This is a genomic window from Blastococcus sp. SYSU DS0753 (genome assembly GCF_054051175.1).
This window is the reverse complement of record NZ_JBJHAT010000006.1, coordinates 55016-110339: the sequence shown is the minus strand read 5'-3', so window position 1 is coordinate 110339 and position 55324 is coordinate 55016. Positions and strand designations below refer to the sequence as shown.

The 55324-nt window shown below is 72.9% G+C and carries 59 protein-coding genes, 1 tRNA gene and 1 pseudogene (2 of these 61 cut by a window edge); 28 read left to right on the top strand and 33 right to left on the bottom strand.

Annotated features, from left to right (window positions below; all coding sequences use genetic code 11):
• On the top strand, positions 1 to 310 hold the 3' portion of the coding sequence (locus ACI799_RS07660; RefSeq protein WP_456612784.1) for a VOC family protein. 104 nt of this gene lie to the left of the window's left edge; the window shows 310 of its 414 coding nt (coding positions 105-414); its start codon lies beyond the left edge, outside the window; its stop codon occupies positions 308 to 310.
• 104 nt (positions 311 to 414) lie between these two features.
• Positions 415 to 487: transfer RNA gene (locus ACI799_RS07655), tRNA-Ala, on the top strand.
• Positions 488 to 639: 152 nt separating this feature from the next.
• Here ACI799_RS07655 and ACI799_RS07650 read toward each other — a convergent pair.
• Positions 640 to 1713, bottom strand: a pseudogene (locus tag ACI799_RS07650) (tyrosine-type recombinase/integrase); the annotation flags it as partial.
• 3 nt (positions 1714 to 1716) lie between these two features.
• Positions 1717 to 2085 (bottom strand): helix-turn-helix domain-containing protein, encoded by a 369-nt coding sequence (locus ACI799_RS07645; protein ID WP_456612783.1) that lies wholly within the window; start codon positions 2083 to 2085, stop codon positions 1717 to 1719.
• Positions 2086 to 3333: 1248 nt separating this feature from the next.
• Here ACI799_RS07645 and ACI799_RS07640 point away from each other — a divergent pair.
• Together ACI799_RS07640 and ACI799_RS07635 are read left to right on the top strand one after the other, a co-directional pair.
• A complete protein-coding gene (locus ACI799_RS07640; RefSeq protein ID WP_456612782.1) occupies positions 3334 to 4587 on the top strand; it encodes a hypothetical protein in 1254 nt (417 codons plus the stop codon).
• A gap of 219 nt (positions 4588 to 4806) precedes the next feature.
• On the top strand, positions 4807 to 5127 hold the full coding sequence (locus ACI799_RS07635; RefSeq protein WP_456612781.1) for a hypothetical protein: 321 nt from the start codon (positions 4807 to 4809) through the stop codon (positions 5125 to 5127).
• A 119-nt stretch (positions 5128 to 5246) separates the two neighbouring features.
• Here the strand turns inward: ACI799_RS07635 and ACI799_RS07630 are convergent, their stop codons facing one another.
• Together ACI799_RS07630 and ACI799_RS07625 are read right to left on the bottom strand one after the other, a co-directional pair.
• Positions 5247 to 6260 carry a hypothetical protein gene (locus tag ACI799_RS07630; RefSeq protein ID WP_456612780.1) on the bottom strand — a complete coding sequence of 338 codons (1014 nt, stop codon included), beginning with the start codon at positions 6258 to 6260 and terminating at the stop codon, positions 5247 to 5249.
• A gap of 7 nt (positions 6261 to 6267) precedes the next feature.
• Entirely contained in the window at positions 6268 to 6777 is a 510-nt protein-coding gene (locus tag ACI799_RS07625; RefSeq protein ID WP_456612779.1) for a toll/interleukin-1 receptor domain-containing protein, read from the bottom strand.
• Between the two features lie 482 nt (positions 6778 to 7259).
• Between ACI799_RS07625 and ACI799_RS07620 the strand changes: the two genes are divergently transcribed.
• The 4 genes from ACI799_RS07620 to ACI799_RS07605 all read left to right on the top strand — a co-directional run bounded on the left by ACI799_RS07620 (position 7260) and on the right by ACI799_RS07605 (position 11715).
• Positions 7260 to 8060: a hypothetical protein gene (locus ACI799_RS07620; protein ID WP_456612778.1), complete on the top strand. Its 801-nt coding sequence runs from the start codon at positions 7260 to 7262 to the stop codon at positions 8058 to 8060.
• Between the two features lie 541 nt (positions 8061 to 8601).
• Positions 8602 to 8805, top strand: a complete 204-nt coding sequence (locus ACI799_RS07615; protein ID WP_456612777.1) for a hypothetical protein — start codon at positions 8602 to 8604, stop codon at positions 8803 to 8805.
• A 296-nt stretch (positions 8806 to 9101) separates the two neighbouring features.
• The gene (locus tag ACI799_RS07610) at positions 9102 to 9887 is read left to right on the top strand and encodes a hypothetical protein (protein ID WP_456612776.1); all 786 of its coding nucleotides are present in this window, start codon (positions 9102 to 9104) and stop codon (positions 9885 to 9887) included.
• Between the two features lie 964 nt (positions 9888 to 10851).
• Positions 10852 to 11715, top strand: a complete 864-nt coding sequence (locus ACI799_RS07605) for an SGNH/GDSL hydrolase family protein (RefSeq protein ID WP_456612775.1) — start codon at positions 10852 to 10854, stop codon at positions 11713 to 11715.
• Positions 11716 to 11766: 51 nt separating this feature from the next.
• Here the strand turns inward: ACI799_RS07605 and ACI799_RS07600 are convergent, their stop codons facing one another.
• Both ACI799_RS07600 and ACI799_RS07595 read right to left on the bottom strand, forming a co-directional pair.
• On the bottom strand, positions 11767 to 12060 hold the full coding sequence (locus ACI799_RS07600; protein ID WP_456612774.1) for a flagellar FlbD family protein: 294 nt from the start codon (positions 12058 to 12060) through the stop codon (positions 11767 to 11769).
• 247 nt (positions 12061 to 12307) lie between these two features.
• Positions 12308 to 13246 (bottom strand): siderophore-interacting protein, encoded by a 939-nt coding sequence (locus ACI799_RS07595; protein ID WP_456612773.1) that lies wholly within the window; start codon positions 13244 to 13246, stop codon positions 12308 to 12310.
• Between the two features lie 139 nt (positions 13247 to 13385).
• On the opposite strand from ACI799_RS07595, the gene ACI799_RS07590 reads away from it, so the two are divergent.
• Positions 13386 to 14345 (top strand): ABC transporter substrate-binding protein, encoded by a 960-nt coding sequence (locus ACI799_RS07590; protein WP_456598932.1) that lies wholly within the window; start codon positions 13386 to 13388, stop codon positions 14343 to 14345.
• A gap of 108 nt (positions 14346 to 14453) precedes the next feature.
• Here ACI799_RS07590 and bfr read toward each other — a convergent pair whose 3' ends face one another.
• Positions 14454 to 14915: a bacterioferritin gene (gene bfr, locus ACI799_RS07585; RefSeq protein WP_456612772.1), complete on the bottom strand. Its 462-nt coding sequence runs from the start codon at positions 14913 to 14915 to the stop codon at positions 14454 to 14456.
• Positions 14916 to 14922: 7 nt separating this feature from the next.
• Entirely contained in the window at positions 14923 to 15153 is a 231-nt protein-coding gene (locus tag ACI799_RS07580; protein ID WP_442864507.1) for a (2Fe-2S)-binding protein, read from the bottom strand.
• Positions 15154 to 15292: 139 nt separating this feature from the next.
• Here ACI799_RS07580 and ACI799_RS07575 point away from each other — a divergent pair, with 139 nt between their 5' ends.
• Genes ACI799_RS07575 through ACI799_RS07565 form a run of 3 tightly spaced genes read left to right on the top strand, consistent with a single transcriptional unit; the run spans position 15293 to position 17818 of the window.
• A complete protein-coding gene (locus ACI799_RS07575; protein ID WP_456612771.1) occupies positions 15293 to 16075 on the top strand; it encodes an isocitrate lyase/PEP mutase family protein in 783 nt (260 codons plus the stop codon).
• A gap of 6 nt (positions 16076 to 16081) precedes the next feature.
• Positions 16082 to 16606 carry an SAM-dependent methyltransferase gene (locus ACI799_RS07570; RefSeq protein WP_456612770.1) on the top strand — a complete coding sequence of 175 codons (525 nt, stop codon included), beginning with the start codon at positions 16082 to 16084 and terminating at the stop codon, positions 16604 to 16606.
• A gap of 33 nt (positions 16607 to 16639) precedes the next feature.
• Complete coding sequence (locus ACI799_RS07565) at positions 16640 to 17818, top strand: acyl-CoA dehydrogenase family protein (RefSeq protein ID WP_456612769.1); 1179 nt, start codon at positions 16640 to 16642, stop codon at positions 17816 to 17818.
• A gap of 62 nt (positions 17819 to 17880) precedes the next feature.
• Here ACI799_RS07565 and ACI799_RS07560 read toward each other — a convergent pair whose 3' ends face one another.
• The 5 genes from ACI799_RS07560 to ACI799_RS07540 are packed head-to-tail and all read right to left on the bottom strand — an operon-like array spanning position 17881 to position 22411.
• Positions 17881 to 18126: a hypothetical protein gene (locus ACI799_RS07560; RefSeq protein ID WP_456596775.1), complete on the bottom strand. Its 246-nt coding sequence runs from the start codon at positions 18124 to 18126 to the stop codon at positions 17881 to 17883.
• Positions 18123 to 19604 (bottom strand): glycosyltransferase, encoded by a 1482-nt coding sequence (locus tag ACI799_RS07555; RefSeq protein ID WP_456612768.1) that lies wholly within the window; start codon positions 19602 to 19604, stop codon positions 18123 to 18125. The genes ACI799_RS07560 and ACI799_RS07555 overlap by 4 nt, the downstream gene beginning before the upstream one ends.
• Positions 19601 to 20350 (bottom strand): histidinol-phosphatase, encoded by a 750-nt coding sequence (locus ACI799_RS07550; RefSeq protein ID WP_456612767.1) that lies wholly within the window; start codon positions 20348 to 20350, stop codon positions 19601 to 19603. Before ACI799_RS07550 ends, ACI799_RS07555 begins: the two co-directional genes overlap by 4 nt.
• A complete protein-coding gene (locus ACI799_RS07545; protein ID WP_456587437.1) occupies positions 20347 to 21336 on the bottom strand; it encodes an ATP-grasp domain-containing protein in 990 nt (329 codons plus the stop codon). Before ACI799_RS07545 ends, ACI799_RS07550 begins: the two co-directional genes overlap by 4 nt.
• Positions 21329 to 22411: a response regulator gene (locus tag ACI799_RS07540; RefSeq protein WP_456587438.1), complete on the bottom strand. Its 1083-nt coding sequence runs from the start codon at positions 22409 to 22411 to the stop codon at positions 21329 to 21331. Before ACI799_RS07540 ends, ACI799_RS07545 begins: the two co-directional genes overlap by 8 nt.
• A 246-nt stretch (positions 22412 to 22657) precedes the next feature.
• On the opposite strand from ACI799_RS07540, the gene ACI799_RS07535 reads away from it, so the two are divergent.
• Complete coding sequence (locus tag ACI799_RS07535) at positions 22658 to 23368, top strand: response regulator (protein ID WP_456612766.1); 711 nt, start codon at positions 22658 to 22660, stop codon at positions 23366 to 23368.
• A gap of 84 nt (positions 23369 to 23452) precedes the next feature.
• Here ACI799_RS07535 and ACI799_RS07530 read toward each other — a convergent pair whose 3' ends face one another.
• The 11 genes from ACI799_RS07530 to ACI799_RS07480 all read right to left on the bottom strand — a co-directional run bounded on the left by ACI799_RS07530 (position 23453) and on the right by ACI799_RS07480 (position 31885).
• Entirely contained in the window at positions 23453 to 24112 is a 660-nt protein-coding gene (locus tag ACI799_RS07530) for a response regulator (RefSeq protein WP_456598937.1), read from the bottom strand.
• Positions 24106 to 24582: a hypothetical protein gene (locus ACI799_RS07525; protein WP_456612765.1), complete on the bottom strand. Its 477-nt coding sequence runs from the start codon at positions 24580 to 24582 to the stop codon at positions 24106 to 24108. The genes ACI799_RS07530 and ACI799_RS07525 overlap by 7 nt, the downstream gene beginning before the upstream one ends.
• Positions 24579 to 25208: a signal peptidase I gene (locus ACI799_RS07520; protein ID WP_456587442.1), complete on the bottom strand. Its 630-nt coding sequence runs from the start codon at positions 25206 to 25208 to the stop codon at positions 24579 to 24581. The genes ACI799_RS07525 and ACI799_RS07520 overlap by 4 nt, the downstream gene beginning before the upstream one ends.
• 32 nt (positions 25209 to 25240) lie before the next feature.
• Complete coding sequence (locus ACI799_RS07515; RefSeq protein WP_456587443.1) at positions 25241 to 25858, bottom strand: TasA family protein; 618 nt, start codon at positions 25856 to 25858, stop codon at positions 25241 to 25243.
• 217 nt (positions 25859 to 26075) lie between these two features.
• Positions 26076 to 27860, bottom strand: a complete 1785-nt coding sequence (locus tag ACI799_RS07510; RefSeq protein WP_456612764.1) for a sensor histidine kinase — start codon at positions 27858 to 27860, stop codon at positions 26076 to 26078.
• The gene (locus tag ACI799_RS07505; protein ID WP_456612763.1) at positions 27857 to 28294 is read right to left on the bottom strand and encodes a response regulator transcription factor; all 438 of its coding nucleotides are present in this window, start codon (positions 28292 to 28294) and stop codon (positions 27857 to 27859) included. The genes ACI799_RS07510 and ACI799_RS07505 overlap by 4 nt, the downstream gene beginning before the upstream one ends.
• Before the next feature lie 208 nt (positions 28295 to 28502).
• Positions 28503 to 29267 carry a DUF3618 domain-containing protein gene (locus ACI799_RS07500; RefSeq protein WP_456587446.1) on the bottom strand — a complete coding sequence of 255 codons (765 nt, stop codon included), beginning with the start codon at positions 29265 to 29267 and terminating at the stop codon, positions 28503 to 28505.
• A gap of 44 nt (positions 29268 to 29311) precedes the next feature.
• A complete protein-coding gene (locus ACI799_RS07495) occupies positions 29312 to 29833 on the bottom strand; it encodes a phage holin family protein (protein WP_456612762.1) in 522 nt (173 codons plus the stop codon).
• A 1-nt stretch (position 29834) separates the two neighbouring features.
• On the bottom strand, positions 29835 to 30680 hold the full coding sequence (locus tag ACI799_RS07490; protein ID WP_456612761.1) for a hypothetical protein: 846 nt from the start codon (positions 30678 to 30680) through the stop codon (positions 29835 to 29837).
• Between the two features lie 305 nt (positions 30681 to 30985).
• A complete protein-coding gene (locus ACI799_RS07485) occupies positions 30986 to 31765 on the bottom strand; it encodes an enoyl-CoA hydratase/isomerase family protein (protein WP_456612760.1) in 780 nt (259 codons plus the stop codon).
• A gap of 3 nt (positions 31766 to 31768) precedes the next feature.
• On the bottom strand, positions 31769 to 31885 hold the full coding sequence (locus ACI799_RS07480; protein WP_456587450.1) for a neutral zinc metallopeptidase: 117 nt from the start codon (positions 31883 to 31885) through the stop codon (positions 31769 to 31771).
• Between the two features lie 53 nt (positions 31886 to 31938).
• On the opposite strand from ACI799_RS07480, the gene ACI799_RS07475 reads away from it, so the two are divergent.
• Positions 31939 to 32382, top strand: a complete 444-nt coding sequence (locus tag ACI799_RS07475; RefSeq protein WP_456587451.1) for a nitroreductase family deazaflavin-dependent oxidoreductase — start codon at positions 31939 to 31941, stop codon at positions 32380 to 32382.
• 21 nt (positions 32383 to 32403) lie between these two features.
• Here ACI799_RS07475 and ACI799_RS07470 read toward each other — a convergent pair whose 3' ends face one another.
• The gene (locus ACI799_RS07470; protein ID WP_456612759.1) at positions 32404 to 33465 is read right to left on the bottom strand and encodes a winged helix DNA-binding domain-containing protein; all 1062 of its coding nucleotides are present in this window, start codon (positions 33463 to 33465) and stop codon (positions 32404 to 32406) included.
• Between the two features lie 38 nt (positions 33466 to 33503).
• A complete protein-coding gene (locus ACI799_RS07465; protein WP_456587453.1) occupies positions 33504 to 34268 on the bottom strand; it encodes a TrkA C-terminal domain-containing protein in 765 nt (254 codons plus the stop codon).
• A gap of 57 nt (positions 34269 to 34325) precedes the next feature.
• Between ACI799_RS07465 and ACI799_RS07460 the strand changes: the two genes are divergently transcribed.
• The 4 genes from ACI799_RS07460 (at position 34326) to ACI799_RS07445 (ending at position 37120) form a co-directional block, all read left to right on the top strand.
• The gene (locus tag ACI799_RS07460; protein WP_456612758.1) at positions 34326 to 34922 is read left to right on the top strand and encodes a class I SAM-dependent methyltransferase; all 597 of its coding nucleotides are present in this window, start codon (positions 34326 to 34328) and stop codon (positions 34920 to 34922) included.
• A gap of 11 nt (positions 34923 to 34933) precedes the next feature.
• Positions 34934 to 35059: a hypothetical protein gene (locus ACI799_RS07455; RefSeq protein WP_456587455.1), complete on the top strand. Its 126-nt coding sequence runs from the start codon at positions 34934 to 34936 to the stop codon at positions 35057 to 35059.
• 102 nt (positions 35060 to 35161) lie between these two features.
• The gene (locus ACI799_RS07450; RefSeq protein ID WP_456587456.1) at positions 35162 to 35461 is read left to right on the top strand and encodes a three-helix bundle dimerization domain-containing protein; all 300 of its coding nucleotides are present in this window, start codon (positions 35162 to 35164) and stop codon (positions 35459 to 35461) included.
• A gap of 39 nt (positions 35462 to 35500) precedes the next feature.
• Entirely contained in the window at positions 35501 to 37120 is a 1620-nt protein-coding gene (locus ACI799_RS07445) for an ABC-F family ATP-binding cassette domain-containing protein (RefSeq protein ID WP_456612757.1), read from the top strand.
• Here the strand turns inward: ACI799_RS07445 and ACI799_RS07440 are convergent, their stop codons facing one another.
• Positions 37121 to 38335, bottom strand: coding sequence for an alanine racemase (locus ACI799_RS07440; RefSeq protein WP_456612756.1), 1215 nt, complete (start codon positions 38333 to 38335; stop codon positions 37121 to 37123). It lies immediately after the preceding gene.
• A gap of 105 nt (positions 38336 to 38440) precedes the next feature.
• Between ACI799_RS07440 and ACI799_RS07435 the strand changes: the two genes are divergently transcribed.
• Entirely contained in the window at positions 38441 to 39778 is a 1338-nt protein-coding gene (locus ACI799_RS07435) for a D-arabinono-1,4-lactone oxidase (RefSeq protein WP_456612755.1), read from the top strand.
• Positions 39779 to 39798: 20 nt separating this feature from the next.
• Here ACI799_RS07435 and ACI799_RS07430 read toward each other — a convergent pair whose 3' ends face one another.
• The 3 genes from ACI799_RS07430 to ACI799_RS07420 all read right to left on the bottom strand — a co-directional run bounded on the left by ACI799_RS07430 (position 39799) and on the right by ACI799_RS07420 (position 43292).
• The gene (locus ACI799_RS07430; protein ID WP_456612754.1) at positions 39799 to 40692 is read right to left on the bottom strand and encodes an oxidoreductase; all 894 of its coding nucleotides are present in this window, start codon (positions 40690 to 40692) and stop codon (positions 39799 to 39801) included.
• A 40-nt stretch (positions 40693 to 40732) separates the two neighbouring features.
• The gene (locus ACI799_RS07425) at positions 40733 to 41941 is read right to left on the bottom strand and encodes an MFS transporter (RefSeq protein ID WP_456612753.1); all 1209 of its coding nucleotides are present in this window, start codon (positions 41939 to 41941) and stop codon (positions 40733 to 40735) included.
• A 169-nt stretch (positions 41942 to 42110) separates the two neighbouring features.
• Positions 42111 to 43292, bottom strand: coding sequence for a zinc-dependent alcohol dehydrogenase (locus tag ACI799_RS07420; protein ID WP_456596758.1), 1182 nt, complete (start codon positions 43290 to 43292; stop codon positions 42111 to 42113).
• 277 nt (positions 43293 to 43569) lie between these two features.
• Between ACI799_RS07420 and ACI799_RS07415 the strand changes: the two genes are divergently transcribed.
• Both ACI799_RS07415 and ACI799_RS07410 read left to right on the top strand, forming a co-directional pair.
• Positions 43570 to 45021 (top strand): M23 family metallopeptidase, encoded by a 1452-nt coding sequence (locus ACI799_RS07415; protein ID WP_456612752.1) that lies wholly within the window; start codon positions 43570 to 43572, stop codon positions 45019 to 45021.
• A gap of 101 nt (positions 45022 to 45122) precedes the next feature.
• Complete coding sequence (locus ACI799_RS07410) at positions 45123 to 46127, top strand: cytochrome c oxidase assembly protein (protein ID WP_456587464.1); 1005 nt, start codon at positions 45123 to 45125, stop codon at positions 46125 to 46127.
• 73 nt (positions 46128 to 46200) lie between these two features.
• Here ACI799_RS07410 and ACI799_RS07405 read toward each other — a convergent pair whose 3' ends face one another.
• Positions 46201 to 47799, bottom strand: coding sequence for an MFS transporter (locus ACI799_RS07405; RefSeq protein WP_456596755.1), 1599 nt, complete (start codon positions 47797 to 47799; stop codon positions 46201 to 46203).
• A 76-nt stretch (positions 47800 to 47875) separates the two neighbouring features.
• Here ACI799_RS07405 and ACI799_RS07400 point away from each other — a divergent pair, with 76 nt between their 5' ends.
• From ACI799_RS07400 to ACI799_RS07380, 5 genes are all read left to right on the top strand, one after another.
• The gene (locus ACI799_RS07400) at positions 47876 to 48385 is read left to right on the top strand and encodes a metallophosphoesterase family protein (protein ID WP_456612751.1); all 510 of its coding nucleotides are present in this window, start codon (positions 47876 to 47878) and stop codon (positions 48383 to 48385) included.
• On the top strand, positions 48382 to 49239 hold the full coding sequence (locus ACI799_RS07395; RefSeq protein ID WP_456612750.1) for a putative RNA methyltransferase: 858 nt from the start codon (positions 48382 to 48384) through the stop codon (positions 49237 to 49239). Before ACI799_RS07400 ends, ACI799_RS07395 begins: the two co-directional genes overlap by 4 nt.
• A gap of 64 nt (positions 49240 to 49303) precedes the next feature.
• The gene (gene ctaD, locus ACI799_RS07390; RefSeq protein WP_456587468.1) at positions 49304 to 51061 is read left to right on the top strand and encodes an aa3-type cytochrome oxidase subunit I; all 1758 of its coding nucleotides are present in this window, start codon (positions 49304 to 49306) and stop codon (positions 51059 to 51061) included.
• Between the two features lie 217 nt (positions 51062 to 51278).
• Positions 51279 to 52544, top strand: coding sequence for a phosphoserine phosphatase SerB (gene serB, locus ACI799_RS07385; protein WP_456612749.1), 1266 nt, complete (start codon positions 51279 to 51281; stop codon positions 52542 to 52544).
• A 163-nt stretch (positions 52545 to 52707) separates the two neighbouring features.
• Complete coding sequence (locus ACI799_RS07380) at positions 52708 to 52902, top strand: hypothetical protein (RefSeq protein WP_456587470.1); 195 nt, start codon at positions 52708 to 52710, stop codon at positions 52900 to 52902.
• Positions 52903 to 52908: 6 nt separating this feature from the next.
• Here ACI799_RS07380 and ACI799_RS07375 read toward each other — a convergent pair whose 3' ends face one another.
• Positions 52909 to 53484 (bottom strand): isochorismatase family protein, encoded by a 576-nt coding sequence (locus tag ACI799_RS07375; RefSeq protein WP_456598954.1) that lies wholly within the window; start codon positions 53482 to 53484, stop codon positions 52909 to 52911.
• Positions 53485 to 53501: 17 nt separating this feature from the next.
• On the bottom strand, positions 53502 to 54785 hold the full coding sequence (locus ACI799_RS07370) for a nicotinate phosphoribosyltransferase (RefSeq protein ID WP_456612748.1): 1284 nt from the start codon (positions 54783 to 54785) through the stop codon (positions 53502 to 53504).
• A 60-nt stretch (positions 54786 to 54845) separates the two neighbouring features.
• Here ACI799_RS07370 and clpS point away from each other — a divergent pair, with 60 nt between their 5' ends.
• Both clpS and ACI799_RS07360 read left to right on the top strand, forming a co-directional pair.
• Complete coding sequence (gene clpS, locus ACI799_RS07365; protein ID WP_456587473.1) at positions 54846 to 55142, top strand: ATP-dependent Clp protease adapter ClpS; 297 nt, start codon at positions 54846 to 54848, stop codon at positions 55140 to 55142.
• Positions 55139 to 55324, top strand: partial view of a DUF2017 family protein gene (locus ACI799_RS07360; protein ID WP_456612747.1) — the 5' end (the start) only. It continues 312 nt past the right edge of the window; only the first 186 of its 498 coding nucleotides appear in the window; it begins with the start codon at positions 55139 to 55141; its stop codon lies beyond the right edge, outside the window. The genes clpS and ACI799_RS07360 overlap by 4 nt, the downstream gene beginning before the upstream one ends.

Here is a 55324-nt window from a genome sequence, read left to right as displayed (position 1 = left end):
CTTCGGGCCCATGCGTTTCCTCACCGTCGCGCTGCCCGGCGATCCCGGGCGGGCGGTGCTGCTGGAGAAGCCCGGGCCCCCGGCGATGAGCGAGGAGACGGCCGCGCAGGTGCGCGAGCTGGTGAGCAAGGGGGCGGCCGGCGGTCACCTCTTCTTCACCTGCGACGACGCCTGGAAGACCCACGCCGAGCTGAAGGAGCGCGGCGTCGAGATCACCGAGGACCCGGTCGAGCAGCCGTACGGCATCGACTTCGGCCTCCGTGACCCGTTCGGCAACCACATCCGCGTCGCCCAGATGACGCAGGGCTGAACGCGGCCCGCCACGCGGTACACCGCGCCGACCCCCTCCGTCGGCCCCGCCGCCCGGCCCTGTACAGTCGTTCCCGGCCCGGAGGAAGTCGCCGGGCCGGGATCGGGGCTGTGGCGCAGCTGGTAGCGCACCACACTGGCAGTGTGGGGGTCAGGGGTTCGAGTCCCCTCAGCTCCACCCCGATGACCAGGCCGTTCCCCTTCTGGGGAGCGGCCTGAGTCGTCTCTGGTTGCAGTTGTGGTTGCAGTTTGCCCACCCTTACCTGGCAGCAGCAGGGCGCTCATCCGGTCGGCGGCCTCGCGGGCCAGGGCCGGCATGACATGGCTGTAGATGTCCATGGTCGTGCGCATCTGGCTGTGGCCGAGCAGCTCCATGACCACCCTCGGGTGGACGTTCTCGCTCAGCAGCAGGGTGGCCGCGGTGTGCCGGCCGTCGTGCAGCCGGACGTGCCGGACGCCGGCGGCCCGGAGCAGCCGGGTCCAGTCGTCGTGGTCGGTCTTCTTGTCGATCGGGCGGCCGTTGGGCTGGGCGAAGACCAGGTCCTCGTCGTGCCACTCGGAGCCGGCCAGCATCTGCTCGCCGAGCTGCGCGGCCTTGTGGCGGTGCAGCTCGGCGGCCAGGGGGATCGGGGGGGCCAAGGTGCGCTGACTGCGCCGGGTCTTGGGCTCCTCGTAGATCAGCCCGCCGCCGCGGACGCGGTGGATGCTGCGCCGCACCGTGAGCGTGCCGGTGAGGAGGTCGATGTCCTTCCACTGCAGGGCCAGGGCCTCGGACTGCCGCAGGCCGAGCGCGAGAGCCACCGTCCAGCGCGCGGAGTTGCGCACGTCAGCCGCGGCCTTGAGGACGGCGCGGGCCTCACCGAGGTCGAGGGCGGTGGCGATGTCGCTCTGCTTCTGGGCCGGTGGATCGACCAGCCCGGCCACGTTGCGGGCGACGTGGCCCCGTTGCATGGCAACGGTGAGCGCTCGGGACAGGATGCGGTGGTGGCGCAGCACGGTGGCGGGGGAGTAGCCGGCGTCGAGGAGCGCGGTGTAGAGCTGGTCGAGATGCTCGGGGCGCAGCCGGTCGAGGCGGTGCCGCCCGAGTCCGGGGATCAGGTGCTTGCGGACGGCGGACTCGTAGCTCTCCAATGTCCGCTGCCGCACCCGGCGCGGGGCGATGGTGGTGAGCCAGTGCTCCAGCCACTCGGCGACGGTCGGGGTGGAGACGGCGCTGAGGGTGCCCGCGTCACGCTTGCGCTCCAGGTCGCGGACCTTCGCGACGACCACGGCCCGGGTCTTGCCGGTGACGTGCCGGCGGTCGGGCTTGCCGGTGAGGGTGAAGCCGACGGAGACGTAGCCGTGCCAGCGCCCGTCGGCGGCCTGGTAGATCGTCGACTCGCCGTTCGAGGCGCGTCCCGCCATAGGTCACCCCTGGGTCGTGGGCTGGACTGTCAGTCTCTCCGAGCGGTCCGACACCGGCGGAGCGGTTGTGGACTCCGCGGCATCGGGCGACGTCGGGTCCAGTTCGAAGAGTTCGCGCTGGTGCGTGGTGGTCCCGGACCGGCGCAGCGCGCGAGAAGCGGTGCGGGGAGCGTCCAAGCCGCGAACGTAACGTTCGAGCTCGCTGCGGGAGAGACGGCAGCTCCGGCCGATGTGGACGGGGCGCAGGTTGCCGGCCTTCATCAGCGCGTAGACCGTCGTCCGCCCGATGCGGAGCACCGTGGCGGCCTCCTCGGGGGTGAGGAGCAGCGGGTCGCTGGAGACCGGCTCCCGAGGTCGCTGCGCGTCGCTCATCTCGCCCTCCTCGTCGCGTGGCCTTGTGCGCACGCGTCCGGCGTCGCACGCCCACATGAAGAAGGCGCCATTTCCGGCCGCTTGCTGACAGTGCCCGGCTGACTTCCTGTCTTTCTCCGGTTCTCCGGCAGCCCGGGTCTCCGTGTGCCGGCGGGGGAGGTCCGTCGAGCTGACGCACTCCCGACCTGCTCCGGCGGTCCCCGGTTCTCCTCCAGTACGGCGACCGATCAAGTCGGTTAGTCGGTCGCAGGCCGCCTACGACCCTCGCTGCCCCGTGAGCGACTGCAGGGTCGAAAGCCCAAATGAACGGCCGAGACCAAGGTCCTTGGCAGGAGCCCGGCAGCGACGGCGTCCCGTCACCCCTCAGCGGTTCTTCGCACGGTGAACCGTCGTCCACGTGCACGCGTCCTGGCCTGACCGCTCCCCGCGGCCATCTCGACTGCGCAACCGGAGAGGTCCACGACCTGACACACCTCATGCATCCAGGCCTCAGCGACCGTTGTGTCGGCAAAGGGCGGTGGGGTGACAGGGTGAGAGCGACAGCGCTCGGCAAGTTGCGCGAGGGTGACCGAGCGCCTGAGACCGCCCGCCGGGGACCTGAGCCTGGCGTGCTGCCGCTCAGTGGCGCGCCGGGTCGGGGTGACATCAGAGACGGCTTGGTCGTCGCCGGCGTCCCCCCGCCTTGTCATCGTCTGTAGCCACCTGCTCTACGGAGAACGGTTCCGACGTCACCGACGACGCCGATGCCTAAGAAGGAACGCCTCGGTGCGGCTCACGGCCCTGATGACAGGTCGGGAGCACCACCTCAGCGGCAACCAGCACCACAAGTCCTCGAGCCCGAGATGCAAGACGTGTGTGGCACTTGATCTTGCGAGCCTGCAGTAGGGATCGACCGGCATTGGGTCGCTCTGCGGAGTGGGGCGTAGGGAGGGGGCTGGCTGAGCTCCCGTCGCAGGCAGCCGTGGAGGTGTCCCTGAAGGCGGCTTCAGGGACACCCAGCTGCCCGAAGCCATACGACGCCGGCGAGACCGCCGATCGGCAGAAACGCGGATGCCTTGCCTCAGCCAGACGCGGACGCAATCGCCCACGCACGTCTCGTCGGTCAGAGACAATGCCCGCAATGTCGGTTCACACCCGACGCGACCGCAGGGGGTGCTGTCGTCGGATCGACGCTGAGAGCCCAGAACACCGCAGCTGCCGGCCGAGCTAGGCATACGCTCGTACTACGCTGCAGACAGGACGGTGCCGGTGCTTGACATCGCGAGGGACGTAGCCCTCCGTAGCCCGGCTGAACTGCAAAGACTCGTCGAGGCTGTCGTCGCCGCCGAGCCTAACGACGAGAGTCGCTCCGTTGAGTGGAAGGGCACGCTCGACCTCAGTCACAGGGACGGTGCCTTCGCCGTTGCTCGCTGCATTCTCGGGCTGGCCAACCGGTACCCGCCGCAGGTCGAGAACGACTTCGGTGGTCTCGGCTACATGGTCGTCGGTGCTGAGCCAGGCAATCTGGCCGGTCTAACCCCGATCGACCCCGTCGACCTGGACAATAAAATGAGCCAGTATCTGGGCACGCGACATCCGCAGTGGTCGCCGCAATACATCACCGTGGATGGCAAGCAGGTGCTCGTCGTCTTAGTGGAGCCCCCGCAGTGGGGTGACTTTATCTGGCTGCTCCGCAAAGAGTGGAGCGACGGCAAGCGGGTTGTGCCGGTGGGGACGGTGTTCGTCCGTGGGACTGCCAAGACTGCGCCAGCCACGGATGCAGATTTCGACAAGCTTCAGGAGCGGATCGTGCGGCGCGTGGTCGAGGCGCCTTCACTCGACCTAGACGTCAGCGTCACGGCTCCGCCGCTGATTCGCGTTGTCGCCGATGACGAGACGGTGGCCTCTTGGCTGACGGAACATGAGCGGATGCTGCTTGACCACAGCAGCCGAGCGAGCTATCGCTACCGAGTAAGCAGTCATATGACTGAACTTTCCGAGCGACTAGTCGATGTCTTCTTTTCGCGGCTCATCTCGCGGGACGACCCAGCGTACGTGGTCATGGTACAAAATCCGTCCTTGAAGAATTATCCCAACGTTGAGATGGTGCTCCGATGCTCGGACGGCACCAAAATGTGGGCCTTTGCCGACCCTGACGAGTTGCATGATGAGTTCCCGAGTCCGCCTGCCCTCGGGCTCGGACTAGAGGTGCCCGCCTACCTTCCTGTAATGCCAACAATTCCGGCGTTGAGCACCGGGGTTGAGATCGAACTAGGCGACGACGAACCGCCGATCATTACGCTGAGGATGAACGATGTGCGCCCGCGAGGGAAGGCAACGTCAGAGCCCTTTTATCTATTTGTCGACGCCAATGCCGGAGAAACGGTCACCTTCCAGTACGTGCTGACATCAACGCGCGTAGATGCCATTGCGGAAGGTGTTATAACCGTCAACGTATCCGACAGGCTGGTGAACCTCCGAGATGTCGTTGCAGTGGCCGAAAACATGCCATCCCAGCGGTGATTCTCTCACTGTCTAAGGTCCCGTCCCCTCTCGTCGATGCCCACCCCTGGAGCAGAGGCAGACCCAGGTGGATCGGTCGCCTTCTCGACCGCCGCGCCGGCACGTCAGCTTTTCCGTATTGGGCCGCTTTGGGCGATGCGCAGGGGCGGCCCTCGGCCGTGCGGCTCCGAGCGGCGCGCCATGCCGCCGGTCCCCGCCTCCAGCCAGACACTGGCCGGCGTGCCTGTAGCCGCCGCCCTCGGACTCGCCTGTGCCGTTACCGGACTGATCGTCGGAGGAGCCGGCCTTCGGCTCGTCATCCGCGACCAGCAGAACGCCCGCCAGTCCCTGGCACGGCTAGCCAACCCGGTCGACGAGGACCCGATCATGGCGGTGTTCCGTCGGCGCGACGTCGGACTTGCGCACCACCAGCTCGAGGTCGATGGGCAAGAGCTGCGCCGCCTGCTCGCCGCTCGAGCGGATCAGCGCCAGTCAGTGTCGTTGGTGGCCGCTGGGCTTGTCCTCAGCTTCGCCGGGACCTTGGTGACTCTGCCGTGGTGATTCGGACGGTTCGCCGGCTGCACTGGCAGCCTGATGCCTGTGTCCCATAGTGGGCCGCATAGGACACGCAGCCCGACGCCCGTGGTGCATGAGCAGGGCGAACGTTGATGGCCGAGGTACTAGGCCATGCGCTCGTGCAGGTCGTCGAAGAACGTGGCGACCGTTCGCTCGGCGTCGGCCGCTCCAAGCTCGTAGCCGCCGAACCGGTAGACGTCGTAACCAGCAAGCTGGAGCCGACGGTCCTCGGCGACCATCTCGCCGTACAGCCGGGGGCTGGCCAGGCCCGTTTGCTCGTCTGCATAGTGCTGCCGGCCGTCCACCTCGATTACGACGCGGCTGCGGTCGGAGTAGAGGAGCAAGAAGTCCATCCGCTGGCGGGCCAAGGGGGAGCCGCTTGCGCCGCGTGCTCGGCGGGTCAAGGGGTCGTAGTGCAGGTACACCTGCGGGATCAGCGCCGGGATGTCGAACCGGCCACCGGCGTAACGCTTGAGGTAGGTGTTGAAGACAAGCTCCTCGACGGGGTTGTTGTCGAGGCTGGCTCGGAGGCGAGCGCACAGCTGGAGGCCCACCCCACGGTCGTCCATGGAGGCGTCGATCGACTCACGGTCCCGCCACCAGTCGATCAACGCCTGAAAGCTCAGTCCCGCGGCCCCGATGGGCCGGCCGTAGATGAGGCAGAACTCGGCGTTGCGGGTGATCTCGACGTCGTTGCTGACGGCGTCGCGGAGCACCAACTCGGGCTTCGGCCCGTTGGCCGCGAAGATGAGGTTCTTGACCGCGCCAGACACGCCACCGGACGACCGGCGGTACGCCGCGACCAGCGCCGAAAGGTCGTCGGCCAACGTGCGGAGAACATCCGGTCGCTCGACGACGCGCTGCCCCAGGTCGACGAGCTGTGCCAGCGACCAGTCCTGCGTGACGTGCCTGATGTGCTCCCGCTTGGACCACTCCTCCGGCGGGAGTTCATCTCGGAGGACGAGGCGCAGCTCCTCGGTGAGCACGATCCTCAGGTCGGCCTTCGTGTAGGTGTACATCAAAGCCGCCTCGACGGCCGCCCTGACCGTCCGCTCGGAGACGACGAGAGGCACGTCGTCCTGCGGGACGATGTCTATGGACCACGGCCAACCGCTCACGGGGGGCTCAGTTCTCCCAGGCGGGGGGAAGGGCAGCGGCGGCCGCAGCGATCTTGGTGGCCACGTCGTCCAGCGAGGACTCGGCGGTATCGAGACCAGCGTGCGAGGCGAGCATGGGGCTCACGTCTAAGAGCTGCTCGTAGGTGACCCCGTGCGTGACCGGAATGACGCGCTTGGTGTTCAGCAGCACGGCCAGCTCCTTCTCGGCGATGCCCTCCTTCTCGATGCTGTCGAGCAGCGCGGGCGTCACCAACACGATGCCGATGCGGGAATTGCGGAGCCCCTTGTCGATCTCGCGGATCATCAACGACCCGAGAGGGAGGTCTTCCTCGCTAAACCACACCGTCGCGCCGTTCACCTTCAGGTGGCCGTGGAGCTCGGCGGCGCTGCCCTGCCGGTCGGGCCATGCGTGGCAGAGGAAGAGGTCCCGGCGGTCCGGGTTGACGCGCGCCTGCTCCACCGCCTTCTCGGCGTAAGGCTGAACCGTCCCCCACTCCTGAGGGGTGTACGAGACCATCCGGCCAGCCCTGGTCCGACGCGAGCTCCCACCACTGGACGAGCTGCTGTAGCTCGACCCGCCGCTGTAGGACCGGCCGCCGTAGGACGGGTACGACGAGTAAGACGAGCGGCGAGACCGCCCACCCCTACACGCTGGGCAGTTTGCAGCACCACTCGCGGTGCGGTGGCCTTCACGCGGAGCTGTGCATTGCGCCATACGGGCACGTTAGAGGAGACATCCGACACATCGTGGTCGATGCGTCACACATCGCGGTCACTGTGTCGCCTTGCCTTCTGACGCCTCGGGCCCGGTGGAGTGCGGAGCGAACAGCAACCCTCAACCAGGATGCCGCGACGGTCCTCCATGCGCTGAGCCTCGTCCGCTGAAGAGCAAGCCGGGAGCATTGCTGTCCCTGAGCGGCCCACTATGGGACACCGTGGACGTCCCAGGTCCAGGGTCCTCCGGCCCCGGGACTGAGGCGGGACGGCACAATTCCGGCCATGCGGCTGCGCTTCTGGGAACCTGTCCCCACCCCGGTGTACGTCACGCCGATGCCCTTCGGGGGCGTGCGAACCGAGCTGCCAGCGCGGCGCCTGAACCTGACTCACCTGGCCCGCTTTGGGCGCGAGATGGCTGTCGCTGTGGACGCACGGGAGGACACCTTCGGATTCTTCCGCTGGGGCCTCGTGGAAGACAGCACCTCGGTTGAGATTCAAGTCGAGCCGACTCAGCTCGCCGGGATGCTGTCCGACGAACGCCAGCAGGTCTACCTGCGTGCTCGCGGATCCGAGCGCACGAAGTCGTTGGACGATGGCATGACCATCACTCAGACCGCCGAGCTGCAGCTGCTCCTCGGCGACGGACTCGGCCAACCAGCCACGCTGACTGGCAATGGTGTGGACAACGCCGCTGGCCTCGTGGCTCTGTGGGAGTCGCTCGGAATGAGCCGCCGCACCTACGCGTGGGTGTACCCGGCCCTCTTCGTCTTCGCCGTCACCGCAACCTTGACCCCGCTCGCCGTCCTGTGGGCGCGCGGGGACCTGACCCGGTGGCTGGTCCCAGCGGCCGTTGCGCTCTTGGCGCTCACGCTTGCGGTCGTCTCCCCGCTGATCCAGGAGCGAGTCCGAGCTCACCGCCAGGCGCGTGCGGGCCTCGACATCGACTACCGACTGCTGCAGGCGGTTCGAACGGACCGGGCGGTCCATAGGCGCAACCTCCAGTCGGGCCTACTCGGTGCCCTTGTGGGCGCGCTGGTGACGGCCGCTGGCGTGTGGGCCACGCTCAAGGCGGGCGGGAGCTGACGCCAGCAGCGACGGCGGCATCGGCGCCCTCCGCTGATTCGGGGGGCACGACTTCTCGGACGTCGCAGCGCCCTGAGCGGCCCACTAAGAGACACCGACGGACGCCCGACTCTCCTGGAGCTGTGTGCTCGCTCTTGGCGGGGTGGGCGCCTTCGGACTTCTTCGGTGAACCGTCGCCGCCGCGCGTTGATCTTCCGAGGCGGGTGCGGCACCGTTCGCCTTCCTTGGTTCCTCGGGTCGGCCGGCCGATGGTCGGCTGAAAGCGGTGGAGGTGCGTTGCGTGCGCGCTGTGCTTGCTCGTGGAGGAGCTGCGGCCATGACGCTGGCGGTTGCAGCAGTCGGCACTGCTGCCGTTCTGATGCTGAGCGGCTGCGGGGGCCCGGCAGATGGACCAGGCAGCGCGCCACGGGCCTGCCCGGCGGTGGACTACGGCCGGACCCTCGTCGTCCGGCTGGCCAACGACTGGCCACCTATGGAGGGGCGGACTGTCGTCGCGCGGTGCTCGTCCCCGTGCGGCTCGGTGCAGCGGGACCGTGACGGGTTGACCCTCGTGGTGAGCGGTGCACTGACCGGCTCTTCGGCTGCCGTGTTCATGATGGACATGCCGGACTTCATGGTGGTGTCCGTGCTTGAGCCCGAGGGTCAAGTTGCCGAGGTTGAGCAGGCCCTCGTTTGGGAGCGCGTGGGCGGCACCGAGGAATGCGGCGGCCCCATGGAAGCCGTCGTGGTCGTCCCCGCCCCCTGACGTCTGCACAACCTCGACGCGACGCAGAGCACGTCGCTGCTGCCGCTGCTGCTGTTCGGAATCCTTACGCTGGTTGCCGGTAGGCGATGGCCGCGCCTCGCTCGGGAGCGCGGCTGGCTGGACCCGCCGAACGTTGCGCGCCTGAGCTGAGGCCACGCAGGGGCCAACCCCGCGCGGAGCGACCGAGAGCCAAGTCGTGTCCCCAAGCGGCCCACTAAGGGATACCAACGTCTAGGGCGCTACTGGAGCCGGCACCGCCGAAGGCGACTGTCCTCGGGCGTCCCTAGCGTGACCTCATGACCACCGCTGTCTGGGTCTCACTCGTCGCCATCCTCGTGTCGGTCGTGTCCGCCGCGTTCAGCGGCTTGACCTATCGAGCCAATCGGCGGTCGGAGCGAGAGGCGTACATCGCCAATGTCGCCGTCCATCATCGCCCGGTGCACAACTACGCGGGCCCGGTGGACGGGAGGCCGAGGGACAAGATCGTCGTCAGGAACGATAGCCCCGCTGCCATCGTCGTTGCCGGAGTCGGTCTGGCCTACGGTCGGTGGGACGTCCTCCCCAGCGAGTACGGGGTGCGGCGACCGTGGAATCTCCGGCCAGCTCACGACTTCCCGATCTCCGGGCACAAGTACCTGGGGCCCGGAGAGCAGGTCGAGCTAGAGCTGGCCGACGAGGGCCTGTGGCGCGCAGCAATCGGAGACCACCGGACGTCCTGGGGCGGACCCATCACCGCGGTCGCGTTCATCACCGACGTCCGGGGTCGGCCCTGGCAACGAACCGAGCGAGGCTGGACGGACCTCACTCACGAGAACCATGGAGGCGTCACCGGCCGCAAGCTCCGCCGGCACGTCTGGATGGAGCAGCGGGCCTGGGTCAACCGCCTCGCCCTCCTCCTAGGCCGCTGGGTCATCCACCTCTCGCGCGAGCGTCCCGGCAAGCTGCCGTGGGAGTTCTACGTCCTGGAGTGGGCCTACGGCTGGCGCGCCGGCGGGCGGGTCCTGTCGCTGCTCCCGCGCAACGCCCCCAAGACGTGGCAGTGGCAGGAGCTGCTCCCCTCGGAGCCCCCGGGCAACTTCTAGGGCCTGTCTTGCGGCTCACAGGGCGCGGCCCATACTGCCGGTGATCCTAAGCGGCCCAGGCTGCCAGATGTCCCAGAGCGGCCCACTCAGGGACAGGCGTCTTGGCCCTATAGAAGGCTGCGGCTGACGCAGTCCTGGCATCGCCTGCGCGCTTCAAGTCCGACTCGCTCTCCTGCATCGGCAGCGACGACGTCTCCGTTCCCAAGCCTTTCCCATGCCTGGGATGGGTTCTTTCGAATCTCCCCCCACTGACTGCGGTCGGGGTCGTCGCCCTTGTGCCAGCATTCGGGGATGTGGGCGTAATTGGTGGGGGAAACCTCCAGCAATTCGACCCGGATCGCCCTCGGGGCATGGCGGTTTGGCTTGCAATGGTCGCAGTGGGCGACCAGCAGGTCGGTCTTCTCGCACCGGGTGTCCACGGGCAGATCGTAAGAAGGTGCAGGGTCACTTAGGTGCAGAGTTCGCCCATCCGGTGGTCGTCGGGCGTGTCGGCGCAGACGCTCGCCGTTCGGTAGGTCTCCGGCTCGTCCGGAACGTCCCGTAGGCCGCCTTCAGGGACACGCGGTCGCGGTCGTGCCCGTGGCCTCAGGCACACCGTCGGGATCGGCCACAGCCAAGCGAAACCAGCTCCTTCTGGTGGCATTTTTGGTTGCAGTTGGTCTAACTTGATCTTGGTTCGCAGGCGTTCGCCGTCGTTCCGCGACGTGGTGAACCCGCTGCTCACCAGGCCTTTTGGGACGTTCGCGAACGGCAGCGAACGCGATCATGACGGCCTGGCAGTGTGGGGGTCAGGGGTTCGAGTCCCCTCAGCTCCACCCGATCGAGCAGGCCGCTCCTCCCACTGGGAGGGGCGGCCTGCTGCGTGTGGGGCGGCGGGCGCGCGGAGACGTGTGACGCGCGTAACCCCTGGTGAGGTCGCGCGTTGTTCCGCGCACACACCCCTCCCACCCGATCTGGAGGAGACGTGCGCCGTCTCGCTACCTGCATCCTCGCCGCCGTCGCGGTTCTCGCCGGCGTCCTCGTCGCGCCCACGGCGCAGGCCGCGCCGGCCCCGCTGAGGTACGTCGCCCTCGGCGACTCCTACAGCGCGGCCTCCGGCGTCCTGCCGCCGGACCTCACCGCGCCACCGCAGTGCCTGCGCTCGACCCGCAACTACCCGCACGTCATCGCCGGCGCGATCGGTGCCCGGCTCACCGACGTCACCTGCGGCGGCGCGGACACCGGCGACTTCTTCGCCGGGCAGTACCCGGGGGTCGCCCCGCAGCTCGAGGCGCTGAGCCGGGACACCCAGCTGGTCACCATGACCATCGGCGGCAACGACAGCGGGGTCTTCATCAACTCGATCATCGCCTGCAGCACGGCGGGCCTGTCCACGCTCGGCAAGGGCAGCCCGTGCAAGGACCGGTACGGCAGCTCGTTCGCCGACACCGTGCGCACCACGACGTTCCCGGCGCTCGTGGAGACGCTGCGGGCGGTCCGGCAGGCGGCGCCGGGCGCCCGGGTCGCCATCCTCGGGTACCCCTGGATCGTGCCGGCCAGCGGCAGCTGCTTCGACCGGATGACCCTCGCCGAGGGTGACATCCCCTACCTGCGCGAGCTCCAGGCCACCCTCAACGACGCGGTGAAGCGTGCGGCATCGATGTCCGGCGTCACCTACGTCGACCTGAGCCGGGTCTCCGACGGGCACGACGCCTGCCAGCCGATCGGCGTCCGCTGGGTCGAGCCGGTGCTGCAGGGGACCAACGCGGTCATCGTGCACCCGAACGCGCGGGGCGAGGCGGCGATGGCCGCGCGCACCATGGAGGTGCTGCGGCTCGACCGCCGCTGAGCCCGGCGTCCGGCGGCCCGGGCGGGAGCGGTCCCGGCCGGGCCGCCGGCGTCAGCTCGGGAGGGCGCCCAGCTCCGGCTCGGGCGCCCGGCCGGTGCCGTGCCGGCGGGCGAGCCGCGCGGCCGTCGGCATGGCGGCGTAGCCGTTGGTCAGCCGCGCCCGGGCGACCAGCGTGCCGGCCCGGTGCTCGGCGATGCTGCGCAGCACCTCCTCGAACTCCGTCGTCACCACGTAGTGGGTGCCGTCGACCAGGTGCACCACAGTGTCGGCGTGGTGCTCGATCCGCTCGATGTGGTCGGGGTCGACGGCGAAGTGCTCACCGTTGCGGCAGGTCACAGCGATCACGAGGTGGTCCTTTCGCACCCGTCGGCCCGGGGACCGGTGGGCCGGCCCGGAAGTCGGTCCGGCACCGAGGTCATCGGCACACCGGGGGCGCTCCTGGAGCGCGGGCCGCGTGGTACGTCCCAACGGGTGAAGCCGCAACCGGTCAGAAGCCGAAGAGCAGACCGAGCCCGCCGAGGGTGACCAGCACCATGACGGACACGAGGGAGAGCTGGACACCGGCCGGTGATGGGGTGTCGGACGGGAGAGCTCAGTCGGAGCCGCGGCCCTCGCGCCAGTACCCCATGAAGGCGACCGACCGGCGGTCGACACCGACCTCCTGGACGAGGTGCCGCCGCAGCCCCCTCACCACCCCGGCCTCTCCGGCGAGCCAGGCGTAGACGCCGGAGGAGCCCGGCGCCGCGGTGTCCTCGGCCGGGACCTCCCACAGGATCCCGGCGTCGACGTCGACGTCGGCCAGCTCGGGAGCCGGGGCGGGGGAGAGCAGGTCGCCCAGCTCGCGCACCGCGTCCAGGACGGCTCCGGTGAGCAGCTGTCCCCGCGGCGCGGCGGGGGCGCCGTCGGCGGGCCAGCGGGGGAGCCAGGTGATCTGCACGCCGGCCGGCGCGACGACGTTCAGGGCGTCACCGGCCGTCGGCACCTCCAGCAGGACCTTGGCGCGCCGGCCCGCGGGCAGGCTCTCCACGATCGCGCAGATGGCCGGCACCGCGGTCTCGTCGCCGGCGATCAGCAGGCAGGAGGCGTCGGCCGGCGGGTGCCACTCGAAGCCGCCGGTCTCGCCGGGGAACCGGGCGTTCGGCGCGACCAGGACGACCTCGTCGCCGGCGGTGGCCTGCTCGGCCCAGGCCGACGCCGGGCCGGTGGCGCCGTGCAGCACGAAGTCGACGTCGACCTCGCCGCTCTCGCTGCGCAGCGCCCGGATCGTGTACGTGCGGATGGGCATCTGTCGCTCCGGCGGCAACGCCCGCCAGGCGCCGTACCAGTCGTCACCGGCCGGGCAGTCGAGGATGCCCCGGCCCGGCAGCGGCAGCATGACCTTGATCCGCTGGTCGAAGCCGTTGGACGCGAAGGCGGCCATCTCCGGACCCGTGAAGGTGACCCGGTGGAAGCTCGGGCTCAGCCGCTGCACCCGCGCCACGCGCACCGGGAAGGTGCGGTAGGCGGGGATCTGCGCGGTCTCGACGGTCACGGCGTCTCCCGGGCTGGGCAGGTAGGGGCGTCTTTCGACTTAGGCTAGCCTCACCTGGCTTCCGGCAGTCTTGCACACGAGCGCCGGTCGATCCAGACGCGCGTCCACCCGGGCGTGCGCGGCAGTTCGAAGGAGAACGATGACGACTCGAGTCCTGCGGGCCACCGCCCTCACCGTGGCGGCGGCCCTGACCCTCGCCGCCTGCGGGAACGACTCCGAGCCCGAGGCCGGCTCGACCGGGCAGGCCGCGGCCGGCGATGCCGCGTTCCCGCGCACCGTCGAGCACGCCATGGGCAGCACCGAGATCCCCGAGGAGCCCGAGCGGGTCGTCGTCCTCGACACCGGCGAGCTCGACTCGGTGCTGTCGCTCGGCGTGACACCGGTCGGCGCGGTCACCACGGCCGTGGACACCGACTTCCTCAGCTACCTGGCCGAGGACGCCGAGGGGGTGGAGGTCGTCGGCACGATCGCCGAGCCCGACCTGGAGGCGATCGCCGCCCTGGAGCCCGACCTCATCCTCTCCAACCAGGTGCGCCACGAGGACATCTACGACCAGCTGAGGCAGATCGCACCCACGGTCTTCGCCGCGGACCTCGGCGACACGTGGAAGGAGAACCTCCTCCTGGACGCGGAGGCGCTGGGCAAGGAGGAGGAGGCCGAGCAGCTGCTGGCGGACTACGAGGAGCAGGCCGCGCAGCTCGGCGAGGACATCGGTGACGCGGCCGGGACGACGGTCAGCCCGATCCGGTTCGTCGGTGGCACGATCCGCGCCTACCGGCCGGACTCGTTCATCGGCACGGTGCTGGCCGACATCGGCCTCGACCACGTCGACCTGCCGGAGGGCGACAACCCCACGTTCGCCGAGCTGAGCGCCGAGCAGATCACGCAGGCCGACGCCGACGTCGTCCTGTACTCGTCCTACGGCGGCGCCGACGAGTCCGGCGAGGCGGCGGTCGTCGGCGGTCCGCTGTGGCCCCGGCTCAGCGCGGTGCAGAACGGGCAGGCCCACCAGGTCGAGGACGACGTCTTCTACACCGGCATCGGGCTGCGCGCGGCGACCCTCCAGCTGGAGGAGCTGCGCGAGTTGCTCGCCGGCTGACGCACCGAGGGCCGCTCCCCGGTGATCGGGAGGCGGCCCTCGGTGTTCGGCCCCTCTGCAGGGTCCCGCGCCGAGCCTGCGAGGCGTGGGGGGCAGAGGGGTCCTTCGTCAGGGGGTCTCGGTGGCGAGCTGGGCGGCCAGGTACTGCGGCGCACCCACCCGCTCGATGGCCGCGATCTGCGCCTCGAACCAGTCGGCGTGCTTCTCCTCGTCCAGGACCATCTCCTCGAACACCGACGCGGTGCCGTGGTCGCCGAGGTCGTGGCACTCCTTCGCGGAGGCGTTGAACTGGGCGACGGCGGCCTTCTCGCTGTCGAGGGCCAGCACCAGCATCTCCTCGGCACTCTCGCCGACCCGGATGGCGCCGAGGCGCTGCAGGTTGGGGTGGCCGTCGAAGAGCAGGACGCGCTGGATGAGGGCGTCGGCGTCGCGCATCTCGTCGATGGAGAGGTCGTAGAAGACCTTGCCCAGCTTGGGCAGACCCCAGGCGTCGAGCATGCGCGCGTTGAGGAAGTACGTGTTGGTGACCGTGAGTTCGAAGGTCAGCGCGTCGTTCAGCAGTTCGACCACGCGGGGGCTAACGGGCTGCACCGGATACTCCCAGCTCTCGCTCGGCCGGGCGCTCGGTGGTGCGCTCGGCTCGCACCGGGCAATGCTGACACACGAGGTCGCGGAGCGAGTCGACGCAGTTGCCGCAGGTCCGTCCCGCACCGGTGGCCCGGGCGACGTCGGCGATGCAGGTCGCGCCGTTGGCGATCGCCTCGAGGATGTCGCGGTCGGTCACCACGTTGCAGTGGCACACGTACATGCAGTGGTCGCCTAACGGGAGACGGCGGGCGGGCGGGCCCCGGTGCGGACACCAGGGCGTCGTGTGGAGGTTAGCCTCTCCTAACCGCTGCGCGCCAGACCGCTGGTCAAGAACAGCGGGTGACCCCTAGGTTGCCGTCATGCCCGACCTGGCGTCCCGCGCCCGCGCGCTCCTGCGGCTCCAGACCGGGCCCCGGATCCTCGTCCTGGCCAACGTCTGGGACGTGACCTCGGCCAGGGTCGTCGCCGCGACGGCCGGGACCGGCGCCCTGGCCACCGCCAGCCACTCCATCGCCGCGTCCCTGGGGTTCGAGGACGGCGAGCGCATCCCGCTGGACCTGCACCTGGACGTGGTGCAGCGGATCACCGCGGCCGTGGATCTCCCGGTGTCCATGGACATGGAGGCCGGCTACGGCGACCCGGGGGAGACCACCCGGCGCGCGATCGCGGCCGGCGCGGTGGGCGGCAACCTCGAGGACGGGCAGCGCCCCCTGGACGAGGCCGTGGCCGCGGTGGGGGAGGTGGTCGCCGCCGGCCGCGCCGCGGGCGTCGACTTCGTGCTCAACGCGCGGACCGACGTCGTCCTGCTCGCGCCGGCCGGGGCCGACCGGGCGGCGCTGCTGGCGGAGGCGGCCGACCGGGGCCGGGCCTACCTGGCGGCCGGGGCCGCCGCGGTCTTCGTGCCGGGCGTGGTGGCGGCGGACGAGATCGCCGCGCTGGCCGGGGCGCTGGGGCGCGGCCGGCTCAGCGTGCTCGCCGTGCCGGGTGCCACGCCGCCGGTCGCCGAGCTGGAGCGGCTGGGCGTCGCGCGGGTCTCCACCGGCCCGAACGCGCAGCGGGTGGCACTCACGGCGCTGCAGGACGCGACGGCGGCGCTGCTCGCGGGCGGGGTGCTCCCGCCCGGCACCCGGATGCTGAGCTGAGCTCCCGTGGCGGCGTCCGAGCGGCTGTCCTGGGCGGCCGGGCTGGTGGACCCCGCACCCGGGGAGCGGGTGCTCGAAGTGGGGTGCGGGCACGGCGTGCTGGCCGACCTGCTCGCCCGGCGGCCGGGGGTCGGCCACGTGACCGCCGTCGACCGCTCGGCGACCATGGTGGCCGCGGCGACCCGGCGGAACCGCGTCGCGGTCGAGGACGGGCGGGTGACCCTGCAGACCGCGCCGCTGGTCGGGGCCGAGCTGCCGGAGCGCTGGTTCGACGCCGTCGTGTCGTTCGACGTCCGCGCCTTCTGGACCCCGCCGGCACCGGAGTGGGACGTCGTCCGGCGGGTGCTGGCACCCGGCGGGCGGGTCGTCGTCGCCTTCTCGGTGATGGCCCCCGGCGCCGACGACCGGATACGGACGGCGGTGCTCCGGTCCGCCGGGGAGCGCGGCCTGATCGAGCACGCCGTCCACCGGGCCGCCACGGCGCCGGTCCCGTCGGCGGCCGTCGAGTTGCGGTCGGGGCAGGACGGGTAGGAGGCGGGACGCCACCGACGAGAGGACATCCGCATGACCGACGACCTGGTACCCGGTGACCTGTACGCCTACGAGTCGCTGCTGTCGGCGGAGGAGCGGGAAGAGCTCGCCGGCATCCGCACCTTCCTGCAGGAGGAGGTCCGGCCGCTGGTGAACGACTCCTGGGAGGCGGCCACCTTCCCGATGGAGCTGATCCCGCGCTTCGCCGAGGCGGGGCTGGTCGGCCGCAGCTACGACACCGAGGGGTCACCGCGCGCCTCGCGGCTGTTCACCGGCTTCATCGCCCTGGAGACCGCCCGCGTCGACCCGTCGATGGCCACCTTCCTCGGGGTGCACAACGGCCTGGCGATGGGGTCGATCGTCAACCTCGGCTCGGAGGAGCAGAAGCAGCGCTGGCTGCCCGGCATGCTGGCCCTGGAGACGATCGGCTGCTTCGCGCTCACCGAACCGCACGGCGGCTCCGACGTCGCCCTGGGGCTGGAGACCACGGCGCGCCGCGACGGGGACCACTGGGTGCTCGACGGGGCCAAGCGGTGGATCGGCAACGGGACCTTCGCCGATCTCGTGGTCGTCTTCGCCCGGGACGTCGCCGACGACTCCGTGAAGACCTTCGTCGTGGAGAAGGGCACGCCCGGCTTCAGCGCGACCAAGATGGAGGGCAAGTACGCGCTGCGCACGGTGCAGAACGCCGACCTGACCTTCGAGGGGTGTCGGATCCCGGCCGAGAACAAGCTCGAGGGCGGCAACACCTTCAAGGACGTCAACCGGGTGCTGAAGCTGACCCGCGGCGGGGTCGCCTGGAGCGCCGTCGGCTGCCAGATGGGTGCCTTCGAGGCCGCGCTGGCCTACGCCAAGGAGCGGGAGCAGTTCGGCCGCCCGATCGCCGGGTTCCAGCTCATCCAGGACCTGCTGGCCCGCATGGCCGGAAACGTCACCGCGAGCCTCGGCATGGCCGTCCGGGTGGCGCAGCTGCAGGAGGAGGGCGTGTTCCGCGACGACCACGCCGCGCTGGCCAAGAGCTACGTGACCAGCCGGGCGCGGGAGACGGTCGGCTGGGCCCGGGAGCTGCTCGGGGGCAACGGCATCCTGCTCGAGCGCGACGTCGTCCGGTTCTTCAACGACGCGGAGGCCCTCTACTCCTACGAGGGGACCCGGGAGATCAACCAGCTCATCGTCGGGCGGGCGCTGACCGGGATCAGCGCCTTCGTCTGAGCCCGGCCGAGGTGCTGCGGCCCGGCCGCCCCGGGGTCAGGGGGACGGCCGGGTCGCAGATCTCAGGCGCCGAGGACGGCGGTGCGCACCAGGTACAGCAGGACCACGACGGAGACCGCGACGGCGAGCCCCACCCACAGCCGGCGTTCGCGCACCCGGTCGGCCTCGGTCTCGTCGGCCAGGGCCACCGGATCGGCCCACACCGGGGTGCGGCCGCCGCAGCGGGCGAGCACCTCCTCGGTGAGCACCACCGGGGGGCTCACCCGGAACGGCTGCCCGGCTCCGACCAGCTGGTGGAGGTTGCTCATACCGTGACCCTCCCGGTCTTCTCGGTCTTGTCCCAGGTCATGGCCGCCCCGCGGAACTCCTTGACGTAGGCGTCCACGGTGATCGCGCACATCAGCGGCCCGAAGCCGACCAGGTAGAGCGCCAGCGGCACGAGCGGCCGGCCCCAGCGGGTGCCCTCGAGCTTCCGGACCCCGTAGGCCAGCGGGATGCAGAGCACCAGCCAGCTGTAGACGAACAGCGTCCAGAACGTCTCCACGCCGTCGGACATGGGGACCACCCCGGGGAACGCGGCCGACAGCAGGATGACGAAGGAGATGGCGCCCGGGAACAGCAGTGCCTCCCGCCAGACCTTGAGGCCGGTGCGCGGATCGACCGACATGGTCAGCGTGATCATGAAGACGAAGGTCGCGATCGGCACGAACACCGCCGCCCCGAACACCTCCGAGGCCAGCTCGCTGTCGAGCAGGTAGAGCCCGATCAGGCCGATCGAGGTCAGCAGCATCGCGACCGGCAGCAGCAGGATGGCGAACCAGAAGACGCCGAAGAAGAAGCCGCCCAGCCCCGGGTGCACCGACCTGCGGAACCAAAGGTGCCGGTACATCGAGGTGATCTGCACGTTGCCGCGGGCCCAGCGCAGCCGCTGCTTCCACAGCGCGTCCACGCCGGCCGGCTCCTCGGCCAGCACGCGGGCGTGCGGCTCGAAGACGACCCGGCGCCCGGCGAGCTGGGTGCGGAAGGTCGTGACCGTGTCCTCGGCCAGCGAGGAGGTGTCGATCTGCCCGCCGATCGCCACGAGGTTCTCCCGCGAGTGCAGCTGCGCGCCACCGGCGAGGCAGGCCATCGCACCGGCGACGTTCTGCGCCCGGCGGGAGGCGGCCTGCGCGGCCAGGTAGTCGAACCCGATGAACCGGGTGATCCCCTCCGGGTCGCCGCTGCCCTCGCGGATGTAGGCGGTCACCGCGCCGACCGTGGGATCGGCCAGGTGGCGGGTCATCTTGCGCAGCGACGCCGGCTCGTAGATGACGTCGGCGTCCATGATCAGGAGCGCCTCCATCCAGTCGTCGGCGAGGACCTCGCGCAGCCCGTGGTTGAGGGTGTGCGCCTTGCCCTCGCCGCCCTTCTCGCGGCGCAGGTGCACGACCCGGCCGGGGAAGCGCTCGGCACAGGCGGCCAGCACGGCGGGGGTGTCGTCGGTGCTGGCGTCGTCCACGACGTAGACGCGCAGCCGGTCCGGCGGGTAGTCCAGCCCCATCAGCCGCTCGATCGAGCTGGTGAGGACGGCGGCCTCGTTCCACGCCGGGACGAGGACCGCGACGTTGGGCAGGTACGGGCCCGTCTCGCGGTAGTGGTTGCGGACCGCGTGGAACGGGATCACGAGGAACTGCGCCAGCCCGGCGACGACCGGGATCGCGCCGGTGGCCACCAGGGCCAGCAGGAACCAGGTCAGCACGGTCTCGCCGATGCCGGCCACGTCGGTGTCGACGGCGAGGACGGTCACCGGGCACCCACCAGCCGGGTCGCCGACGCCGCGTCGGCCACCCAGGAGTAGCGGCCCACGGTGGCGGCCTCGTGGCTGTCGGTGGAGCCGACGAGGGTCACGCCGGCGGCCGCGAGGGCCAGCACGACGCGGGGCCCGGGGCAGCGCCACTTCTCGTTGACCTCGACCGTCGTGCCGGTCCGGAGGGCGGCGTCGGCGATCGCGGCGACGTGCTCGTCGAGCAGCTCGCTCTCGTGCATGCCGACCTTGGGCAGCAGCGAGAACAGGTGGGCCAGCTGGCCCCGCCCGGCGCGCTCCATCGCCCGCACCGTTGCGTCGACGAGGATCGACAGCGCGTCCTGGGTGGACAGCCCGCCCGCGATCTCCTCCAGGGTGCGGCGCGGGCTCCACGGGCCGTCCGGCCCGGGGAACTGGTGGTCGGCGATGAGGATGCGGTCCACCCCGCCCGGCCCGACCACGAGGCCCTCGGGCACGTCGAGGCGGCCGGAGGCGTCCAGGATCTTCGCCTCGACGCCGGTGAGCACCTCCAGCCCCTCGATCCGGGGGAGGGCGGCCACCTCGGCGAGGAAGCCCGGCACCCAGGTCGTCGTCGTCCGGACGTGGTCGACCATGCGGATGCTGGCCAGCCCCGTGTCGCGGGCGGCGACGAGGTTCTCCATCGGCGCGCTCACGGCGTCGTCGGACCAGGTGGAGTGCACGTGGTGGTCGGTGAGCAGCAGGTCGAGCTCACCCAGGGCGGCGGTCATCGGGCGGCCTCCTCGGCGACGACGTCGGACGGGGCGAGGAAGACGTCCTCGAGGTAGCGCACCACCGCGAGCTCCCGGAAGGGCACCTCGGCCGGTAGCGGGCGGCCCAGCGCCAGGTCCAGGGCGAGGGAGGGCATGTCGACGCCGGCCGCGACGGTCAGCGGCATCGCGCCGGGGAAGCGCGGGTTGACCTCCAGCAGGGCCGGGCGGCCCTCGGCGTCGCGGCGCAGCTGCACGTTGGCCACCCCGACCAGCCCGATGGCGCGGGCCACCCGGCGGGCGGTCTCCACCAGCTCCGGGTCGGCCACCGTGGCGCCGGCGACCGAGACCCCGGAGTCGACCCGTAGCCGGGACCGCGGCACGGCGGCGACCACGTGCCCGTCGGCGTCGGCGAGCGTGTCGACGGAGTACTCGTCGCCGGGCAGGTGGGCCTGCACGAGGGTGTCCTCGTCGCTGCCGAGGGCGGTCAGCGCGGCGGCGTCCTCGACCAGGTGCACGCCGCGGGAGCCGGCCCCCCGCCGCGGCTTGACGATCACCGGGTAGTCCCAGCTGCCCGGGTCGGTCTCGCCGAGCAGCGCGGTGCGGGGGGTCGGCAGGACCTCGGTGCAGCGCTGCGCGAGGGCGTACTTGTCCAGGCAGACCTCGAGGGTCTCGAGGCTCGGTGCGGCCAGCGTGGTGCCGACGGCGTCCAGGCGCTTGCGCTCGGCGGCCAGCCGCGGCAGCTCGACGTCGACGGTGGAGAACAGCACGTCCACGCGCTCCCGCTCGCACAGGGCGACGAGGGAGTCGACGAACTCCTCGCTGAGGCCGGGGCGGACCAGGTGCCGCGCACCGGCGTCCACCAGGTACAGGCCGCTGGCGTAGCGATCCATGTCCGCAGCCAGCAGTTCGACGTCGTCGCGGCGGGCCAGTGAGCGGAGCACGGCGATGCCGGCCGGTCCGCCGGCGCCGGTCACCAGGACGCGGGTGGGGGAAGAGTCAGACACCGAAGCGCTCCGGGGTGGTCGAGGTGGCGGGGGAGGACTGCTGGAAGGCCGAGTCGCTGGTGGCGCCCACGACGCCCCCGGCGTCCCGGACGATCTCCAGCGGTTCGCAGTACTGGCCGCCGCTGCCGTAGCGCGACCAGTAGCGGGCGGTCGCCAGGACGAAGTCGTCCTGCAGGTAGCTGCGGATGCCGGCCTGCGAGCGGAAGCTGGCGAGCAGGTCGAGCTTCGTGCGGGTGAACCCGTCGATGGAGACGAAGCGGGACGGCCGGAAGTCGATGGTGGCCGAGGGGCTCTGGAAGCAGGCGACGGTCGGCACGGTGCGGGTCGCGACGCTCGCGGCCTGGTGCACGGCCCGGTGGTCCTGGTGCCGGTCGTTGGCCGAGTGGGTGTAGACGATGGTCGGACGGACCTCCTGCACGACCCGCTCGATGATCGACATGGTCGGGTCCATCGGGCTGATCCGGGTGTCCTCGAGGTCTTCGAGGAACAGCCGGGCGCCGATCAGCTCGGCCGCGGCCAGCGACTCGTCCTGCCGGTCGCCCGCCTCGCCGCCGCGTGCGCCGCGGGAGAGGGTCAGGATCACCACCTGGTCACCGGCGGAGCGGTGCGCGGCGAGCGTGCCGCCGACCCCGATCTCCACGTCGTCGGGGTGAGCGCCGACGGCCAGGACGGTCTGGCGCTGCGGAGCGGCGGCCCGCTTGGCCTGCGCGGCCTCCGCCAGCCGGCGGATCGTGGCGGCCAGGGTGTCCTTGGGCACCGGCTTGACGAGGAACTCGTCGGCCTGGCGGCGCAGCGCGTCCACGGCGTAGTCGACCGACGCGTGCGCGGTCATCACGGTGACCGGCAGGTCGGCGCGCAGCTGACGCAGGCGGTCGAGGAACTCCAGCCCGGTCATGCCCGGCATCTCGATGTCGGTGATAGCGGCGTCGAACTCGACGCGCGACGCCAGCGCCAGGGCCTCGAGCGGGTCGGCGCACGTGGTCACGGTCATGCCGCCCCGCTGCAGCACGGTACGCACGAAGAGTGCGGTGTCGGGGTCGTCGTCGACGACCAGGACGTGCAGAGCACCGTCCACGGTTCCGGCTCCCGTCGGTGGATTCCCCCGGCTGCCCGGGAGGGGGACGGGTGTCCCCGCGGGAGTTGACGGCCGTTTCCGCTGGTCGCATGAGCCGGGCGCCCCGTGTCTCACCCCTCCGGGTGGGCCCGCCCGACCGGGCGACCGGTGCACCGCTCAAGCCGCGCCGCCGCCGTGCCGATCACCCGGTCAGGTGACCGGAGGACCACCCTCCGCACCCTCAGCGAGCAGTGAGGAGGAGGCGTCGTGGCGGATCAGTCCGTGCTCGTGGTCGAGGACACCCAGGAGATCCGCGAGCTGGTGACCACGGTGCTCGAGCGGGCCGGGTTCGCCGTGCGCGCCGTGGGCACCGGTGCCGAGGCGATCGCGGAGGTGCGGCGGGAGCCGCCGGACCTCATCGTCCTCGATCTCGGGCTCCCGGACGCCGACGGCACCGAGGTGTGCCGGCAGATCCGTGCCGAGACGCCCTGCTACGTCCTCATGCTGACCGCCCGCGCCGAGGAGGTCGACCTGCTCATCGGGCTGGCCGTCGGCGCCGACGGGTACATGGCCAAGCCGTTCTCCCCGCGTGAGCTCGTGGCGCGTGTGCAGGCGATGCTCCGCTTCCCGCGGACCGCGCCGCAGCCGGCCGCCGAGCCGGCCGCCGCGGGGGAGTCGGTGCGCCGGCTCGCCGAGCTGGAGGTCGACGAGGACAGCCGGGAGGTCCGGGTCGACGGCGACGTGGTCGACCTGACCCGCACCGAGTTCGACCTGCTCGCCGCGCTGGCGTCGCGCCCGGGCCGGGTGCTGCAGCGGGAGACGCTGCTGCGCGAGGTCTGGCACACCGACTGGGAGGGCAACCTGCGCCTGGTCGAGGCGCACATGTCGAACCTGCGCCGCAAGCTCGTGGCCGCCGGCCTGAACTCGCCGGAGATCAAGACCGTCCGCGGCGTCGGCTACCGCCTCGTCGCCGCATAGCCGTCGTCTCGAGGCATAGGAAGCTATCCACCCGTATCGGGGGCGCGCACCACCGGTGAGCTTCCTATGCCTGGCCGGGCCGGACTAGACGCCGGCGAGCTCCTGGAGCCGGGCGACCCGGGAGTGGGCGAGCACGCCACGGCGGGCATCGGCGGCGATCTCCCGGCAGAGGGAGGCGACCTCCGGGTGGCCCAGCTGGCCGCTCGTGCCGGCCAGGGTGTGCGCGGCGAACGCGACCGCGGTGGCGTCACCGGCGCGGGTGTGCAGGTCGATGGCCGACAGCCGGGTGGGCAGCGCATCGGCGTACATGCCCTGGAGCCGGGTCATCAGCTCGGCGTCCACCAGCTCGGCATCGCTGGGACCGCCCGTGTCCCCGGCCTGCGCCGCGACCGTGGTCCGGCCGCGGAGGAAGTCCAGGAGCGACCGCGCCGTCACCGGCTGGGCGAGGGTGACCAGTGCGCCGGCGGTGGCCGCCTCCGCGCGGTCCTCGGCGGTCGGGTCCGCGGTGACGACCACGAAGCGGGCGCGGGACCCGTTGCGCCGGATCCGGCGGAGCATCGCGGCCCCCGAGCCGCCCGGCATCGCCAGGTCGGTCACGACCAGGTCGACGTCGGTGACCAGGGCGTGCCGGACGGCGTCCTCGGGGCCGGCGGCGTGCTGCACGTGCCAGCCACCGAGGCAGAGCAGGTCCGCGACCTGGTCGCGGACGGCGGCGTCGGCGTGGACGACGAGGGCGGTCAGCACGTCAGCACCGCCGAGCGGGGCGTCTCCGCGGTCCAGCCGTAGCTGGTGAGGGTGATGACCGAGATACGGGGCTGGTAGTCCAGGTAGGCGCGGTCCACCCGGGCGCTCACGGTCCGGTTCGCCGCGCTCGTCTCGGCCATGACGAGCGACTGGCCGTTGTTCAGGTGGGCCATGACGCGGTAGCCGACGACCCCGCTGGGCGTCGTGCTCGCCGGCCAGCTGATCGTGGCCTCGTACCAGTAGCTGTAGGTGGGGACCCACATCCCGTACCAGGTCCAGGAGCCTCCGCTGACGGTGCGGGTGCACCGGTCGTCGATGGTGACGGTGGCCGGCGCGGTCACGGTGGTGGTCGAGACCGTCGTCGAGACGGTGGCGCTGTCGGCATAGGTGGCCGAGGCGGGGACCGCGGCTCCCACGGCGAGGGCGAGGGCGAGGCCGGTGACGGCCAGGGGGCGGCGGACGGCGTTCATGCCCGGTCCTCCTCGATCGCGGGGGTGGGGCGCCAGATGGCCAGGAGCAGCCAGCCGGCGAGCAGCGCGGGAGCCCCGTAGAGCAGCACCTGGCTGATCACCGGAGTGCGCAGCAGTTGGACCACGTGACCGAACTCCGGGATCACGGCGCGCACCTGGTAGACGGTGTCGCCGGTGAGACCGGCCGTCCACGGGTCGATCGCCTCGTTGGCGTCGCCCTTGGTCTGCACGATGACGCCGCCGTCGGCGGCCCGGTCGACCGAGACGACGCGGTGGGTGACGAGGCTGTGGTCGCCCACCGGCATGTGGTACGTGATCACCATGCCCTCGGTGAGGTCCGTGACGTCGATCGGGGTGGCGATGGTGATGTCGCCCGGCTCGATCTCCGGCGCCATGCTCGCGGTCAGCATGGTCATCGTGCGGTAGCCGAGCACGTGCGGTCCGACGGCCAGGACGGCGAAGGCCAGGACGGCGACCCCCATGACTCCGCGGACCAGCCACGGGGCCGTGCGGCCCACGATGCGGCGGGCCCGGGCGGCCGGGTGGCCGGCCGTGGAGCGCTCGTCCTCGCTCGGGGGCAGCTGGGGAGCTGCCCCCGCGGCGCGGACGGGGAGGACGGTGGTCATGGCGTGATCTCCGGGAGGTCGTCGGACGGGGCTCAGCGGGCGGTGCCGGTGCGCTGCGTGCCGGTGAAGGTCAGCGTCAGGGCGGCGGTCTTGCCCTGGAACGTGTTGTCGGCGGCGGTCGGCAGGCCGATGGAGAAGGCGAGGAAGTCCGAGCCGCCGACGTTCAGCGAGTTCACCGCGCCGAGGTCGATGGGGGCGAGCACGGCACCCGAGCCGAGGATCTTCTCGCCGCTGGCGCAGGTGTAGGTCGGCGCCGCGGGGGTGCCCCCCTCGGTCCAGGCCACGGCGCAGGACCGCAGGGACAGCTGCAGCCCCCGGGTGGCGTCGCTGGTGAGGACGCTCGACGCGGCGGCGGTGGCGCTCAGGTTGACCGCGGCCAGGCCGGTGTCCCCGTCGTTGACCAGCGTCACCGGGCGGGTGAGCGTGTCGCCGGGGACGAAGCCGGCGGTGGTCACCGGGATGGTGACGGGCTTGGCGAGATCGATGGAGACGCTGCCCGAGCTGATGGTCGTGTCGACCGAGGTGGAGTCGGTGAAGCTGCCGAACGTCCCCAGGCCGGCCACGGCGGCGGCCGCGCCGATCACGCCGAGCGAGCCGACGACCTTGCGGGCGGTGGAGCCGGTGGCGGTGGTGGCGGTCTTGGTGCTCATGTCCCTGCTTCTCCTGTGTCCGTGTGACCGCCGGCGTTCCGGCGACAACCAGGACTCTGGACGGCGAACCGCAGGCCACCCGCCAGCGATCCGCAAGGAAGCCGCAAGAAGCGACGGGCACTCCTGCCTGCCCCTCGGCGGCCGCGGACGGGGCCGGCCGTACGCACCGCGCCCCCCGTCCCGGGCAGGAACGGGGGGCGCGGTGGGGCAGGCTCCGTCAGCCCGCGGGAGTCGCCGGCAGGGTCATGGTGAAGGTGGTGCCGACGCCCTCGGTGCTCACCAGGTCCAGCGTGCCGCCGTGCGCGGTGGTGATGGCCTTGGTGATCGTGAGCCCCAGCCCCACCCCGGGAACGGCGTTGCGCTGGGCGGTCGAGGAGCGGAAGAACCGGGTGAACAGCTGGCCCTGCTCACCGGCGGGGATCCCCATGCCGGTGTCGCTGACCGACAGCTGCGCGACCGGCTCCGCGCCGGGCGCCGGATGTGCACGGACCTCGCCGTCGGCAGAGCGCCACATCGACCGGAGGACGAGCCGCACCTCACCGCCGGCTGGCGTGAACTTCACGGCGTTGGAGACCAGGTTGTCGCACGCCTGCCCGAGCCGGACGGCGTCACCGGAGACCACCATCCCCTCCCCGGGGACGTCGACGACGATCCGCACGCCGGCGTTGCCGGCGGCGACCCGGGCCGTCTCCTCGGCGGCCCGGACAACGCCGGCCAGGTCGACGTCGGCGGGCTGCAGGGTGAACCGGCCGCTCTCCACCTGCGCGGTGAAGAGCAGGTCCCCGACCAGTCGCAGCAGCCGCTGGGCGTTGCGCTCCACGGTGGACAGGTACTGCCGCTGCTCGTCGGTGAGGGGTGAGTCCTCGTCGTCCATGACGAGCTCGAGGTAGCCGAGGATCGAGCTCAGCGGCGTGCGGAGCTCGTGGCTGATCAGGCTGACGAACTGGTCCTTCATCCGCTCGGTGGCGCGCGCCTCGGTCATGTCGGTGCCGACGAAGTTCCAGCCGGCGTGCACCCCGCGGTCGTCCGAGCGCGGGGTGATGGCGACCGACACGGTGCGGTGGCTGCCGTCGGCGGCGACGTAGGTCCAGTCGCGGACGTCGCTGCCGTGCTCCCGGGCGACGCGCACCAGGGCCTCGAGCCCGGTGCCGCAGCCGCCGTCCGCCGCTGCGGCGTCGAGCTCCTCCGGCAGGTGGAAGTCGAGGATCGACCGGGTGCGGACCACGTCGGGGCGCGGCACGCCGAGCATCTTCTCGGCGCCGGGATTCCACACGCGGATGGTGCCGTCGCGGTCCGTGCCGATGATCGACTGCTCGGTGACCGCGTCGATCACGCTGGTCATCGTCTGGGCACGGGCGGCGAGGATGCGCGAGGCGGTGTCGAGTTCGTCCGCGCGGCTGCGCACCTGCGTCAGCAGCACCGCCTGCTCCTGCTGCAGCCGTGCGATGTGCCGCGCCTGGGCGGCCGCGCGGCGGGTGCTCTCGTTGACCGCGAGGCTGCCGACGGCGACCGCCAGCGGGCCGACCAACAGCGCGCCGGGCAGGTCGTCGGCGCCGCCGAGCGGGCCCACGAGCGAGGGCCCGGCCAGCACGGCCGTGGTCCCGGCCACCGCGAGCAGCACTCCCCGGCGGTCGGCGTGCGTGGCGAGCGCCCAGAGCGGGCCGAGCAGGAGGACGAGGGTCGTGGCCGACGCGGTGCCGGCGTACAGGAGGCCCGCGGCGCCCAGCTGCGCGACCGGTACGGCGAACGAGCCGGGCAGGGAACGCGACCGGGAGAACCAGGCGGCGCCCGTGGCGGCGACGGCGACGGCGAGGCCGGCGTGCACGAGGGCCTGGTGGACGACCGGGACGTCACCGGTCAGCAGCAGCAGGGCGACCGCGGTGAGCAGGACGGTGCACGGCAGCGGCCCGCGGACGGCGGCCTGCCAGGCGGATGCCTGGGTGAGCCGGCGGGTCCACGGCGGGGGGTTGTCCCGTGGCCGGTCGAGGACGGCGAGGGTCATGCCACCGGCTCCCGCGTGGTCAGCGCCCGCACCTGGTGCACGAGACCGGCCACGCTGAACGGCTTCGCCAGGTACGCGTCCGCCCCGGCGGCCAGGCCACGGGCCACCTCGTCCGGGGAGGCGCCGGCGGACAGCAGCAGGATCCGGGTGCCGGCGGTGGCGGGGTCGGCGCGCAGCGCCGCGCAGATCTCCAGACCGGTCACGCCCGGCATGGAGATGTCCAGGACGGCCAGGTCGGGCAGCTCGGCCCGTGCTGCGGCGAGGGCGACCGCGCCGTCGGGCGCCGAGACGACCACCTGGCAGCCGGCCTTGCGCACGGCCAGGCACACCAGGCCGCGGATGTCGTCCTCGTCGTCGGCCACGAGCACCCGGACGGTGCCGCCCGGGGCCGGCCCGGCGGGGCCGCCGCCGGGGGAGTGCAGGGCCGGGTCCACGGGAGCTCCCGTCGGTCGTGGTCCCGCCCCGCGGGTGCGGTGGGACCGGTAGCGTCGTCCTGAGGAGGAACGGCGCCCCGACGGAAGGCCTGCAGCGCGGGCACCGGCGGCTCACCCCTTGGGGTGGCGGTCCGGACAGCACTGCGCCCCGCCGGGAGGACCCGGCGGGGCGCAGGCGAACGGAGCGGGTCGGTGGGCCCGCGAGGTGTCAGGAGCCGGACTGGCTCTGCACCGACTGCTTGGACTGCTGGGCCTGGCCCTGCACCGACTGCTTGGACTGCTCGGCCTGGCCCTGCACCGACTGCTTGGACTGCTGGGCCTGCCCCTGCACGTCCTGAGCTGCCGACTGGCCCTCCTGCTTGACGGTCCCGGCCGCGTCCTGGGCGGTGGACTTGACCTCCTCCATCGCGTGCTGGGCGGCCGGCTTGAGCTGCTCGCCCATCTCCTGCGCGGCATCCTTCGCCGGCTGGAGCAGCGCGTCCTTGTTCTCGCGCAGCGTGGACTCGGCCTGCTGGGCCAGCTGCTGCTCCTTCTGCGAGGCAGGGAGCAGGCTGGAGATCAGCCAGCCGGTACCGAAGGCGATGAGCCCGGCGGCGAGCGGGTTGCCCTGTGCCTGGCGCGAAATCGTGTCCGGTGCCTGCTGGACGGCGCCGACCGCGGACGAGGCCGCGTTCTGCACGCTGTCGGCCGCGTTCGAGGCCGCGCCCTGGACCGAGCCCGCCGCGTTGTGCGCCGCGCCCTGCACGGAGCCCGCCGCGTCGGAGGCCCGGTGCTGGGCCGCCGAGGTGGTGTCCTGGGCGGAACCCATGACCTTCTCCTTGAGGGTGGTCATGCGGCCCTTGGCCGCGGTCACCCGCCGGTCCATGACGCGGGACGGGTTGACCTTCTCGTTGAGGGCGTCGACGTCGTAGCTGAGCTCGCGCCGGGTGTCCTCGATCTGCCGCCGGATGACGTCCGGGTCACTGCTGGTCATTGGTATCGGCTCCTGCCGTTCAAGAGACCTCAGCGGTCTGGTGGTCAGTTGGGCTTGAGGGCATCGGGCACCTGCTGCAGGGTGTCCACGGTCCGTTCGGGCTTCGGGTGGACCTGCTCGAACTTCTTGCGGCCCATCACGTACGCGACGGCCCCGACGGCGCCCCAGAGGACGGCCACGATGAGGGCGGCCAGCCCGGCGTCCATCACGTTCTCCAACGCCCACCACAGGGCGAAGGACAGGAACATCAGCACCATGTAGCCGGCGAAGCCGGCGGCGCCGAACATGCCGGCACCCTGCCCGGCCTTCTTGGCCTCGCTCTTCAGCTCGACCTTGGCCAGCTCGAGCTCCTGGCGCATCAGGGTGGAGAGGTCCTTGGTGACCTCCCCGATGAGCGCGCCGACCGAGACGCCTTCGACGTCGGGGTGACCGGAGTCGGTGGTGGGGGTGCCCATGGCGCCGCTGTGCTGCTGGCCCTGGGAGTAGTCCGCCGCGTAGTTCTGCGGCGTCGGCTCCGCATAGCCCTGCGACCCGGCCGGGGTGGCCCCGGAGTAGGGGGTGCTCATGTCAGCGCACCTCACCGGGCCGGCGGGACGGGTCGTCCCAGCCAGCGGGCGTCGCCGGGGGCACCATGCTGCCGGCGGGCGGCACCGTGCCGTACGGCGGCGGCGGGAGCGGGGCGCCGGTCCCCGCGCCGGTGGTGGCGCTGGAGTAGTCCGAGTACGTCGGCGCAGGGTCGACGTAGTTCGTCGGCGTGCTGCGGTGACCGTTGCCCGACCCGGAGTCGCTGTGCGCGGCCTTGGCCCCGCTGGTCAGCCGACCGGCGACGATCCCGGCGGCCGCGGCGCCGAGCAGGAACAGGCCCGGCTTGCGGCGGGCGAAGCTGCGCACCTCGTCGAGGAGCTGCGCCGGCTCGCGGTTCTGCAGCTTGTCGGCGAAACCCTCGACGACGCCGGAGGCCTGGTGCAGCAGGTCGCGCGCCGGGCCGGGGGCGCCGTCGCTCGTGCCGTCGGCGAGGCCCCGCAGCTCCTGCGCGAGGGACGACAGGCCGGTCGCGGCCTTCTGCTGCTGGCTGATGGCCTGTTCCTTGAGCTGGGTGCGCCCCTGCTCGATGAGGTCCATGGCCTGGCGCTGGGTCTCGTTCGCCACGTTCATGGCCTGGTCGGCGGCGGTCGAGGCGACCTGGCTGCCGGCCTGGGCCGCGGTCTGCCCGACGTTGCGGGCCTCGTCCTTGGCGACGTCCTTGGTCTGCTGGGCCTCGTGCTTGGCGACGTTCTTGGCGTTCTGCGCCTCGTGCTTGGCTGCGTCCTTGGTCGACGAGCTCTCGGTCGTGGTGCCCGTCGTGGTGCCCGTCGTCGCGCCGCTCGTCGGCGGAACCGGTGGCGGGAACGGGGCATCGATGGAGTGAGTCATCGGTCCTCCTCGGCATGCTTGCTGGTCGGTGGGAGCGCTACCCCGACGCCGTTGCGGCACACATCCGGGCGCTGCACGGGCCCGGGGTGCCGCGACGACGTCGGCTCGGCGCCCTGGTGGGGCGGGAAGAGCTGACCGAAGTCCACCCGGCGCATCCGTGCGTCTCGGGGCGGGATCGGGGGTGGCAGGGGGTGGCCAGCGTCGTCGCTGCGCCATCCGCCTGCCGCTCGTGAAGAGCGCCGTTCCGCGCAACGGGTGGGGTACCCCTGGTGAGGGGTGGGTGAAACCGCCGGACGCCCCCGGCGTCAGCCGGACCAGGGGAAGCGCGGGGCGCGGCGCTCCGCGAAGGCCCGTACGCCCTCGGCCAGCTCCCCGGCGGCGATCGTCTCCCGGTACCGCGCCGCGGCGAGCGCCTCGCCGTCCCCGCCCTCGGCCAGCGCGGCCACGGTCTCCTTGGTGGCGCGCTGGGTGAGCGCGGAGCGGGACGCCAGCACCCCGGCGAACCGGTGCGCCTCGGCAGCCAGGTCCTCGGCGTCGACGAGCCGGTCGACCAGCCCGGTGCGCAGGGCGGTGGGGGCGTCGATCAGCTCGCCGCTGTACAGCAGGTACTTCGTCGTCGCCGGCCCCACCAGATCCACCAGGGCCTTGGTGGAGGAGGGCGTGTAGACGATGCCGACCTTGGCGGGGGTGACCCCGAAGACCGCCGTCGGGTCGGCGAAGCGGAGATCGCAGCAGGTGGCGAGCTCCACCCCGCCCCCGATGCAGTGCCCGCGCACGACCGCGACGGTGGGTTTGGGGAAGGTGCGCAGCGCCGCCTGCGCGGCGAGGTTGTGCCGCCGGACGTCGGCCATCGGGTCCGCGGGGTCGTCGCCGCCGAGCAGATCGGAGATGTCGGCGCCCGCGCAGAAGCTGGGGCCCGCGCCGGTGACCAGCAGCACCCGGACCCCGGGGTCGTCGGCGAGCGGGGCCAGCACGGCGGGCAGCGCCGCCCACATCCCCACGGTCATCGCGTTGCGCTTCTGCGGCCGGTCGATGGTGAGGACGGCGACGGAGCCGTCCCGGGTCACGCGGAGGTGGTCGGTCATTCCTCAGCCCAGGTCGTCGGTGGCGAAGGTGTCGCAGCGGCTGGGGTCACCGGTCTCGTACCCGGTGCGGAACCAGCGCTGCCGCTGGCCGACGACACGGTGCCATCGGGGCCCGGGCACCCGCGACCCGGGTCGGCGGGCAGCCGCGCCGCGGCGCCCCTAGATTCGGGAGCATGCCGCTGGAGGGTGAGTACGAACCGAGTCCGCAGCAGTGGGTGCGCGAGCAGGTCGAGCGCTACGAGGCGACCGGGGGGCGGGAGGCGAACACGCTCCTGGACACCGGGCTGCCGGTGGTCATCTTCAGCACCCGCGGCGCGAAGAGCGGCAAGGTGCGCAAGCAGCCGCTGATGCGCGTGGAGCACGACGGGGTGTACGCGATGGTGGGCTCGCAGGGCGGGGCGCCGACCGATCCCGCGTGGGTCGCCAACCTGCGGGCGCACCCCGACCAGGTCACCGTGCAGGACGGCCCCGAGCCGTGGGACGGCGTCGCCCGGGAGATCTCCGGTGCGGAGCGGGACGAGTGGTGGGAGCGGGCCGTGGCGGCCTACCCGCCCTATGCCGAGTACCAGCAGAAGACCGACCGGCAGATCCCCGTGTTCCTCGTCGAGCGCCGCTGAGGAGCAGCGGGGCGGCGCCCGTCAGGGCCAGGCGTCCGCGAGCCGGGTGATGGCTGCCTGGACGTCGGCGTCCCAGGCGGTGAACGGCTCGGCCTCGACGGTGCGCGCGGTGCCCCGGCCGGTGAGCCGCCAGGTGCCGGCGATCCGGCCGTCGACGACCACGGTCGGGCGGAAGACGCCGTTGCGCCCGGGCACGATGCGCTGGGCGTCGGCCGGGTCCAGGACGGCGCCGCGGTCGGCGTAGCCGAGCACGAACTCGTCGAAGCCGGGCAGCAGCAGCGGTGCCCGGGCGGCCTCCCGGTGCGCCGCGCAGCGGTCGAGGGTGTCCGGGTCGAGGAAGTGCTCGGTCCCGTCCACCTCGATGCGCGCCAGCCGGTCGCGGACCGCGTCGAGCCCGGTGCGGACGTCACGCACCGTCGTCCCCGCCCAGCGGACCAGGTCGTGCACCGTGGCCGGGCCGTGGCCGAGGAAGTACCGCAGCACCAGCTCCGCGAGCGCCTCGTCGCGGGCGGGCCGACGCGGTGCGCGCACCCACTCGTCCAGCAGCACGAACGCCTGCTCGCCGTCCTCGGTCGGCCCCAGGCAGAGAGTGCCGGTCTGGGCGAGGAACCACAGCAGGTGGTAGCCGCGCTGGCCGGTGGTGGGCACGCCGCCCTCGTCCAGCACCCCCAGCAGGGCGCGGCGGGAGAGCCGCAGGCCACCCGAGAGGGCCGCCCGAGCGAGGTCCCGGGCGCGCTCGGCATCGGCATCGGTCAGGCCCAGGGCCGCCCGCCGGCCGGCCAGCCCGGCCAGCGCCCGGGGGCCCAGCAGCTCGAGCAGCCATGGCAGGTCCTCCCCGGGCACCAGGTGCAGCGTGCCGCGCATCGGCCAGGACCGGACGACGGCCCCGCTGTCGAGCGCCCGCAGCACGTCATCCCGGCTCCGGCTGCGGGTGCGCAGGGCCACCGACGTCACCGCGCCCGGGAAGTCCTGCCCCTGCACCGCCACCAGCCGGCGGACGGCCGCGGCGGCGTCCTCCGCCGGCGGCCCGGCGAGCCGCTGCGCGACCAGCCGCAGCAGGGCCACGTCGTGCGGGGTCGTCATGGGCACACCCTCGCAGAGGGGTACGACGGCTCCCGGGCTCAGCGCCGGCGCTCGACGACCTCGACCGGAGGCGTCGCGGCGTGCCAGGCGCGGGACCGCTCGCTGGCCTGGTCGCCCTCGTCGCCGTGCAGCCGGTCGGTGATGTCGTCGAGGATCGCCTGCCGCCCGTAGAGCACCACGACGTCGCCCGTGCGCAGCCGGAGGTCCTCCCTGGGCGCGCCCATCCACGTGCCGTCGTCCCGCTCGACGCCGAGCACGGCGACCCCTTCCTCGGGCAGGCGGAGCCGGCCCAGCGGCCGGGAGGAGATCCAGTCGTCGTCCTTGACCGGCAGCGAGACGACCCGCCACTGGCCCCGCAGGTGCAGCAGCGCGGCGTAGTCGCGGAGGTCGAGGTCGGCGACCCGCCGCAGCACCCGCTCGATCACCCGCCGCAGCACGCGGTCGACGCGCTCGTTGCGCGAGAGCCACAGCAGCGCGGTCATCGAGCCGACGATGGCGACCGTCCGGCGCACCCCGCCCACGGTGGAGTCCACGCCCGCGTACGTGAGGATCAGCGTGCCCAGCACCGACACGGCGCCGGCGCCGCTGACCAGCATCAGCACCATCACGATCCGCCGGCGCACCGGGTGGGAGACCACGGCCTCGGCCTCCGACGTCGTGAAGCCCGTCCCGGTGAAGGCGGAGCGGGCCTGGAAGCGGGCGTGCTGCAACGACATGCCGGTCATGGTCAGCGCGACCGTGGCGACCCGGGTGACGAGCAGGCCCAGCGTGACGATGACGACCAGGGAGACGACGGCGGCCACGCACCACCACTACCCCGTCCGGGCGCGGGCAGCGACTCCGGCTGCGAGACTGCCGGCGTGCGGGCGGAGGACTGGGACCGGCGCTACGCCGAGCACGCCCAGTGGCCGGCCGAGCCGAACTCGCTCGTGGCGGAGCTGCTCGGTGACCTACCACCCGGTCCCGCGGTCGACCTCGCCGCCGGGGAGGGGCGGCACGCCCTCTGGTTGGCCGCCCGGGGGTGGGCGGTGACCGCGGTCGACTTCTCCGCCGTCGGCCTCGCCCGCGGCCGGGGAAGCCCCGGCGCCGAGCGGGTCCGCTGGGTCACCGCCGACGTGCTGACCTGGTCGGCGCCGCCGGGATCGCTGGACCTGGTGCTGGTCGCCTACCTCCACCTGCCCGAGGAGGAGATGACCGCGCTGCTCACCCGGGCCGTCGGCTGGCTGCGGCCCGGTGGCCGGCTGCTGCTCCTCGGGCACGACGTGGAGAACCTCACCGCGGGTGTCGGCGGGCCGCAGGAGCCGGCGATCCTGCACAGCATCGACCGCCTCGCGCCGGTCGCGCGCCTCCTCGACGTCGACCGGCTGGAGCAGGTCCGCCGGGCCACCCCGCACGGCACCGCCCTCGACACCCTGCTGTGGGGACGGCGACCGGTTCGGTCTCCCGACGGCCGGTAGCGTCGGCCGGTGTGATGGGGATGGGTGGCGCCGGCGGGCGTGACGCGGAGCGGCGCCGGCGACTGGTCGCCGCGCTGGTGGTCCTGGCGATGCTGCTCGCCGCCGGTGCGACGGTGCTCTCGATCGTGGTGGGCTGACCGCGGGTCCTTGGACCCTGGTGCCGGCCACCGCGGAACGGAACCGTATGGAACCGCCGCGTCCGCTCCGGCCCGGCACCGCCCCGGAACGAAGGACCGCCGATGACCCAGGTCGTCCCGCCGAGCTCCTCCGGCCCCGCCGCCGACGAACCCACCGGTGCGGGAGGGCTGCCCACCGGCGGTGAAGCGTTCCCCCGGGACGCCGGCGCCCTCCCGGGCGACGAGGCCGTCAGCGCGGCGGTCAGCCGGCTCAGCGGGGAGTTCTCCGGCCGGGTCGGGCGACGGGTGGTCGTGCGGATCGTCCGGGACTGCCGCCGCGAGCTCGGCGGGTCACCGGTGGGCGCGCTGCCCGAGCTGGTCGAGCGGCTGGCGCGCTACCGCCTGGACCGGCACATCGGCTGACCCCGGGAACCCGGTTGCCCGGCGGGGCAGGATGACGGCGTGGGCTACGTCGACGTGACCGGGATCCGGCACACCCTCTCCGACGGGCGGGTGCTGCTGGACGACGTCTCCTTCCGCGTCGGCGAGGGTGCGCGCGCGGCGCTCGTGGGGGAGAACGGTGCGGGGAAGACGACGCTGCTGCGGATCATCGCCGGGGACCTGACGCCGGAGGCGGGCTCGGTCGCCCGCACCGGCGGACTCGGGGTGATGCGCCAGTTCATCGGGGCGGTGCGGGACGGCACGACCGTCCAGCGGTTCCTCGTGGATCTGTCGCCCCCCGCGGTGCGGGCCGCCTGGGACGCGGTGGAGGCCGCCGAGCTGACGCTCATGGAGACCGACGACGAGCGGTCGCAGATGGCCTACGCCGACGCGCTGGCGCAGTGGGGCGATGCCGGCGGCTACGACGCCGAGGTCACCTGGGACACGGTGACCGTCGCGGCGCTGGGTGTGCCCTACGAACGCTGCAAGTACCGCGAACTGGCCTCCCTGTCGGGCGGGGAGCAGAAGCGGCTGGCGCTGGAGGCGCTGCTGCGCGGGCCCGACCAGGTGCTGCTGCTCGACGAGCCGGACAACTACCTCGACGTCCCGGGCAAGCGGTGGCTGGAGCAACGCCTGCTCGAGACCCGCAAGACCGTGCTCTTCGTCAGCCACGACCGGGAGCTGCTGGCCCGCGTCGCCGACCGGGTGGTGACCGTCGAGGGCGGGACGGCCTGGGTGCACGGTGGTGGCTTCGCCTCCTACCCGGAGGCGCGCACCGCCCGCCACGAGCGGCTGGCCGAGGTGCGGCGGCGGTGGGACGAGGAGCACCAGCGCCTGATCGACCTGGTGCGCACGCTCCAGCAGCAGGCCGCCAACTCACCCGACATGGCCAACCGGTACCACGCGATGCAGACCCGGCTGGCGAAGTTCGAGGCGGCCGGGCCGCCGCCGGACCGCCCGCCGGAGCAGAAGGTGGCCATGCGCCTGCGCGGTGGCCGGACCGGGGTGCGCGCGGTCGTCGCCGAGCAGCTGGAGCTGACCGGCCTGATGCAGCCGTTCGACCTCGAGGTCTGGTACGGCGACCGGGTCGGCGTCCTCGGTGCCAACGGTGCGGGCAAGTCGCACTTCCTGCGGCTGCTCGCCGGCCAGGAGGTCGCGCACACCGGGGAGTGGCGGCTCGGGGCGCGCGTCGTCCCCGGCTTCTTCGCCCAGACCCACGCGCACCCGGAGTGGCAGGACCGGACCCCGGTCGACCTGCTCTGGCACGGCGAGCCGGGCCGGCCGGGCGTCGACCGCGGTCGGGCGATGGCCGTGCTGCGGCGCTACGGGCTCACCGACGCCGCCGACCGGCCCTTCCGCACCATGTCGGGCGGTCAGCAGGCGCGCTTCCAGGTCCTCGTGCTGGAGCTGTCCGGTGCGACCCTGCTGCTGCTCGACGAGCCGACGGACAACCTCGACGTGCTCTCCGCGGAGGCGCTGGAGGAGGCGCTCGCGGCCTTCGACGGCACGGTGCTCGCCGTCACCCACGACCGCTGGTTCGCCCGCTCCTTCGACCGCTTCCTGGTCTTCGGCGCCGACGGCCGGGTCTACGAGTCCGCCGAGCCGGTCTTCGACGAGACGCGGGTCGCCCGCGCCCGCTGATCAGCCGAAGGCCTTGCCCTCGCCGCGGTAGGTGGGCAGCGCGTCGACGACGGTGTCGCCCGCGACCGCGTGCAGGGCGCCGACGTGCTCGCAGACCTCTCCGGCCTTGGCGTGGCGGAACCACACCCGGTCACCGATGCGCAGACCCGCGGTGCCCGGTCCGCGCAGCGGCGTCTGCACCTCGCCGGCCCCCTCGCCGGGCAACCGGCGCAGCCCGGCCGGGAAGGTCGGCACCGGCAGCCGGTCGGCCCCCGGCGGCCCCGAGGCGATCCAGCCGCCACCGGCCACGGTCACCACACCGGGCGCCGGGACGCGCGTCACGGGGACGGCGAAGAAGGCGGCCGGGTGCCCCGTGAATGCGCGGTAGCCGTCGAACAGGGTGGGGGAGTAGAGGCCCGAGCCCGCAGCCACCTCGGTCACGGCCGGTTCGGCGGCGGTCCGCTCCAGGCTCCCGGTGCCGCCGCCGTTGACGAACCGCAGGGGCGCGACCGGGGAGACGGCGGCCACGACCGCGGCGCGCCGGGCGGCGAGCTCCCGGGCGGAGAGCGCCTGCAGCCCGCGTACCGCGAGCCCACGCAGGGGCCGGCCGGCGGGCGCGTCCTGCAGGCCGGCGATCTGCGCCTCGTACGCCATGAGGCCCACCAGCTCGACGCCGCGCCGGGCGAGCACCGCCCGCGCCAGGGCGACGGCGTCCTGGGGGGTGTGCACCGGTGACCGCCGGACGCCCACGTGCACCCGGCCACCGGCGGCGCGCAGCGAGGCGTCGACGTCGAGGCAGACCCGCAGCACCGGCCCTCCTGGCGGGGCCACCGCGTCGATGAGCTCCAGGTGCTCGACGGAGTCGACCATCAGCGTCACCCGGCCGGCCGCCTGCTCGTCCCCGGCGAGCTGCCGGAGCGCGACGGAGTCGACCGACGGGTAGCCGACGACGACGTCGGTGCTGATCGGCTCCTCGCCACCGGCCAGCCAGAGCGCCTCGCGCAGCGTGTAGGCGAGAACGCCGGAGAAACCCGGCCGGGCCAGCACCCGGCGCAGCACGCCGCGGCAGCGCACGGACTTGCTGGCCACACGGATCGGCTTGCCGGCGGCGCGGGCGACCAGGTCCGCCGCGTTCGCGTCCAGCGCGGCGAGGTCCAGCACGGCGAACGGCGGGTCGAGCCCCGCGGTGGCGCGGTCGAGGGCCGCGTGCCGGGCGGCGGGTGGGTCCGCGGTCATGACGCCGCAGCGTGCCCCGCGCGGTCGGCCGGGGCAAGAGCCCCGGAGCGGTTGACCGGCCGGTGCCGCACCCGCCAGAGTCCCCGCTCGACGGAGGGAGACCAGGTGAGCGAGCCGCTGGACCGGCCGCACGACCGCACCCGCTGGCGCAACTGGGCGGGCAACCAGCGTGCCCAGGTGACTGCGGTGCACCCGGGCTCCGCGGACGAGGTCGCGCAGCTGCTGACGACGGCGGCCGCCGCCGGCCGACGTGTCCGTCCGATCGGCAGCGGCCACTCCTTCTCCGGCATCGGGCTGCCCGAGGACGTCCAGCTCGTGTGCGACCGGCTGACCGGCGTCCGCGCCGTCACCGCGGACGGCCTGGTCACCGTGGGCGCCGGGACGACGCTGCACCGGCTGGGCGTCGAGCTGCTGCGCCGGGGGTGGGCGCTCACCAACCTCGGCGACATCGACCGGCAGACGGTCGCGGGCGCCCTGGCCACCGGGACGCACGGCACCGGGGCCCGGTTCGGCGGGCTCGCCACGCAGGTCCGCGCGCTCGAGCTCGTGCTGCCCTCCGGCGAGGTGCTCGTCTGCGACGCGCAGCGGATCCCGGAGGTGTTCTCCGCTGCCCGCGTGGGCCTGGGCGCGCTGGGGGTGGTGACGGCGGTGACGCTGCAGGCGGAGCGGGCGTTCGCGCTCCGGGCGGTGGAGGGACCGGGCACCCTCACCGCTGCCCTGGAGGGCTTCGACGAGCTGATGACCGCCACCGACCACGTCGAGTTCTACTGGTTCCCGCACACCGACGCGACACTGGTGAAGCGCCACACCCGCGTCCCGCTGGCCGACGGCCTGGCGCCGCTCCCGCGCTGGCGGGCGGTCTGGGACGACGAGGTGATCGCCAACGCGGCGTTCGCCGGGGTGGTGGCGGCGGGTCGCCGGGTGCCGTCGCTGGTGCCCTCGCTGGCGCGGGTGTCGGCGCGGGCCCTGGGCCCGCGCGCGTGGACCGACCACTCCCACCGCGTCTTCGTCAGCCGCCGGCGGGTGCGTCTCCTGGAGATGGAGTACGCCGTCCCCCGGGCCGACGCACCGGCGGTGCTGGCCGAGCTGCGGCGGGTGCACGAGGCCGGCGACTGGCGCGCGGCCTTCCCCGTCGAGGTGCGGCTGGCCGCGGCCGACGACGTCCCCCTGTCGACGGCGTCCGGCCGCGACACGGCCTACATCGCCGCCCACGTCCCCGCGGGCAGCGAGCCGGGCTGCTGGTTCGCCGCGCTCGAGCGGATCGCCGGTGAGGTGGGCGGCCGGCCGCACTGGGGCAAGCTGCACGGCCTGGACGCGGCGACGCTGAGCCGGCGCTACCCCCGGTTCGCCGAGTTCGTCGCGGTGCGCGACCGGGTGGACCCGGCGGGCGTGCTGTCGAACGGGTACCTGGACCGGGTGCTGGGGCCGGTGGCTCGCGGCTGAGGCGCACCACCGGCCACCGGTCAGTCGGCCGGGTCGGGGTCGCCGGTGCCGCCGATCCGGTCGAGCTCGGCGAGCTCCTCCGGGCCGAGCACCCGGGCGGCCGCCTGCAGGTTCTCCTCGAGGTGGGCCACCGACGAGGTGCCGGGGATGAGCAGCAGGTTGGGGGAGCGGGCGAGCAGCCAGGCGAGCGCCACCTGCATGGGCGTCGTCTCCAGCCTGCGGGCGACCGTCTCGAGGGCTGCGGACTGCAGCGGGCTGAACCCGCCCAGGGGGAAGAAGGGCGTGTAGGCGATGCCCTCGCGGGCGAGGGCATCGATCAGTGGGTCGTCGGCGCGGTGCACCAGGTTGTAGTGGTTCTGCACGCACACGACGGGGGCGATGGCCCGGGCCTCGGCGAACATCTGCGGCGTCACGTTGCTCACGCCGAGGTGCCGGATCAGGCCCTCCTGCTGCATGGCCGCCAGCGCCTCGAAGGGCTCGGCGAGTGAGCGCTGCACCGGCTCGGCGAAGCCGGGCATGCGGAGGTTCACCACGTCGAGCGCCTCGACGCCGAGGTGGTCGATGTTCTCCTGCACCGCCCGGCGGAGGTCGTCGGGGTCCAGGGCCTCCGGCCAGCCGCCGTCGGCGTCGCGGCGGGCGCCGACCTTGGTGACGATGACCAGCTCGTCGGGGTAGGGGTGCAGCGCGTCGCGGATGAGCTCGTTGACGACGGTGGGGCCGTAGTAGTCGCTCGTGTCGATGTGGTCGACGCCGAGCTCGACGGCGCGCCGCAGGACGGCGATGGCGGCGTCCCGGTCGGCCGGTGGGCCCATGACGTGGGGGCCGGTCAGCTGCATGGCGCCGTAGCCGAGGCGGCGCACCTCCCGGTCGCCGAGGCGGTAGGTGCCGGACTGCTCTGCGGTGCCGATGGTCATGCGGGCTCCCTACCCGTCGCGGCGGGGGTATGCGCGCCGCTCACGTCGCGACGGCCGGTTCGGCGGCCTCCGCGCCGACGGGCGTCGCGGGGAGCACCGTGGCCGGGTGGCGCCGGGCGTCGGCGCGGATGGCCAGCGCGATCCCCGCGCCGACCAGGGCCAGCCCTGCCCCCACCCACATCGGCGCGGTGAGCCCGAGCCCCTGCGCGATGACGAGCGCGCCGAGGGCGGCGCCGATCGCATTGGCGATGTTGAACGCGCCCTGGTTGGCCGCCGACACCAGGCTGCCACCGGGCACCTGCGCGGCGTCGATGACGGCGTTCTGGACGACCGGCCCCATTGCGAAGGACAGGGTTCCGAACAGCACCAGCAGCGCGACGGCGGCCACGGTGGACCGGGCGAGGAAGGAGAACGCGACCAGGATGCCGGCCATCGCCACCAGCCCGACCGCGACGAAGGAGAAGCCGTAGCGGTCGCCCAATCGTCCGCCGGCGAGCGTGCCGACCGTCGTCCCGACGCCGAAGAGCGCGAGAACCGGCGTCACCCACTGCGTCGGGATGCCGCCGAGCTCGGTGAGGATCGGGCTGACGTAGCTGTAGACGGCGAACAGCGCCGAGAAGCCGATCATGGTGAGCGCGAGGACGAGCCAGACCTGTCGACGCCGGAACGCGTGCAGCTCCGCGCGCAGATCGGTGGGCTCGCCGGCGTCGGCGGGCATCCACGCCAGCAGGCCGGCGATCGTCGCGACGCCGATCAGCGCGATCGCCGCCAGGACGATCCGCCAGCCGGCGTGCTGGGCGACGAACGTGCCCAGGGGGACGCCGACCACGTTGGCCAGCGTGAGGCCGGTGATCATCAGCGAGATGGCCCGGGTGGCGCGGTCGGGCGGGACCAGCCGGCGGGCGGCGACCGCCCCGACCCCGAAGAAGGAGCCGTGCGCCAGCGCGGTGAACACCCGGGCGGCGACGAGCAGTCCGTAGCTCGGTGCCACCGCGGACAGGGTGTTGCCGACCACGAACACGACCATCAGCGCGACGAGGGTCTGCCGCGGGGTGAACCGCAGCCCGAGCGCGGTGAGCGTCGGTGCGCCGACGACGACGCCGATCGCGTAGGCCGAGATGAGCAGGCCGACCGCGGACACCGAGACGTCGAGGCCGGCGGCGATCTCGGGCAGCATGCCCATCACGACGAACTCGGTGGTGCCGATGCCGAAGGCGCCGATGGCGAGGGCGAGCAGTCCACGAGGCACGCGAAGAACTCCGGGGGACACGGTGGGGAGCCGGCGGGCCGGGTGATCCCGGTCTGCCGATCAGCGGGGTGCTTGCGTGGTGCAGCGCGGGATCGCTGAGGTTGATGCCGGACCGGGGCGGTGGGACTGCTCACAGCGGGCGGGCGCGAGTGCGCCCGCCCGACTGCGGTCAGGGCTGGAGCAGCACCTTCACGGCGCCGTCCTTCTTCTGCCGGAAGTTCGCGTAGGCCTCCGGCGCCTGCTCGAGCGGCACCCGGTGGGTGGCGAACTCGTCCACGCCCAGCGGGTCGCCCTCCAGGAGCAGCGGCAGGATGTCGGGCACCCAGCGCCACACGTTGGCCTGCCCCATGCGCAGCTGGATCTGCTTGTCGAACATGCGCATGAGCGGGAGCGGGTCGGTGGCGCCGCCGTAGACACCCGACAGCGAGATGGTGCCGCCACGGCGGACCGCCTCGATCGCGGTGTTCAGGGCCGCCAGCCGGTCGATGCCGGCCACGGTCATGACCTTCTCCATGATCGCGTCGGGGACCAGGGCGCTGGCCTTCTGCGCCATCGTCGCCAGCGGCGAGCCGTGCGCCTCCATGCCGACGGCGTCGATCACCGAGTCCGGTCCGCGGCCGTCGGTCAGGTCGCGGACGCGGGCGACGACCTCGGCCTGCTCCGTGGAGTCGATGACGGTGATGCCGTTGCGCCGGGCCCGGGCCAGGCGCTCGGGCACGACGTCGGAGGCGATGACCTGTCCCGCGCCGAGGTGCTTGGCGATGCGCGTGGCCATGTCGCCGATCGGGCCGAGGCCCAGCACCAGCACGCTGCCGCCCTGTGGGATGCCGGCGTACTGCACGGCCTGCCAGGCGGTGGGCAGGACGTCGGAGAGGTAGACGAACCGGTCGTCCAGCGGGGCATCGGGCACCTTGATCGGCAGCGTGTTGCCGAAGGGCACCCGCAGGTACTCGGCCTGCCCGCCGGGGACCTGCCCGTAGAGCTTGGTGTAGCCGAACAGGGAGGCACCCATGCCCTGCTCGCGGTTCTGCGTGGTCTCGCACTGGGAGTGGAGGCCTTCGGAGCACATCCAGCAGGTGCCGCACGAGATGTTGAACGGCACCACGACGCGGTCGCCGGGCTTCACCGCGGTCACCTCGCGTCCGACCTCGCGGACGACCCCCATGGGCTCGTGGCCCATCACGTCACCCACCGACATGAACGGCGCCATGACCTCGATGAGGTGCAGATCGGACCCGCAGATACCGCTGGACGTGATCTCGACGATGACGTCGGTCTGCTCCTGGATCGTGGGGTCGGGGACGGTCTCCACCCGGACGTCTCCTCGGCCGTGCCAGGTCACTGCGCGCATACGACTTCTCCCTCGATCGGGCTGCGGAAAACGGGCTCCTGCCCGTACGTGAGCCGGATCGCGCCACTCTCAACCATCCACGGCGCGCCCCTTACGTTCCGTAAAGACGCCCTCACGCAACGACGAGAATGCGCGCCGCATCGCGGTGATCCGGTTCACAGAACTGCAGGTCAGTACCCCGGTCGTCAGATCACGAACCCATCACGCCGTGTTTACATGGGCCCCGCTCCTCTCCCCGGGAGTCGCTGTGCAATGTCCGCCGACGGAAGTCAGGTGCATGAGTTCGCTCCACCACGACCGCCTCCCCGAGGGGGGTGCGGTGCCGGCCGGAACGGTCGACGCCACGCTCGCCCCGGCCCGCTCCACCAGCGGGACGATCGAGGAGAAGGCCGCGTCCACGGTTCCGCCGCAGCGCCAGGGGAAGGCGCGCCGGGCGGGGGCCGGCCGGACGACCGATCCCACCGCCCGCCGGCGGGCCCGAGCCGCCACCGTCAAGGTCGCCGGCGCGACCGCGGCCACCGCCGCAGCGGCGACCCGGAAGGCGACCACGGCGGCGCGCGCTGCTGCCGCCGCCCGCAAGACCGCGAAGGCGCGCGGCCCGGAGACCCCGGCCCCGGGTGCGTCCGGGCCGCAGGCGGGAACGGTCGACCGGGCCTCGACGCCGGTCGCGGACGGGTCCACCACGGCGGAGGCCCAGGGCGTGCAGGCGATCGCCGCGACGGCGGCCGCCGAGACGCCGGTGCGGCGCCGCCCGACCCCCTACAAGCGGTCCGCCGTCGACCTCGCGGCACTGGCGCCGGTCACCGACGTCGCCGCGCTCACCGACGCCCCGGTGGTCGCACCCGACGCCGTCGTCGTCGTGAGGGACGCCCCGGCGCAGCCGGAGCGGTCCGCCCTGGCGCCGGTGCCCGCGGAGCCGGTCGTCCGGGTCGTCGGCACCCCGGGTGCCGACGCGGCCGAGGTCCTCGCGGCCGTCGCCACCGGCGGGCGTCGCTGGCTGGACCGCCGCCCGCCCGCGGTGCGGCGCCGCCCGGCGCTCTACCTCGCCGCGGTCCTCGTCGGCGCCCTCGGCCTCAGTGGCGCCTCGGTCGCCGGCCCGACGGAGGTCGCGACGGAGACGGTCAGCCAGTCGGTGAGCGTGGCCGAGCAGCTGGGCATCGACGGTTCCGCCGCGGCGCCGCGCGTCGACGAGGACGACACCTCCCGGCTGCGCGAGGTGGTCGCCAGCCGCAGCGCCCGCGAGACCGAGCGCACCGCCGCCGCGAACGCCCAGGCGGAGGCCGACCGGATCGCCCAGGAGGAGGCCGACCGCGCCGCCGCCGAGGCCGCCCGCCCCGCGGCGGTGCTCCCGGTCGAGGGTGGCCGGTTGACCAGCGGGTTCGGCGCGCGCTGGGGCACGCTGCACGCGGGCATCGACCTGGCCGCACCCATGCGCACGCCCGAGTACGCCGTGATGGACGGCGTCGTGCTCGAGGCCGGCCCGGCCGGCGGCTACGGGCTGGTGGTGTACATCCAGCACGGCAACGGTGACGTCACCGTCTACGGCCACATGGACGAGATCCTGGTGACCCCCGGCCAGGTGGTCCGCGCCGGCGACACCATCGCGCTGCTCGGCAACCGCGGTCAGTCCACCGGCCCGCACCTGCACTTCGAGGTGCACGTCGGCGGCATCGGCGGCGAGCCGATCGACCCGCTGCCCTGGCTCCGGGAGCGCGGCGTCCAGATCTGACCCGCGTCACTCCCGACGACGCCCCCTGCCGGAACTCCCGGCGGGGGGCGTCGTCGCGTGGGGAGGATCTCCGTGCTCCCCTCGGGGGAGCGCGGCGCGCGGTGGGACAGTGGGGTCGCACGACCGGCCGGCAGGAGGAGATCGCGGTGGAGCACGGGCACCACTCGGGCATGTGGGTCCCGGAGGACCCGCCGACCTGGGGGCGGATGTTCCTCCCGCACCTGGACGCCTGGTCGGTGCTCCCGGTGCTCAGCGTCATCGGGCTGGTCGTCTACCTGGCCGCTGTCGTCCGCCTGCGCCGGTCCGGGGTCAGCTGGCCGTGGTGGCGGACCCTCGCCTGGATCGCCGGCACCGCGTCGCTGTTCGCCGTCACCGGCACCTGGCTCAACGGCTACAGCATGGTGATCTTCAGCGTCCACATGACCCAGCACATGGTGCTGTCGCTCATCACGCCGCTGCTCCTGCTGCTCGCCGCCCCCGTGACGCTGGCGCTGCGCACCCTCCCGCGCGGCCGCGGGCCGGCCGGCGCCCCGCGGGCACTGCTCCTGGAGGCGCTGCACAGCCGGTTCGCCCGCGTCGTGGCCCACCCGCTGTTCAGCGTGCCGCTGTTCATCGCCAGCCTCTACGGCGTCTACTTCACCCCGCTGTTCGACTGGCTGATGTCGAGCCCGGTGGGCCACCAGTTCATGCTCGCCCACTTCGTCGTCACGGGGCTGCTCTTCTTCGGCCCGATCGTCGCGCAGGACCCGTGGCCGCGGACGCTCAGCCACCCGGGGCGGATGCTCGAGCTGTTCCTGCCCGTGCCGTTCCACGCCTTCTTCGGCGTGGCGATCATGATGGCCGGCTCGCTCGTCGTCGACACGTTCGCCGACCCGCCGGCGGGGTGGGGCGTGGACCCGCTCACCGACCAGGCGGTGGCCGGCGGCATCGTCTGGGCCTTCGGGGAGCTGCCCACCGTCCTGGTGCTCGCCGTCGTCTTCTTCTCCTGGGCCCGCTCGGACGACCGCCGGGCCCGCACGCTCGACCGCGCGGCCGACCGTGACGGCGACGCGGAGCTCGCGGCGTACAACGCCCGGCTCAAGGCGCTCGCCGAGCACCGGGCCTGACCGGTCCCCGGCGCGCAGCGGCCCGCGCCCGGAGGGGCGCGGGCCGCTGCGAGGGGCCGGGACGAGTTCCTTCTCAGCCGACGTGGACGACGGCATCGCCCTCGGCCGGCAGGTCCTCCTTGGTCGCCTTGATGAGCAACGCCGAGACGACGGCGCCCAGCAGCAGCAGCCCGGCGGCCCACGCGAAGGCCGTGGTGTAGCCCTCCACCTGCGCCGAGAGGCCCACCGACGGGTCTCGCGGGTCCGCACCCGAGGCGAGCACGTCGGCGGTGTAGGTGCTGATGGCGGCCACGGACAGCGAGGCGAGCACGGCGGTGCCGATGGAGGCGCCCACCTGCTGCGTGGCGTTCAGCATCGCGCTGGCCGCCCCGGCGTCGTGGACGCCGGCGCCCACCAGCGCCAGGTTCGACAGCGGCACGAACGTGAAGCCCAGGCCGAGCCCGAGCAGCAGCTGGCCGGGGAACGGCAGCTGCCAGAACCCGGTGTCCAGACCGACGAAGGACAGGGTGGCGAGACCGCCTGCGGCGAGCACGCCACCGAGGACCATGAGCGGCTTCGGCCCCACCCGGGGGACCAGCACGCTGGCCAGCCCCGCCGAGATGAAGACGCCGAGGGTGGTCGGCAGCGACGCCAAGCCCGCCATGACCGGCTCGTACCCGAGCACCTGCTGGAAGTAGAGGCTCAGGAAGAAGAACGCCCCCAGCAGCCCGGCTCCCACGAGCGTCGAGGTCAGGTAGGCGCCGCCCCGGTTGCGGTCGAGCACGATGCGCATCGGCAGCAGCGGGTTGCGCGTCCGCAGCTCCAGCAGGACGAACAGGGCGATCAGCACCAGGCCGCCGGCGATGAACAGCCACGCGAGACCGTCGGTCCAGCCGCTCTCCGGCGTCACCAGCGTCGGGATGCCCTGCGCCGCAGCCTCGGCGTTGGCGGCGGCAGCCTGGGCCGCGAAGGCCTGCGAGGCCTCGGCCACGCGGGTGAAGCCGTAGACGATCGACGCCAGGCCGAGGGTGACCAGGACGGCGCCGGGGATGTCGTAGCTGGTGTCGCCGGGAGCCTTGCTCTCCGGGACGATCGGGATGGCCAGCACGATGGCGAGGATCGCCACCGGCAGGTTCACCCAGAAGCACCAGCGCCAGTCGGCGTACTCGGTGAGGACACCGCCGAGCAGCAGGCCGATGGCCGAGCCGCCGCCGGCGATCGCGCCGTAGACGCCGAAGGCCTTGGCGCGCTCCTTCGGGTCGGTGAACAGGACGGTGAGCAGCGCGAGGGACGCCGGGGCCAGCAGTGCGCCGAAGACGCCCTGCAGGGCGCGGGCGCCGAAGAGCATCGTCTCGTTCTGCGCGACGCCGCCGAGCGCCGAGGCGACGGCGAAGCCCGCCGCGCCCACCAGGTAGGTGCGCTTGCGGCCCCAGAAGTCGGCGATGCGGCCGCCGAGCAGGAGGAAGCCGCCGAAGGTCAGGGTGTAGGCGGTCACGATCCACTGTTGGCTGGCCGCGCTGATGCCCAGGTCGGCGGTGACCGCGGGCAGCGCGATGTTGACGATCGTGGCGTCGAGGATGACCAGCAGGACGGTCATGGCGATGACGCCGAGCGCCAGCCACCGCTTCTCGTAGGGCTCATCAGCGGAGGTCGTCGCGCCGGTCGCGGCAGGGGAGGGCAGGGGTTCGGTCACGGGAAGTCCTCGGGTCGTGCGGAACGGGCCGGATCGCCGGCCGGGAGAGAAGGTAGCGGCCTGCAACGATGTCGTCGTGCCTGTTTCGCTGGTGTTCACCGCAGATACGCACGTCCCCAAGCGCGCGCGTGAGCTACCTCTCGGCCTGTGGTCGGCGATCGACTCCGCCGACGTGGTGGTGCACGCCGGTGACTGGGTGGACGTCGCCCTCCTCGACGAGCTGGAACGGCGGGCGCACCGCTTGGTCGCCGTCCACGGCAACAACGACCACGGGGCGCTGCGCGAGCGGCTGCCGGAGGTCGCCCGCGCCGAGATCGAGGGCATCCGGTTCGCCGTCGTGCACGAGACGGGGCAGGCCACCGGGCGCGAGGCGCGGTGCGCGGCGCGCTTCCCCGACGTCGACGTCCTGGTGTTCGGGCACAGCCACATCCCCTGGGACACCACGGCGCCCACCGGGCTGCGGCTGGTGAACCCGGGGTCGCCCACGGACCGGCGTCGCCAGCCGCACGGGACGTTCGTCACCGCGGTGGCCGACGCCGGCCGGCTGCGGGACGTGACCTTCCACGCGGTGCCCCCGCGGCGGTGAGCGCCGCACCGCTCGACCCCCGCGCGGTCGCCCTGCTCGCCTGCCCCGTGTGCGCCGCGCCGTTCACCGCGGAGCCGGACGGCTCGGGCCTGCGCTGCGCCGAAGGGCACCGCGTGGACCGCGCGCGGCAGGGGCACCTCACGCTGCTGCCCCCGGGGCGCCGCCCGCCGACCGGCGACTCCGCCGAGATGGTCGCCGACCGGGTGACCTTCCTCTCCGCCGGCCACTACGACGGCGTGACCGCGGCCCTGGCCGCAGCCGTCCGCCGGCCGGGGGAGCCCGCGACGCTGCTCGACCTGGGTGGCGGCACCGGCCACCACCTGGCCCGGTTGCTCGACGTCCTCCCGGACGCCACCGGCGTGGTGCTCGACGCCTCGCGCTACGCCGCCCGACGGGCGGCGAAGGCCCACCCGCGCGCGGTCGCCGTGGTCGGGGACACCTGGGCCCGGCTGCCGGTGCGCGACGCGGCGGTGGACCGGGTGCTGGTCGTCTTCGCCCCGCGCAACGGGCCCGAGATCGCCCGGGTGCTGCGCGCGGAGGGGCGGCTGGTCGTGGTGACGCCCGGCCGCGACCACCTCGCCGAGCTCGTCGGGCCGCTGGGCCTGCTCCGGGTCGACCCCGGAAAGGCCGAGCGGCTCAGCGCGACGCTGGAGCCGCACCTGGCGCGCGAGGACGCGCACCGCCACCGCCAGACCCTGGTGCTGGACCATCCCGCGGTGGCGACGCTGGTGGGCATGGGGCCGCACGCCCGGCACCTCACGGCCGCCGCTCTCGCGGCCTCGCTGGCGCGCTTGCCGGCCGCCGTGCCGGTCACGATCTCGGTCGACGTCGCCACCTACCGGCGGCCCGGATGATCCTCGCGGCGCGCCCTGCCCGCCCGACCTGAGGCGCCGTATCGCACGGTCTAAGCTGCCAGCCGTGACGATTGCACCGGCGCCCATCGTGAGCCGGCCCAGCCCGGCTCACGTGGTCGAAAAGGGCTCGCGGCTCTCGAACCTGCTGCGGACCACCGACCACAAGACCATCGGCCTGATGTACATGGCCACCTCGTTCACGTTCTTCGTGCTGGGTGGCCTGATGGCGCTGCTGATGCGTGGTGAGCTGGGGCGGCCGGGGCTGCAGTTCCTGTCCCCCGAGCAGTACAACCAGCTGGTCACGATGCACGGCACGATCATGCTGCTGATGTTCGCGACGCCGCTGTTCTTCGCGTTCGCGAACCTGATCATGCCGCTGCAGATCGGTGCGCCGGACGTCGCGTTCCCGCGCATGAACGCCTTCTCCTACTGGCTGTTCCTGTTCGGCAGCCTGATCGTGGTGGGGGGCTTCCTCACCCCCGGTGGGGCGGCGGACTTCGGCTGGTACGCCTACGCACCGCTGTCGAACGTCGTGAACTCCCCGGGCGCGGGCGCGAACATGTGGTTCGCCGGCCTGGCGGTCAGCGGCCTGGGCACGATCCTCGGTGGCGTCAACTTCATCGCCACGATCGTCTGCCTGCGGGCCCCGGGCATGACGCTGTTCCGGATGCCGATCTTCACCTGGAACACGCTGGTCACCAGCCTGCTCATCCTGCTGGCGTTCCCGATCCTCACCGCCGCGATCATGGGCATGCTGGCCGACCGCAACCTCGGTGCGCTGATCTACTCGGACGAGAACGGTGGCCCGATGCTGTGGCAGCACCTGTTCTGGTTCTTCGGCCACCCCGAGGTCTACATCATCGCGCTGCCGTTCTTCGGCATCGTCACCGAGGTCATCCCGGTGTTCGCCCGCAAGCCGTTGTTCGGCTACAAGGGCATGGTCTTCGCGACCATCGCGATCGGCGCGCTGTCGCTGGCGGTGTGGGCGCACCACATGTACGCGACCGGTGCGGTGCTCCTGCCGTTCTTCGCGTTCCTGACCTACCTCATCGCCGTGCCGACCGGCATCAAGTTCTTCAACTGGATCGGCACCATGTGGCGGGGTCAGATGACCTTCGAGACGCCGATGCTGTTCTCGATCGGCTTCATGATCACCTTCCTCCTCGGTGGTCTGACCGGTGTGCTGCTGGCCAGCCCGCCGCTGGACTGGCACGTCAACGACAGCTACTTCGTCGTCGCCCACTTCCACTACGTGGTCTTCGGCACCGTGGTGTTCGCGGCCTACGCCGGCATCTACTTCTGGTTCCCGAAGATGTGCGGCCGGATGATGGACGAGCGGCTGGGCAAGCTGCAGTTCTGGCTGACCTTCATCGGCTTCCACGCCACGTTCCTGGTGCAGCACTGGCTGGGCAACGAGGGCATGCCGCGCCGGTACGTGGACTACCTGGAGACCGACGCGTTCACCGTGCTCAACACGGTCTCGACGATCGGCTCCTTCATCCTCGGCGCCTCGGTGCTCCCGTTCATCTACAACGTGGTCAAGTCCTGGAAGTACGGCGAGCTCGCGCTGCGCGACGACCCGTGGGGCCATGGCAACAGCCTGGAGTGGGCCACCTCCTCCCCGCCGCCGCGGCACAACTTCGTCGAGATCCCCCGGATCCGCTCGGAGCGGCCCGCGTTCGAGGCCCACTACCCGCACCTCGTCGAGCGGCTGCAGGCCGAGGCCCACGTCGGCAAGCGGCACGAGCCCTACGCCGGTGTCAGCGAGCTGGGTGGTACCGGCGGTGCGCGCCAGGGCCCGAAGGACCCCGACCCGACCTGACGAAGGACCACCCTTCCCCCCGCGCCTCGCAGGCTCGGCGCGGGTCCCTGAAGGGTGGCCGTTCCAGAACGTCACGGACGCCCCGCCGGCCACTGGCCGGCGGGGCGTCCGTCGTCCACGGGTGGAAGACCCCGGGCGGCGGGCCGCCCCGCATCGCGGCGACCGGCGGGTCAGGGGTCCGGGCGGTCCCCGGGCGGACGTGCGGCACGATGACCGCGTGCCGCTCGACCCGACGCCCCGCCAGCTGCCCGAGCCCGACCCCACCGCGGCGCGGGCGCTGCTCACGGTCACCGGGGCGGACCGGCCGGGGGTGACCGCCCACCTCTTCGCCGCACTGGCCTCGGACGGGGACGGGCGCCCGGAGGTGGAGGTCCTCGACGTCGAGCAGGTCGTCGTGCACGGCCACCTGGTGCTCGGCGTCGTGGTCGGTGCCCTCGCCGGCGATCGGCGACCGGCGGTGGGCGAGGCGGAGCTGCTCGGCCACCTCCGGCGGGTGGCGGGTGAGGTCGAGACCGCCGTGGGCGTGCACGTGGCGGTGGAGTCGGCCAGCGGGCCCGACGCGCCCCTCGTGCAGGGGCGCCCGCACCACGTCATCGTGCTCGGGCGGCCGGTGCCACCCGAGGCCGTGGCCGGCGCCGCGCGGGCCGTCGCGGGCATCGGCGGGAACATCGACGCGATCCGCCGGCTCTCCGACCACCCGGTCACCAGCTTCGAGCTCACCGTCTCCGGGGCGGAGGCCACGGCGCTGCGCACCGCGCTCGCCTCGGTGGCGGCGTCGACAGGTGCCGACATCGCCGTCGAGCAGGTCGGGATCGCCCGGCGCAGCAAGCGGCTGATCGTGCTGGACGTCGACTCGACCCTGGTGCGCGGCGAGGTGATCGACGAGCTGGCGGCGCGCGCCGGGCGGGCGGCGGAGGTCGCCCGCATCACCGCCGCGGCCATGAACGGCGAGCTGGACTTCGCCGAGTCGCTGCGGGCGCGGGTCGCCGTGCTGGCCGGCCTGCCCGAGGAGGTGCTCGACGAGGTGCGCGAGCACCTGGTGCTCACACCCGGCGCGCGCACCCTCATCCGCACGCTCCAGCGTCTCGGCTTCCGCTGCGGCATCGTCAGCGGCGGGTTCACGCAGATCACCGACCCGTTGGCGGAGAGCCTCGGGCTCGACTTCGCCGCCGCCAACACCCTGGAGGTCCGCGACGGCCGCCTCACCGGTGGGCTGGTCGGGGACATCGTCGACCGGCCGGGGAAGGCCCGGGCCCTGATGCGCTTCGCCGAGGAGTACGGCATCCCGCTGGACCAGACGGTCGCGGTCGGCGACGGCGCGAACGACCTGGACATGCTCAACACCGCGGGCCTGGGCATCGCCTTCAACGCGAAGCCCTTCGTGCGCGAGCAGGCGCACACGGCGCTCAACCAGCCCTACCTCGACGCGGTGCTGCAGGTGCTCGGCTTCACCCGCGACGAGGTCCTCGACGCGGCGCCTTGATGATCAGGTGACCTGATCGTCAGGGGTCCTGGCTCAGCGTCGGTCGTGAGCCAGGACCCCATACGGTGAGCCAGGACGCGGTACGGCGAGCCAGGACGCCGTACTGCGGGACGACGCGGGCGTCAGCCCGGCCGAGCGTCGGGGCGCCCGGCATCATGACCCGGTGGACGAGCAGCTTCCCGTCGGGTCCCTGGTGCGCATCCGGGAACCGGAGGACGCGCCGGATCAGCCGATCGGCACTGTGGTGATCTCCCGGGACGCGATGGGGCAGGTGCACGTCCGGCGCGACGGGGTGGGCGTGGAGGTCTACGCGCCCGACGAGGTGGTCGCGGTCAGCACGGACGGTGAGGGCGCCTGACCTCGCTCACGCGTTGGGTCCGAGCTCTCCGGCCAGCTCGACGCCGGCCGTGCGCAGCTGGTCCAGCGCAGCGTCGGTCGTCGCCTCGGAGACCCCGGCGGTGAGCGGCAGCAGCACGCGGGTGGCGAACCCGGCCGCCACGGCGTCGAGGGCGGTGGCGCGGACGCAGTGGTCGGTGGCGATGCCGACGACGTCGACGGCGTCGACCCCTCGCTCGCGCAGCCAGTCGGCCAGCCCGACGCCGTGGGCCGCGCCCTCGAAGCCGGAGTAGGCGGCGGCGTACTCGCCCTTGTCGAAGACCGCTTCGAGCGGCTGGCGGTCCAGCGCCGGGTGCAGCTCGACACCGTCGGTACCGACCACGCAGTGCGGCGGCCAGCTCTCGAGGAAGTCCGGGTGCTCGGCGAAGTGGTCGCCGGGGTCGATGTGGTGGTCGCGGGTGGCGACGACGTGGGCGTACCCGGCGCCCGCCGTCCGCAGGTGCTCGGTGACGCCGGCCGCCACGGCGGCGCCACCGGCCACCGCGAGGCTGCCGCCCTCGCAGAAGTCGTTCTGCACGTCGACCACGATCAGCGCGCGGGTCATGGGCTGCTCCTCCCGGGTCAAGCGGGAACCGTCTCCAGGACCGGTTCCCCGCGTGAGAGCGCCCATGCCTCGGCGGGCAGCGCCTCCCGCACGCGCGCGTGGTGCTCGCGGGCGAGCCGCAGCGCCTCGGCGGGGGAGACGTCGGCGCAGAGCGCGCCGCCGCGCACCAGCGGGACCACGAGGTCGCGGTCGCCGTCGCGCGGCCCGACCGGTGCGCTGCTGACCACCTCGGCGACCGCGGTGCCGTCGGCGTCGTGCCGCCGGACGGCGTGCTTGCGCCCGCCGATCGAGTTCTTGCCCTCCGACCGCTTCGCGACCGGGACGCCGTCGCGCTCGACGAGCTTGTAGACCATGCCGGCCGTCGGCGCCCCCGAGCCGGTCACCAGCGAGGTCCCGACCCCGTAGCCGTCGACGGGTGCGGCCATCAGCCCCGCGATCGCGTACTCGTCGAGATCGCTGGTGACGATCACCCGGGTGCGGGTCGCGCCGAGCTCGTCGAGCAGCTGGCGGGCGCGGGTGGCGAGCGTGGGCAGGTCGCCGGAGTCCAGCCGGATGGCGCCCAGCTCCGGGCCGGCCACCTCGATCGCCGTCCGGATGCCCTGCTCGACGTCGTAGGTGTCGACGAGCAGCGTCGTGCCCACCCCCAGCGTCTCCACCTGGGCACGGAAGGCCGCCCGCTCGTCGTCGTGCAGCAGCGTGAACGCGTGGGCGCTGGTGCCGGTGGTGGGGACGCCGTAGCTCCGGCCGGCCTCCAGGTTCGAGCTGGACGCGAAGCCGACCAGGTGGGCCGCGCGCGCCGCGGCCACCGCGGCTCGCTCGTGGGTACGGCGCGAGCCCATCTCGATGCAGGGTCGCTCGCACGCCGCTGCCACCATGCGGGCGGCCGCCGAGGCGATCGCCGAGTCGTGGTTGAGGATGGACAGCGCCAGGGTCTCCAGCAGGACGCCTTCGCCGAACGGTGCGCGCACGGTGAGCACCGGCGACCCGGGGAAGAACAGCTCTCCCTCCGCGTAGCCGTCGATGTCCCCGCGGAACCGGAAGTCGGCCAGCCAGTCCAGCAGCCGCTGGTCGGTCAGCCCCTGGGCACGCAGGGTCGCGAGCTCCTCGTCGCCGAACCGGAAACCGGGCAGCGCCTCGAGCAGCCGGCCGGTGCCCGCGAGCACCCCGTAGCGACGGCCGTGGGGCAGCCGGCGGGCGAACACCTCGAACACGCAGTCCCGCTCGGCGGTGCCGTCGGCGAGCGCCGCGGCCAGCATCGTCAGCTCGTAGCGGTCGGTGAGCAGCGCGGGGGCCGTCGGCATGGCTCCGCAGCGTAGGCGGCGCCGGGTCCGCGGGGCCGGGCGACGTCCTAAGCTGGATGCGTGGCCGCACCGCTCGCCCCGACTCGGACGCCCGAGACGACCGACGAGGAACGCGGCGACCTCGACCGGCCGTGGGTCACCATCGTCTGGAACGACCCGGTGAACCTGATGACCTACGTGACCTTCGTGCTGCAGGAGCTCTTCGGCTACGACGAGCCGACGGCGACCTCGCTGATGCTGCAGGTGCACCACGAGGGGAAGGCGATCGTCAGCTCCGGCCCGCGCGAGCGGATGGAGCACGACACCAGCCGGCTGCACGCCTACGGGCTGTGGGCCAGCTACCAGAGGGACTCGTGAAGCCGTTCCGTGCCCGGGGCGGGTGGCTGGTCGCCCGGCTCGACCGGGCCGAGGCCGGCATCGTCGGGCTGCTGCTCGACCAGCTCGAGCAGCTCCTGGCCGCCGATCCGGCCGACAGCAGCGGCGATCCGGTGATGGCCCGGCTGTTCCCCGCCGGGCACCGCACCGACCCCGCGCTGGCC

Excerpts from the sequence above, each read along its gene's own strand:
- ACI799_RS07490 (WP_456612761.1), bottom strand. The coding sequence starts at position 30,680 with ATGACTCACTCCATCGATGCCCCGTTCCCGCCACCGGTTCCGCCGACG.
- ACI799_RS07375 (WP_456598954.1), bottom strand. The coding sequence starts at position 53,484 with ATGACCCGCGCGCTGATCGTGGTCGACGTGCAGAACGACTTCTGCGAG.
- ACI799_RS07645 (WP_456612783.1), bottom strand. The coding sequence starts at position 2,085 with ATGAGCGACGCGCAGCGACCTCGGGAGCCGGTCTCCAGCGACCCGCTG.
- ACI799_RS07500 (WP_456587446.1), bottom strand. The coding sequence starts at position 29,267 with ATGACCAGCAGTGACCCGGACGTCATCCGGCGGCAGATCGAGGACACC.
- ACI799_RS07420 (WP_456596758.1), bottom strand. The coding sequence starts at position 43,292 with ATGCGCGCAGTGACCTGGCACGGCCGAGGAGACGTCCGGGTGGAGACC.
- ACI799_RS07620 (WP_456612778.1), top strand. The coding sequence starts at position 7,260 with ATGCGGCTGCGCTTCTGGGAACCTGTCCCCACCCCGGTGTACGTCACG.
- ACI799_RS07430 (WP_456612754.1), bottom strand. The coding sequence starts at position 40,692 with ATGACCATCGGCACCGCAGAGCAGTCCGGCACCTACCGCCTCGGCGAC.
- ACI799_RS07590 (WP_456598932.1), top strand. The coding sequence starts at position 13,386 with ATGACGACTCGAGTCCTGCGGGCCACCGCCCTCACCGTGGCGGCGGCC.
- ACI799_RS07450 (WP_456587456.1), top strand. The coding sequence starts at position 35,162 with ATGACCCAGGTCGTCCCGCCGAGCTCCTCCGGCCCCGCCGCCGACGAA.
- ACI799_RS07470 (WP_456612759.1), bottom strand. The coding sequence starts at position 33,465 with ATGACGACCCCGCACGACGTGGCCCTGCTGCGGCTGGTCGCGCAGCGG.
- ACI799_RS07370 (WP_456612748.1), bottom strand. The coding sequence starts at position 54,785 with ATGCCGACGGCCCCCGCGCTGCTCACCGACCGCTACGAGCTGACGATG.
- ACI799_RS07495 (WP_456612762.1), bottom strand. The coding sequence starts at position 29,833 with ATGAGCACCCCCTACTCCGGGGCCACCCCGGCCGGGTCGCAGGGCTAT.
- ACI799_RS07610 (WP_456612776.1), top strand. The coding sequence starts at position 9,102 with ATGACCACCGCTGTCTGGGTCTCACTCGTCGCCATCCTCGTGTCGGTC.
- ACI799_RS07580 (WP_442864507.1), bottom strand. The coding sequence starts at position 15,153 with ATGTACGTGTGCCACTGCAACGTGGTGACCGACCGCGACATCCTCGAG.
- ACI799_RS07440 (WP_456612756.1), bottom strand. The coding sequence starts at position 38,335 with ATGACCGCGGACCCACCCGCCGCCCGGCACGCGGCCCTCGACCGCGCC.
- ACI799_RS07565 (WP_456612769.1), top strand. The coding sequence starts at position 16,640 with ATGACCGACGACCTGGTACCCGGTGACCTGTACGCCTACGAGTCGCTG.
- ACI799_RS07475 (WP_456587451.1), top strand. The coding sequence starts at position 31,939 with ATGCCGCTGGAGGGTGAGTACGAACCGAGTCCGCAGCAGTGGGTGCGC.
- ACI799_RS07520 (WP_456587442.1), bottom strand. The coding sequence starts at position 25,208 with ATGACCACCGTCCTCCCCGTCCGCGCCGCGGGGGCAGCTCCCCAGCTG.
- ACI799_RS07575 (WP_456612771.1), top strand. The coding sequence starts at position 15,293 with ATGCCCGACCTGGCGTCCCGCGCCCGCGCGCTCCTGCGGCTCCAGACC.
- ACI799_RS07415 (WP_456612752.1), top strand. The coding sequence starts at position 43,570 with ATGAGTTCGCTCCACCACGACCGCCTCCCCGAGGGGGGTGCGGTGCCG.
- ACI799_RS07485 (WP_456612760.1), bottom strand. The coding sequence starts at position 31,765 with ATGACCGACCACCTCCGCGTGACCCGGGACGGCTCCGTCGCCGTCCTC.
- ACI799_RS07550 (WP_456612767.1), bottom strand. The coding sequence starts at position 20,350 with ATGACCGCCGCCCTGGGTGAGCTCGACCTGCTGCTCACCGACCACCAC.
- ACI799_RS07560 (WP_456596775.1), bottom strand. The coding sequence starts at position 18,126 with ATGAGCAACCTCCACCAGCTGGTCGGAGCCGGGCAGCCGTTCCGGGTG.
- ACI799_RS07515 (WP_456587443.1), bottom strand. The coding sequence starts at position 25,858 with ATGAGCACCAAGACCGCCACCACCGCCACCGGCTCCACCGCCCGCAAG.
- ACI799_RS07625 (WP_456612779.1), bottom strand. The coding sequence starts at position 6,777 with ATGGTCTCGTACACCCCTCAGGAGTGGGGGACGGTTCAGCCTTACGCC.
- ACI799_RS07525 (WP_456612765.1), bottom strand. The coding sequence starts at position 24,582 with ATGAACGCCGTCCGCCGCCCCCTGGCCGTCACCGGCCTCGCCCTCGCC.
- ACI799_RS07510 (WP_456612764.1), bottom strand. The coding sequence starts at position 27,860 with ATGACCCTCGCCGTCCTCGACCGGCCACGGGACAACCCCCCGCCGTGG.